Origin of the sequence: Collinsella aerofaciens, from assembly GCF_902501475.1 — a bacterium.
Taxonomy (GTDB): Bacteria; Actinomycetota; Coriobacteriia; order Coriobacteriales; family Coriobacteriaceae; genus Collinsella; species Collinsella aerofaciens_AL.
The window spans coordinates 1-57,671 of the sequence record NZ_CABWIF010000003.1 but is presented as its reverse complement, the minus strand read 5'-3'; the positions used below and the strand labels follow the sequence as shown (position 1 = coordinate 57,671).

The window sequence follows — 57,671 nt, the reverse complement described above, 5'->3', positions numbered from 1 at the left end:
ACGGCGACGGTGCGGAACAACGCCGCGCAGACAATAAACGGCAGCGCCGACATCATGCTTTTGGACAGATAGTCCACCACGGCCATGGCGTTTGATGAAACCGACGTTGTAAACGAGGTGTTAGAAACTTGTAGCATGGAACGCCTTTCCCAATATGACATGCGGGCTGTCCCTTTGTCACATCGTGCGGTACTGACCGATTGCGCGGTACTTTTGGTAGCGGAGGTTTGTGAGAGTCGCGTCGTCGAGACGCCCAAGCGTATCGAAGGCATCAAATGCCGAGGACATGACGGCACCGGCGATCTCCTCATGCGACAGGCCCCTATCGTCAACAATGCCGTCGATGATGCCGAGCGCCAACAGGTCGGGAGCCGTGAGCTTCAGCGCCTCGGCGGCCTCATTCGCGCGCTCGGTATCCTTCCACAGGATCGATGCACAGGCCTCGGGGCTCACGACCGAATAGGCCGAGCTCGAGAGCATCAGGATGCGGTCGGCCACGGACAGCGCCAGCGCGCCACCAGAGCCGCCCTCGCCTGTCACCACCGAGACAATCGGCGTCTTAAGGCCGCTCATCTCCATGAGGTTCTGGGCAATCGCCTCACCCTGGCCGCGTTCCTCGGCACCGATGCCGCAAAACGCGCCCGAAGTATCGACCAGGCACAGAACCGGTCGACCAAACTTTTCGGCCTGGCGCATAAGGCGACGCGCTTTGCGGTAGCCCTCGGGATGTGCCATACCAAAGTTGCGACGCATGCGCTCTTTGGTCGTGGTGCCGCGCTCGATGGCGATAACCGTCACGGGTCGCCCGTCCTTCCAGCCAATACCAGCCACCACAGCAGCATCGTCGCCAAAGTAACGGTCGCCGTGCAGCTCCACAAATCCATCCAGGCCCAGCGAGATCATCTCACCCGCCGTGGCGCGATCTGCCGAGCGGGTCTGCTTGACGATCTCAAGCGCGGTTTTTGGCGCGGCCGAGCGCTTGAACAAATGTCCCAGCTTTTTGCCGCGGCGGCCCGTATGCACGATCTCATGCGGTGCCCCCAGGCCGGGCGCGTGCCCTTCGTGCAGCGCCAGCAGCTCGCCTACCGTGAGCGCAATCTCGCCACGCGGAACAACGGCATCGCAAAAGCCGTGCTCCAGCAAAAACTCGGAGCGCTGGAATCCCTTGGGCAGGCGCTTGTGCATGTTCTGCTCGATCACGCGCGGGCCGGCAAATGCCGTCAGGGCATCGGGCTCGGCCAGGATAATGTCGCCCTCCATGGCAAAGCTCGCGGTTACGCCTCCGGTCGTGGGGTCGGTGAGCACCGTGATATACAGGCCGCCCGCCTCGCTGTGGCGCCTAACCGCCGCAGAAATCTTGGCCATCTGCATAAGCGATGTCACGCCCTCTTGCATGCGTGCACCGCCCGAAACGGTAAAGCCGACAACTGGCAATCCAAGCTCGGTCGCTCGCTCAAATGTGCGACAGATCTTCTCGCCCACCACGGAGCCCATCGAGCCCATCATAAAGTTGGCGTCCATAAAGAAGAGCACGGCATCGCAACCGCAGATTTTGCCCCTGCCGCACACAACGGCGTCGCGCTCGCCCGAACGCTCGCACACGCTCTTGAGCTTGTCGGCATAGCCGGGAAACGAGAGGAAGTCCTCCGACGCCAGATTGGCATCCCATTCCTCAAACGTGCCCTCGTCGACCGTCATGCGCATGCGCGCGCGACCGCTCACGCGAAAGTGTTTGCCACAACGAGGACAGACCTCGAGGTTGTCGTGCAGGCGTGCCTCATCGATCACACGGCGGCACTCCGGGCACTTGATAAACACGTGGCGTGCGGGAAACTCGGCGCACGACTCGGTTATCGGCCCCTCGAGGACGTTGACCGTCTTCGCTTTTCTATTCATCAGCATAGAGATGCCCCATCAGATCGGTGTGATACATGCCCGACAAGAACTCGTCGTTTGCCAGCACGTCGAGCTGAAGCTCGCTGTTTTCGCTCACGCCCTCAATCACGAGCTCGCCCAGGGCCGAGCGCATCTTGCGAATGGCGCCGTCACGCGTGGGCGCACACACGATGAGCTTGCCGAGCATGGAGTCGTAGTACGGCGGAACTTTCGCACCGGTAAACATGGCGGAATCCCAGCGCACGCGCGGACCACCCGGCACACGCAACGCGGTGACCGTTCCGCATGACGGCAGAAAGTCCGGCGTTTCGGCATTGATGCGACACTCCATGGCGTGGTTGCGGACCGGCATGTCCTCCTGCTCAAAGGGCAGAGGCTGGCCGGCTGCCACGCGCAGCTGCCACTTGACCAAGTCGGTATCGGTCACAAACTCTGTAACCGGATGCTCCACCTGCAAGCGCGTGTTCATTTCCATAAAATAGAAATTGCCGTCGTCCGAATACAGAAACTCGATGGTACCGGCTCCTTCGTAGCCGACGGCACGAGCCAGGTCACGCGCTGCCTTGTGCATGCGAGCACGAATGTCGTTGTGTCCGTCGAGGCACGGCGCGGGACTCTCTTCGATCAGCTTTTGGTTGCGACGCTGCACCGAGCACTCGCGCTCGCCGAGCGAAAATACATGGCCCTGCTTATCGGCCATAATCTGCACCTCAACGTGGTGCGCCGGCGCGACGAACTTCTCCATGTAGCACTCGCCGTCGCCAAAAACGGCCTCGCCCTCGGCACGCGCCTCGATGAACGCCTTTGCCGCATCTTCCACGCGCTCGACCTTGCGAATGCCGCGACCGCCACCGCCCGCGCGCGCCTTAATGAGCACGGGACAGCCAATGCGCTCGGCCTCGGCCGTCGCCTCCTCGGGACTTTTGAGCAAATCGCAGCCCGGCACGATGGGCACGCCCGCCGCGGCAGCCGTTCGGCGTGCGGCGTCCTTGTCGCCCATGCTGTCGATCACCTCGGCCGAAGGACCGACAAAAGCCAGGCCATACTTGTCGCAGTCGCGTACAAAGCTCGCCTTCTCGGAGAAAAAGCCATAGCCGGGATGAATTGCCTTAGCTCCCGACTTTACGGCACAGGTGAGCACGGCATCGTCGTTGAGGTAGCTCTCGGCAAGACGCGGGCCGCCGATGCAATACGCCTCGTCGGCAAGTTGCACGTGCAGCGCGTCCGCATCGGCCGTGGAATAGACGGCGACGGTTTTGATGCCCATATCGCGGCACGCGCGGATAACACGGACCGCGACTTCGCCGCGGTTGGCGATGAGCACTTTGTCGAACATGAAGCCTTCCTTAACTTTCGTGCATGAGTGCAAAAGACATATCGGCGCGGCAGCAAACCTCACCGTTGACGCTCGCAGTACCTGTCGCAAAGCGGAACGGCCCGCGCGCACGCGTGATGGAGCACACCAGATCCACCGTGTCGCCCGGGCGCACCGGACGCTTAAAGCGCACCTTGTCCAGACTCGTGTAGAACGGCGTCGCGCCGCGCGCCTCCTCATCGCCCATCAGCAGCACGCAGCAGTTCTGGGCGAGCATCTCGCACTGAATCACGCCGGGGACCACCGGGTTTCCCGGAAAATGCCCCTGCAAAAAGTACTCGTCGCCCGTAATCGTAATCTTGCCGCGGGCCTCATCGCCCACCAGCTCGGCCTCGTCGAGCAAAAGCATCGGCTCGCGATGCGGCAACAGTTCTTTAAGCTCTTCTTTGTTCATGGATATCACCTATCCGATCCTCATGAGGCAGCTGCCAAACTCCACGAGGTCGCCGTCGGCCACGCAGATCTCGAGCACCTCGCCATCCGCCTCTGCCGTCACCTCGTTGAGAACCTTCATGGCCTCGATGATGCAGAGGGTCTCGCCGGCCTTGACCTTGGAGCCCACGTGCACAAACGGCTCGTCGCCCGGCGCCGGGGCAGCATAGAAAACGCCGACCATGGGAGCGGTCACCTCGGTGCCCTTAGGCTTCGGTGCGGCGGCAGGCGCCTGCGCGGCGGGCTCCGGTGCGGCGGCAGGCACGGCGACAGGAGCCACCGCCGGAGCAGTCACGGCACCCGGCATAGGCATGGGCACGGCAACCGGCTGCGCTGCACTCGCGCGCTCGAGCTCGACCGCAGTGCCATCGGGCTCCTCAACACGCACGCGCGTAAGGCCGCGGTCCTCCATCACATCGGCTATCTCGGCAAGTCTTTTGGAATCCATGCTCTAGCTCCTCGTATATCTACGCAGCGCGATGGCGGCGTTGTGCCCGCCAAAGCCCAGGTTGGTCGAAAGCGCCCAGGTAAGGTCGGCGCGAACCGCGCGATTGGGCGTGTAGTCAAGATCGCAGGCGGGATCGGGCGTGTGGTAGTTAATGGTCGGGGGCACCACGCCCTGCTCGAGCGCCATGGCGCAGGCCATGACCTCTATGGCGCCCGTGGCACCGATCATGTGGCCGGTCATCGACTTGGTCGACGAGACGTGCGCGGCGCGCGCCGCGTCCTCGCCGAGCGCCCGCTTGATGCCCGCCGTCTCGGACGAATCGTTGAGCTTGGTCGAGGTGCCGTGGGCGTTGATGTAGAGGCCCTCGGAAGGCTTAACGTCGCCCTCGGCCACCGCCAGCGATATCGCACGGGCGATACCTGCCGCGTCCGGGTCGGGACTCGTGATGTGGTAGGCGTCATCGGTGTTGCCGTAGCCCACGACCTCGGCGTAAATGTGCGCACCGCGGGCCTGTGCATGTTCCATGCTCTCGAGCACGAGCACGCAGGCGCCCTCGCCCATCACAAAGCCGTCGCGGTCTGCATCGAACGGACGGCAGGCCGTCGCGGGATCGGGGTTGGTGGTCAATGCGCGGCAGGACGTAAAGCCCGCAACGGCATCGGGGATAATGGCAGCCTCGGCGCCGCCCGCGAGGATCGCGTCGGCATAGCCGTGCTTGATGGCGCGGAACGCCTCGCCCACCGCATGGGCCGAGGTTGCACACGCGGTCACCACGGGCAGGGTCGGGCCCTTTGCCTTGTGGCGGATTGCGATATTGCCCGATGCCATGTTGGGGATCATCATCGCGATCATATAGGGCGATGCGCGGCGGGGCCCCCGATCGGCAATCGTGTGGACGTTGTCGACGAGTGTCTGCATGCCGCCCACGCCTGAACCCACGTAGACGCCCAGGCGCTCGTGATCGATGGCGCCTTCGACATCAAAGCCCGCATCGTGCATGGCTTCGTCCGAAGCCGCCATCGCAAACTGAACGCAGGGGTCGAGATGCTTGGCGTCACGCTTGCCAAAGTACTCGTTGCCGTCAAAGCCCTTGACCTCGGCTGCCACCTTGACGGCAAACGCATCGGTATCGAAGTGCGTGATCGGGCCGATGCCACACGTGCCGGCGCACATGGCCGCCCAGGTGGCAAGCGCGGTGTTGCCGAGCGGCGACACGGCACCGATACCGGTGATTGCAACTCTCTGTTCCATCATGGTCTCCTCATCCAAGCCGTTCTTCGGCCCTGGTTTCTACATCGCCATTCCGCCGTCGACGCGTACGACTTCGCCCGTAATGTAGGCAGCCGCATCGCTCACTAAAAATCGCACCACACCGGCCACCTCTTCGGGCTGCGCCATACGCTTAAGGGGAATCTGCTCCTCGGTTACCGTACGCACCTTCTCCGAGAGCTTTGCCGTCATATCGGTCTCGACAAACCCGGGTGCGACCGCGTTCACTCGTACGCCGCGGGGCGCAAGCTCGCGCGCCACCGCCTTGGTCAGGCCGATCACGCCCGCCTTGGAGGCAGCGTAGTTGGCCTGCCCGGCATTGCCCATCAGGCCCACGACCGAGCTCATGTTGACGACGCAGCCGCCGCGCTGACGCATAAAGGTCTTGGTGAGTGCGCGCGTCGTGTTAAACGTTCCTTTAAGATTGACATCGAGCACGCGATCGAAGGCGTCATCGCCCATGCGCATGAGCAGGCTATCGCGGGTGATGCCAGCGTTGTTGACGAGCGCCCAAATGGAGCCAAAGTCGTTGAGGACCGCTTCCACGCACGCGTTGACGGCAGCGGGGTCGGCCACGTCGCATTGATATGCGCGTGCCGCGGCGCCAGCCGCCTCGCAGGCTTCGCACGTCTCGCGCGCCGCATCGACGCTTCCGGCATAGACGACGGCGATATCAAAGCCGTCCTCCGCCAGACCGACAGCGCAGGCGCGGCCGATACCCCGCGAGCCGCCCGTGACCAGTGCCACGCGACGTGAGCCGTTGCGCTCGAGCGTGCCGTTGTTCAAGTTGCCCATGTCATTCCTTTCGGGTTACAGCCCTGTGGACTATGCGAGCTCGTCGGCAATAGCTGCGACCTGCTCGGCCGTTTCGCACGAATACACGCGAACGTCGCTCAGCGTACGCTTGACCAGGCCCGACAGCGTTTTGCCGGGGCCGACCTCAATAAACGTGTCGATACCCTGATCCTGCAGAGTGTGCAGCGTGTCGGCCCAACGCACGGCATGGCTCACCTGGTTGGCCAAGACATCCGATGCCGCTCGCGGGTCCGCCGGATAGGGCGCCGCCGTCATGTTTGCCATAACCGGAATTAGCAGCGAAGACGGAACGTGGCCGTCTTGGATATACGTCACCAGCCCCTCAGTCGCCTCTGCCATATAGGGGCTATGAAATGCACCCGACACCGCGACTTTCATAGCGCGGCCGCCAGCCTCTTTTACTAGGACGTCGAGCTCCTGCAGCGCCTCGGGCGCTCCGGCCACAACCGTCTGCTGCGGGCTGTTGTAGTTGACTGGCCAGCAGTCCTCGCCGGCCTGTTTTGCCAGGCCCTCGACTTGCGCCGCATCGAGCTTGATGACGGCGCGCATGCCGCCCGGATGGCGCTCGGCAGCCGCGGCCATCAGCGCCGCGCGCTCGCACACGAGCTCAAAGCCCGCTCGCGTATCGAACGCCCCCGCAAAGGTGAGTGCAGCGACCTCGCCTAGCGAGAATCCCGCACAGGCGGCAGGTACCACGCCGCGCTCACGCAGGGCGGCAGCCGCTGCTAGGTCGTGAACGAACACGCACGGCTGCGTGTTCTCGGTCTGCGAGAGCTCCTCCTTGGAGGCACTCCGGCATTGCTCGCTGGTCCCCGGGCGCACCTCGTCGGCAATGGCGAACACCTCGGCGGCCGCCGGCGATGTCTCGATCAGATCGACGCCCATCGCGGGGTGTTGGGCACCCTGGCCGGCAAACAGAAACGCTACGCTACCCATGCGCACGCACCCTTCAGGACGCGCTCGGCGCCATCGACCAGGTCGTCAACGATTTCGCGTGCGCTCTGGCGCTCGCTAACCATGCCGGCAATCTGTCCACACAAAAACGAACCCTCTTCGTAATTGCCGTCCTTGGCGGCCTTGCGAAGGGCGCCCGTGCCCATGGCCCCGAGCTCCTCGACACTTACGCCCGCCGCCTCGCTCTTGGCGTAGGCGTTGGTAAAGGGGCTCTTGAGGGCGCGCACCGGATGTCCCGTCGAGCGACCGGTCGCACGCGTCGAAGTGTCGTTGGCCTTCAGGACCATCTCCTTATACTGCTCCGAGACGGTGCACTCATTTGCAACGAGAAAGCGCGTACCCACCTGGACGCCGGCAGCGCCCAGCATAAAGGCGGCCGCCACGCCACGGCCGTCGGCAATACCGCCGGCAGCCACGACGGGAATGTCGACCGCATCGACGACCTGCGGCACCAGTGCCATCGTCGAGGTCTCGCCAATATGGCCGCCCGATTCGGTGCCTTCGGCAACAACCGCCGTGGCTCCACGACGCGCCACGAGGCGCGCCAGCGCCACCGAGGCAACGACCGGGATGACCTTGATGCCCGCATCGTTCCAAGCTTTCATGTACTTGGTGGGATTACCGGCACCAGTCACCACAACGGGCACCTGCTCATCGATCACAACCTGTGCAACCTCGTCGGCAAACGGGCTCATGAGCATGACGTTGACGCCAAAGGGCTTATCCGTCTTGGTGCGCAGCTCATGAATCTGGTCGCGAAGCCAGTTGGCGTCGGCATTCATAGCCGCGATGATGCCTAGGCCGCCCGCCTCGGATACGGCCGATGCCAGCGAGGCGTCGGCAATCCAGGCCATACCGCCCTGGAACACGGGCTTTTCGATGCCGAGCAGATCGCAGAGAGGAGTCTTGAGCATCTCTACTTCTCCAATGCCGCCTCGACCGTATCGGCGAACTCGACGACCGTCTTGGGGTTCTCCTCGGTATCGAGCTGGATACCAAACTCGTCCTCGACGGCGACGAGGATCTCGACGGTGCCCAGACTGTCGAGACCAATCTCCTCGAGCGTGGACTCGGGCTTCATCTCGACGTCGTCAAGGCCAGCGGTCTCGCGGATAACGTCGCAAACGCGCTCGAAGGTCTTCTGATCTGCCATGGTAGTTCTCCTTTGTTTGTGCCCTAGGGGCGTTTTTATTTCCTATGTGCGACTACTTCCAACGAAGCAGATAGCCACCTATATCCAGACCGGCGCCAAATCCAACGAGGGCGATGGTGTCGCCCGTATTCAGTGCGTCGGTGCGTGCCAGCCGGTCAAGCGCAAAGGGAATGCAGGCGCTCGAAATGTTGCCGGTCTGGCGCAGCGTTCGAACCACGCGCTCGTCTGGCACGCCGAGGCGCTTGACCGCCTGACTCAGGATTCGTTCGTTAGCCTGATGGAATACAAAATGATCGATGTCTTCGACCGAAATGCCCGCATCGCTCACAAGCTTATGAACCGTGTCGCAGATGGCGTTGACGCCGAACTTGAACACGCGGCGGCCATTCATGGAAAGCACACTCTCGCTATCTGCAGAGGCCTTAAACGGCGAGGTGCCGACCAGACCGGGTACGCGCAACGTCTCGACGTCGGGTGCCGTCGAAAGCTCAACGGCAAGTGGGTTGTCTCCCCCAGCTCCAATCACTGCGGCGCCTGCCCCATCGCCAAAGAGCACGCAGGTGGCGCGGTCGGTCCAGTCGAGCGCGCGCGTCATCTGCTCGGCAGCAACAACAAGCACGCGCTCGGCACGGCTGCGGGCGATATAGCCCTCGGCGACATCGAGCGCAAATACGAAGCCGGCACAAGCCGCCGAGACATCGAAGGCAGGGCACGTCGCGCCAAGTCGCTCAGCAACGGCACACGCCTCGGCGGGAACAAGGTGGTCACCCGTCGTCGTCGAGCAGACGATCAGATCCAGCTGGCTCGCGTCGATTCCGGACACCTGGAGTGCCCGCTCGCTCGCCGCTACGGCAAGGTCGTCAAGTGACTCGGTGGTGCAGACGTGGCGGCTCTTGATACCTGTGCGAGTAAAAATCCACTCATCCGAGGTATCGAGGAACTCAGACAGCTCGTCATTGGAAACGCTGCGCTCAGGAAGCGCCGAGCCTGTTCCAAGAATCGTGAAACCCATCACTAACCTCCTTTGAGTTGTTGACGTGTTTACATCGACCAAGAGAGGATAACGCATTTCAGTCTTTGTTGACGTGTTAACATTAAATTGTCCAAATGCGACAAAGGCTTCACATTGTGTCTATCTCTCGACACCATTGCGCGATTGCCTTATTTACTTAGGAGGTAGCAGCTGTTATGGATTCTCGTTTAACGATAGTCGACGTAACCGGATCGACCAACGATGACCTGCTCGAAGCAGGAAAACAGGGAGCGCCGCACGGCACAGGACTTGCCGCCCGGGCTCAAACAGCAGGGCGCGGCCGGCGCGGGCACAAGTGGGACTCAACCGTCGGCAACTTATTGCTTTCGCTTGTCCTGCGCCCATGCGTTAATCCTGCAAAGTTCTCTGGTCTTGCCGCCGTCAGCGGCCTAGCGGTGCTCGAAGCACTCGAAAAGCAAGGTCTTGCAAACGAGATTCGCCTTAAATGGCCCAACGACCTTGTCGCGCGAGGACGCAAGCTCGGCGGCATTCTGGTCGAGGCCGCACGCGATAACGAAGGCAAACCTTTCGCCGTCTGCGGCATTGGCGTCAATGTGAACTATGCGCCCCAAGAGGTGCCCGATGGCGGCCTGCCGGCAATCGGTCTCTCGGATCTCAACGAGAGCGTACCTGCCGTCGATGTGTTACTCAAAGAGGTCTATCACACCGTCGTAAACGCTGTGGACGCTTGGGCAGATCTGCTCGACGCCATGAAAGAAAACACTGGACCGCTCGCGCCCGTCCACGGCGAATATGTCACTCACCTCAATTGGATTGGAGAGCGCGTTACCGCCCGCTCCCCCGCAGGAGACGAACTGGCGCGAGGCATCTTTCAAACGGTCGATGACTTTGGTCGCGCGTGCATCGAGACAGAAGACGGCTTGCGATCCTTCCATTTTGAGGAGGCATCGCTGCGTCCCTTGAGCGAATAGGGCGCTGCAGCCACCTACTCGGCAGCAATGCCCGGCAGTCCAAACCATTATTCAAAACAAAAGGGCCCCGCTACCAACATGGCAGCGGGGCTCTGTAAGCTATGAGCGATATCGCTTAGAGCTTGATGTCGATGTCGACGCCAGCGGGGAGGTCGAGACGCATGAGCGAATCAACGGTGCCCGAGGTGGGGTCGAGGATGTCGATGAGGCGCTTGTGGGTGCGCATCTCGAACTGCTCACGGGAGTCCTTGTTCACGTGCGGCGAGCGGATAACCGTGTACAGGTTGCGCTCGGTGGGCAGGGGGACAGGACCGGAAACGCGAGCGCCGGTCTTCTGAGCGGTCTCGACGATGAGCTTCGCGGACTGATCGACGACCTCGTGATCATAGCCCTTGAGGCGAATGCGGATCTTCTGGGTAGCCAACTTAAACCTCCAAAGAGTGCGAGAGATGTTCTCGCAGGATTACGTAACAGGGAGCTCGAACTTAGGCGTTCTTGCTCATGACCTCGTCCACGATGGACTTGGGCGCGGGCTCATAAGAGTCGAACTGCATCGTGTAGGATGCACGGCCCTGGGTCTGGGAGCGAAGGTCGGTAGCGTAACCGAACATCTCGCCCAGCGGCACCTTGGCACGGATGAGCTTGCTGTTCTTGCGATCCTCCATGCCCTCGATCTTGCCGCGGCGACCGGAGAGGTTGCCCATAACGTCGCCCATGTACTGCTCGGGGGTCTCGACCTCGACAGCCATGATCGGCTCGAGCAGCTGCGGATCGGACTTCTTGAGGGCGTCCTTGATAGCCATGGAACCGGCGATCTTGAAGGCGGCCTCGGAGGAGTCGACCTCGTGGTAAGAACCGTCGAACAGGGTGACCTTAACGTCGAGGACCGGGAAGCCGGCGATAACACCGGTGTTCAGGGCCTCCTGGATGCCCTTGTCGATGGACGGGATGTACTCCTTGGGCACGACGCCGCCGACGATAGCGTTGACGAACTCGTAGCCGAAGCCCTCCTCCATCTTCTCGAGCTTGATGACGGCGTGGCCGTACTGACCGCGACCGCCGGACTGACGGACGAACTTGCCCTCAGCCTTCTCGACGTCGTGACCAGCGGTCTCGCGGTAGGCAACCTGGGGCTTACCAACGTTAGCGTCAACCTTGAACTCGCGGAGCAGACGGTCGACGATGATCTCGAGGTGCAGCTCGCCCATGCCGGCGATGATGGTCTGGCCGGTCTCGTGGTTGGTGGACACCTGGAAGGTCGGGTCCTCCTCGGCGAGCTTGGTCAGAGCCAGGGACATCTTGTCCTGCTCTGCCTTGGTCTTGGGCTCGATGGCAACGTCGATAACGGGCTTAGCGAACTCGATCTTCTCGAGGACGATCTCCTTGCCCTCTTCGCACAGGGTGTCACCGGTGGTGGAGTTCTTGAAGCCGACGCAAGCGACGATGTCGCCGGCGGCAGCGTCGTCACGGTCGATACGCTCGGCGGCGTTCATCTCGAGGATGCGGCCGAGGCGCTCGCGCTGACCGTTGGAAGCGTTGACCACGTAGGAGCCGGACTCGGCACGGCCGGAGTAAACGCGGACATAGGTGAGCTTACCGACGAACGGGTCGGTCATGATCTTGAAGACCAGGCCGGAGAAGGGCTCGTCGAAGGAAGGATGACGCTGAATCTCCTCGCCGGTGTCCGGATCGGTACCGGTGACGGCCTCAACGTCGAGCGGGCTGGGCAGGTAGTCGACGACAGCGTCGAGCAGCTCCTGAACGCCCTTGTTCTTGTAGGCGGAACCCACGAAGACGAGGTTGAGCTCGTTGGCCAGAACGCCCTTGCGCAGAGCAGCCTTGAGCTCCTCGACGGTGAAGTCCTCCTCCATGAGGATCTTCTCCATGAGCTCGTCGTCAAAGCTGGCAGCAGCGTCAAGGAGCTCCTCGCGCTTGGTGGCAGCGATGTCGGCAAACTCAGCCGGGATCTCGTCCATCGGCTCGGGGTAGGTCATACCCTTCTCGTCGGCCTTGAAGTCCCATGCAGTCATGGTGACCAGGTCGATGACGCCCCAGAAGTTGTCCTCGGCGCCCATCGGGACCTGAGCGGCCACGGCGTTAGCATCGAGACGATCCTTCATGGTCTCGATAGCGTTAAAGAAGTCAGCGCCCACGCGGTCATACTTGTTGATGAAGGCGATGCGGGGGACGTTGAAGGTAGAAGCCTGACGCCAAACGGTCTCAGACTGGGGCTGAACGCCGGCAACGGCGTCGAAGACGGCGACAGCGCCATCGAGGACGCGCAGGCAGCGCTCGACCTCGGCGGTGAAGTCAACGTGGCCCGGGGTGTCGATGATCTGGATGCGGTAGTCCTTACCGTCCTTGTTCCAGAAGCACGTGGTAGCAGCGGAGGTAATGGTTACGCCGCGCTCCTGCTCCTGAACCATCCAGTCCATGGTGGCAGCGCCCTCATGGACCTCACCGATCTTGTGGGTCTTACCGGTGTAGTAAAGAATACGCTCGGTCGTGGTGGTCTTACCGGCATCGATGTGGGCCATGATGCCGATGTTACGGGTATCGGAAAGCTTGTACTTAGGCTTAGCCATGTTAGTTCCTTACCTTAACTTACCAACGATAGTGAGAGAACGCGCGGTTGGCCTCGGCCATCTTGAAGACGTCCTCACGCTTCTTGACGGAAGCGCCCAGGCCGTTGGAAGCGTCGAGGATCTCGTTGGCGAGACGCTCGGCCATGGTCTTCTCCTTGCGAGCGCGGGAGAAGTTGACGATCCAGCGGATACCCAGAGCGGTGGAACGACGGGAGTTGACCTCCATCGGGACCTGATAGGTAGCGCCACCGACACGCTTGGGCTTAACCTCGAGCGTGGGCTTGACGTTGTCCATAGCCTTCTTGAAGGTAGCGAGAGCGTCGCCACCCTCGGACTTCTCGGCAACGATCTCGAAAGCGGTGTAAACGATGCGCTCAGCGGTGGCCTTCTTGCCGTCAAGAAGGACCTTGTTGATGAGCTGAGTCACCAGGCGGTTGTTGTAAACGGCGTCAGGCTGAACCTCACGACGATTAGCTGCTGCACGACGCGGCATGTGAAATCTCCTTAAGTGTCTACCGTGCGGCGCTTAGGCGGCACACGGCGAAAGTATCAAAACGTTATCTGGCTTATTTAGCCTTGGGGCGCTTAGCACCGTACTTGGAACGGGCCTGCATACGGTTCTGGACCGGAGCAGCGTCGTAGGCGCCACGGATGACGTGATAACGGACACCAGGGAGGTCACGGACACGACCGCCGCGGACGAGCACGATGGAGTGCTCCTGCAGGTTGTGGCCCTCACCCGGGATGTAAGCAGTAACTTCGATGCCGTTGACAAGGCGAACACGGGCAACCTTACGAAGAGCCGAGTTCGGCTTCTTGGGGCTCGTGGTGAAGACGCGGGTGCACACGCCGCGCTTCTGGGAGTTGTGCTGCAGAGCAGCGTTCTTGGACTTCTTGGGCACGGAACGACGGCCCTGGCGAACCAGCTGGTTAATAGTAGGCAAAGCGTACTCCTTCTCGAATGATTCCAGCTTTCTGTAAAGTGCAACGGCTTGAATCGAGGGGTCAGCATCCCCCTACGAAACACGCAGTTCGATAGGATACGTGCCGTTAGCTGTGCCGTCAACAGACCACGCCGCCGGGCGTATCCCAAAATTGGCACATTTCCGCAAACCCTACACAAAAGGGATCCCCTCCTGTGCGCATGGGCGGATTCCCGGCCCGGGCGGCCTGCGGTTTAAGTTTGCTGCTCTACAGTCCTGGCTCGCACGGAGGCCACATTAAGTGGCCTCCGGCTCGTGCGGAACTCGCGACAAACTTAAACCGCAGGCCGCCCGGGCCGGGAATCCGACATGCTCGTCGAGGCAACGCTACCTGCCAAAAAGGGACAGGTTTATTTTGGTCGGTTTTATCTGGGAAAATGTCGCGCTCCAGCGGTGATCTGCTCTCACCTGTCGCATGGAAATCGGCGGCGTTTCCATTTAACGCAAAAGAGGCCGCTTCCCCTAGTAGGAAGCGGCCTCAGACCTTACGAATAGACGATAGTAAAGGACTCTTCTGTTTCGGTCTCTCCTGTTGACGTGTACCTCGTGCCCTCAAGCGTTACTGAGACCACTTGGTCGACATCGATCAACTTCGTTGGCAGCCAGATGTTCTCTCCGCTATTGCGCGCATAAGAAAAATATAAGTTGAACACCCCTGCGTCGTCATCTTCGATAATCTGCTCCGATCCATCCTTGTAGCTGACGGTCAGCTTATTATCAACTGCGTCAATGCCCAGATCATCGATGTGTGTCTGGATAGAAAACGGGCTGATCTCGAGAGGCGAGTCATCGGAGCGGAGTTCCTTTGTATCGACGTACGCTCCAACGCTAAACTCGGGCGTCGATGCCTCGAACGGCTTCGCATCCTCGCCTTCGCCCTCGGTCCACGAGATATTCCAGGTGACCGCATGTTGAAAACCTCGCTCGCAATCCATAGAGGCAAAGTACATCGTGCCATTAATGACCGTGTCGCTTGATGTGTCCTTATCAATGGTGCAGCGTGTGTCAGCCCATTCCTCGCCGAAGTTCATGCTGGGCGTGCCGATGCCTTGTTCTTCTTCACCATAGAGAACAAGTTCGCCCGTCTCTGCTGCCGGCTTGTAGTAGTTAACGCCATTTGGATTGGACAGCGTAAACGTCACGGCACCGCAACCGTTTTTATCGATAGCCATCTCATGGATATCAAGCGTATAGCCGTTACCCTCGACGGACAGATTAACCTTCTGGACTGTGCCCTCCAGGCTTTGGGGCGCAATGCCGTCACCAAACTCTCTGGTGTAGGTGTATTTAGCCCCCGATGAGCCGCCGTTGGTCCAGGTAATGGAATCCCCATTGCCGTGGTTTCCCCAGGCTGAGGCAAAATAGCTGGAATTGATAACGGCGTAGGCGACCCCTCCGGTCGCCAACACTCCGGCGAGACATCCGATTACGGCAACATAGAGAGACTTCGCGTGGCCCTTTCGATGAAGCGGCTCACCCGCAGCGGTATTTAGGACGCGATCTGCAAGATCACTATCGGCTTGGATGGACTCGAAGGCCTGCTTGATTTGATTGGATTTCACGGTCGCCCTCCTCTAGGATGAACTTGAGCTTCGACCTGCCGCGAGCCAAACGCGTTCGAACGGTCGCGGCTGGTACATGCAACAACTCGGCAATCTCTGAGGTCGAAAAGCCCAGATAGTAATAGAGCACGATGGGAACGCGGAATCGCTCCGGAAGTCGCATAACGTCTGACAGGACCGCCTTGGTCTCATCCTGCGCCGCCGAAAGCGAATCGGCCAGGTTCTCAATATCCTCCACACGCCTCCATGGCTTTCGAAAGAGCGATTTACATTCATTGATCGTGACCCGGATAAGCCAGCGGCGAAGATGCTCCCAACTTTCAAAGTGTCCATCGCTTTTAAGCAACTTAAGAAAGACATCTTGGGCAATATCGTCGGCATCGGCACGATCGCGCAGGTACGTCAATGCGATTCGAAACACGACATCACGATGATCCTCGACCGCCTGTCTAAATGCTTGTTCTTCCATAATCACCTCCCGGTGACGTTAATGATTCTTGCTGAGGCCCTCACCATAGATACGCTTTGACCGAACGGAATGTTTCAAATTCAAGCAGGAATAACCTATCAAAATGACTCTGTCCCTTATTGGCAAGGGATCAACGGAACGCAACAGGTTGAGCATACGCAAGCGAGCGGCCCCCAGAGCGTACAAGGTAGCATGAAAAAGGCAGGGCATTGACCTTTTGGTCATGCCCTGCCTTTTGAATGACAGATTGTAGCTCTGGGGGCCGCGCAGCGACGGAGGTCGCCGCCGTTCGTTAGAACGGCGGAACTAATTACTCCTCGTCGTTGTCCTTGGCCTCTTCGGCGTCGTCGGTGTCCACGAGCTGGTTGAGCAGCTCATCGAGAGAAGCCATGTCCTCGTTGATGGCACCGTTGGCGGGAGCCTTCTTGTCGTCGATCGGGGCGCCCAGGAGCTCCTCGTCGGCGTCGGCGTGATGCGTCGGAGCGGAGGTACCCAGCAGGATATCGTCCGGACCGTCGGGGCTAAAGACCATCTGCAGCAGCTGCGAGAGGTCTTCCTCGTCGGCAACGTCGTCGTTGTTCTCGAGGATGTAGAGCAGATCGTGGGCCTCGAGGCCGTCACGGAGCTCCTCGATCGCCTTGGCACCGATGCCATCGATGCGCAGCAGATCCTCCTCGGACTTGCCAACCAGGTCGCCGACCGTCTCGATGCCAACCTCGCTGAACTTGTTGGTCCAGCGCTGCGACACGCCCAGGTCGTCGAACAGGTACAGACGAGCCTTCTCGGCGGAGATGGTGTGGCCGTTGCGGGTGAACGAACCGTCAGCACCACCGAACTCGTCGTAGCCGGCCCAGTCGAGCTGCTGCGGGAGCTGCTCGTCCAGGTCTTTGAGCTCCACAGGAGCCCACTCGGGCAGCGACTTGGCGTTGGGCGAAGCCGGGCCGTCGATGTCGACATAGCCGTCGGCCGTACGATACGTCAGCTTAGCGTTGGCGTACGGCTTGAGGCCGGTACCGGCCGGGATCTTCTTACCGACGATGACGTTGGACTTAAGGTCGAGCAGGTGGTCGACCTTGCCCTCAATGGCAGCCTCGGTAAGGACGCCAGCGGTACGGATGAACGAAGCGCTCGACAGCCAGGAGTCGATGTTGGACGCGACCTTGAGCGTACCCAGGATGACGGGCTCGGCCACGGGAGCCTGACCGCCCAGACGGGCAACGCGCTCGACCTCGTCGGCAAACTCGTAGCGGTCGACGTACTGACCAAGCAGGTACTTGGAGTCGCCGGGGTTGGTGATCTGAACGCGACGCAGCATCTGACGTGCGAGCACCTCGATGTGCTTGTCATTCAGGTCGACGCCCTGGCTGGTGTAGACGTCCTTAACGCTCTCGACGAAGGTGTGCATCGTCGACTCGATATCGGTCAGCTTGCGCAGGTTGCGGAAGTTGACGAAGCCCTTGGTGATCTGGTCGCCGGCGCGAACCTCGCAGCCGTCCTCGATCTCGGGCATAAAGCGCACCGAAGCGGGGACGCGGCGCTCGTCGAGGACACGGGTGTGATCCTCGGAGTCGGTGAGCGTCAGCACGTACTCGGACTTCTCGGGCTTAATCGAGAGGTGACCGGAGTACGGAGCCAGCTCGGCCTCGCGACCCAGGATCTTCTCGTTGACGTTGCCGACGATATCGAACATACGGCTGACCGTAGGCAGACCCTGCGTAATATCGTCGACGCCAGCGACGCCGCCGGAGTGAATGGTACGCATCGTAAGCTGCGTACCGGGCTCGCCGATGGACTGGGCGGCAATAATGCCGACCGCGGTACCGATAGCGACCGGACGACGGGTGGAAAGATCCCAGCCGTAGCACTTCTGGCACACGCCGTACTTGGAGCGGCAGGTGAGCAGCGCGCGAAGCTTGACCTTCTTGAGGCCCGCATCGACCATCTTCTGGATGTCGGCGACCTTCTCGATGTAGCCGTCCTGCTCAAAGAGCACGGTGCCATCGGGAGCCACGACATCCTCGATGAAGCAACGGCCGACGAGGTCGGTGTTGAGGTCGGTGGTGCCGGGGATGATGAGGTTGTAGGTGACGCCCTCGTGCGTACCGCAGTCCTCCTCGCGGACGATGACGTCCTGGGCGACGTCGACCAGACGACGGGTCAGGTAACCGGAGTCCGAGGTGTGGGATGCGGTATCGACCAGGCCCTTACGGGCGCCGTAGGTCGAAATGAAGTACTCGAGCGGCAGCAGGCCCTCGCGGAAGTTCGCCTTAATGGGAAGGTCGATCGTCTCGCCGGACATGTCTGCCATCAGGCCACGCATGCCGCCGAGCTGACGCAGCTGGGTCTTAGAACCACGGGCGCCGGAGTCGGCCATCATGTAGAGCGGGTTCTCCTCGTCGAACATGTCGAGCATGAGCGCTGCAACCTTATCGGTACAAGCGGTCCACTCGTTAACGACTTCGATGTGGCGCTCCGTCTCGTTGATGAAGCCCTCCTCGAAGTACTCGTTGATCTGGTCGACGTTGGCCTGGGCGCGGTCGAGCAGCTCCTGCTTCTCGGCAGGGATAAGAGCGTCCCACACCGAGATGGTGAGGCCGGCGCGGGTAGCGTAGTGGAAGCCGGAGTACTTGATGGCGTCGAGGATCGGGCCGACCTTGGCCTCGGGGTAACGATCGCAGCAGTCGGCAACCAGCTTGGCCACATCGCCCTTGACCATCTTGTAGTTCATGAACTCATAGTCTTCGGGCAGGCACTGGCGGTTGAAGATGATGCGGCCGATAGAGGTCTCGAAGCGCGCGGTCTTGTTGCCGGTGACGTCGTAGTCGACAAACTCGTTCTTGCCGTTCTTAACGCGGAAGATACGGGTGCCGTCCTCGTTGATGACGTTGGCATCGGCAGCGGACACGCGGACCTGGATCTTGGCCTGCATGTCGACCTCGGAGCGGCAGTCATAGGCGTGCAGCGCGTCATCGAAGCTCGAGAACACGTGGTTCTCGCCCGGCAGACCCTCGCGAACCTGGGTGAGGTAGTACACACCGATGATCATGTCCTGCGAAGGGATGTTGACCGGCTTGCCGGATGCCGGCGAGCGCAGGTTGTTCGCAGAGAGCATGAGCACGCGAGCCTCGGCCTGAGCCTGGCTGGACAGCGGCACGTGGACAGACATCTGGTCGCCGTCGAAGTCGGCGTTGAAGGGCGAGCAGACCAGCGGGTGCAGGTGGATAGCCTTGCCCTCGACCAGCACCGGCTCAAAGGCCTGGATGGACAGACGGTGCAGGGTCGGTGCACGGTTGAGCAGCACGACGCGGCCGTCGATGACCTCTTCGAGGATGTCCCACACAAAGGTGGCACCGCGGTCGATAGCGCGCTTGGCGCCCTTGATGTTCTCGACCTTGCCAAGCTCGACCAGGCGCTTCATGACGAAGGGCTTGAAGAGCTCCAGCGCCATGGTCTTGGGCAGACCGCACTGGTGCAGCAGCAGCTTGGGGTCGGTAACGATAACCGAACGGCCGGAGTAGTCGACACGCTTACCCAGCAGGTTCTGACGGAAACGGCCCTGCTTGCCCTTGAGGGCCTCGGCGAGCGACTTGAGCGGGCGACCGCCACGGCCAGAGACCGGGCGACCACGACGGCCGTTGTCGAACAGGGCGTCCACGGACTCCTGGAGCATGCGCTTCTCGTTGTTCACGATGATCGCAGGGGCGTCCAGGTCGAGCAGGCGCTTGAGTCGGTTGTTACGGTTGATCACGCGACGATACAGGTCGTTGAGGTCGGACGCGGCGAAGCGGCCGCCGTCGAGCTGAACCATCGGGCGCAGATCGGGCGGAATGACCGGGATGACGTCCAGGATCATGTTCGCGGGGCTGTTGCCGCCCTTCAGGAAGGCGTCAACGACCTCAAGGCGCTTGACGGCCTTCTCACGCTTCTGCTTCTGGGAATCCTCGTCGGCGATGATGGCCTTGAGCTTCTCGGCCTCGGAGGGGAGGTCGATGGCAGCGAGCAAGTCGCGGACAGCCTCGGCACCCATACCACCCTTGAAGTACATGGAGTAGTAACGGGTCATCTCGCGGAACAGCGGCTCATCGGAGATGAGGTCGCGCTCGGTGAGCTTCATGAAGGCGTTGAAGGCGTCCGTGCGGAGCTGCTTCTCGTCCTTGCACTCTTCCTCGATGTCGACGATGCCGGAGGCGATCTCCTCGGGGGTCAGCGGCTCCTCGTCGGAGAACTCGTCAAAGTTCTCGGGGTCGCCCTGCTCCTTGAGGGACTCGATCTGGCGGGCGCACTCGGCATCGATCTCTTCCAGATCGGCGGCGAGCTCCTCGCGCAGGTCGTCGGCGTCGGCCTCGCGAGCCTCGTAGTCAACCTCGGTGATGATGTAGCTGGCAAAGTACAGAACCTTCTCGAGGTCCTTGGACTTGATGTCGAGCATACGGCTCATCGGGAAGCTCGTGGGGCTCTTGAAGTACCAGATGTGGGACACGGGAGCAGCGAGCTCGATGTGGCCCATGCGGTCACGACGCACCTTAGCCGAGGTGACCTCGACGCCGCAGCGCTCGCAGACGATGCCCTTAAAGCGGATGCCCTTGTACTTGCCGCAGGAGCACTCCCAGTCCTTGGCGGGACCGAAGATCTTCTCGCAGAACAGGCCGTCCTTCTCGGGCTTGAGGGTACGGTAATTGATGGTCTCCGGCTTCTTGACCTCACCGTGCGACCAGGAACGGATCTGGTCGGCGGAGGCAAGGGAGATCTTTACCGAGTCAAAATCAGTAGCTTCGAAATCTGCCACAGTCAACTACTCCTTATCAGTGGTCGTGGCGGCGACAGCCTCGGGTGCCTCGGCGGTCTCGGCATCCTCGGCCTCGACGTCGGCGTCAACGCCGGCGAGCGCAGTCAGGTCGTCGAGAGCAGAGGTCTCCTCGGCGGTCACAGGGGCGGAGGCGTCCTCGTCGGCATCGTGCATGGGCTCGATGTCCAGTGCGAGCGAACGAATCTCCTTGACGAGAACCTTAAAGGACTCGGGAATACCCGGAACCGGAACGTTCTCGCCCTTGACAATGGACTCGTAGGTCTTGACGCGGCCCACGGTATCGTCGGACTTGACGGTCAGAATCTCCTGCAGGACGTTGGAAGCACCGTAAGCGTACAGTGCCCAAACTTCCATCTCGCCGAAGCGCTGGCCGCCGAACTGGGCCTTGCCGCCCAGAGGCTGCTGGGTAACCAGGCTGTAAGGGCCGGTCGAACGGGCGTGGATCTTGTCGTCGACCATGTGGCCGAGCTTGAGGATGTAGGACGTACCCACGGTAATGGGCTCGCGGAACTCCTCGCCGGTGCGGCCATCGAACAGACGGGTCTTGCCGCGCTCGTCAAGCTGGGTGACGAACTCGGGACGCATGTGATCGCCAAAGGCAGCGGTGGCCTTGTTGAGCATGTTCTTGTTGGCACGACGAATGACCTCGGCGATCTCGTCCTCCTTGGCGCCGTCGAAGACAGGCGTGGCGGTGAAGAAAGGACCGGGGACGTACTTGTCGGAGTCGGCCTGCTCGGTATCCCAACCGCAGGCAGCAGCCCAGCCAAGGTGGCACTCGAGCAGCTGGCCGACGTTCATACGCGAAGGAACGCCCAGCGGGTTGAGGATAACGTCGATCGGGGTACCGTCAGCCATGTAGGGCATGTCCTCGACCGGCAGAACGTTACAGATAACACCCTTGTTGCCGTGGCGGCCGGCGATCTTATCGCCCTGCTGGATCTTACGACGCTGGGCGACGTAGACGCGCACCTGCTCGTTGACGCCGGGGGCCAGATCGTCGCCGTTCTCGCGGCTAAAGCGGACGACGTCGATGACGCGACCGTAAGCGCCGTGAGGCATCTTAAGGGAAGTGTCACGAACGTCGTGGGCCTTGGCACCGAAGATGGCGCGCAGCAGGCGCTCCTCGGCGGTCAGAGCGCTCTCGCCCTTAGGCGTGACCTTGCCGACCAGGATGTCGCCAGGGCCGACCTCAGCGCCGATGCGGATGATGCCGTCCTCGTCGAGGTTGGCAAGCATGTCCTCGGAGAGGTTCGGGATCTCGCGGGTGATCTCCTCGGGGCCGAGCTTGGTGTCGCGGGCGTCGATCTCGTGACGGGTGATGTTGATGGTCGTCAGCAGGTCCTCGGCCACCAGGCGCTCGGACACGACGATACCGTCCTCGTAGTTAAAGCCTTCCCACGGCATGTATGCCACGGTGAGGTTCTGACCCAGTGCGAGCTCGCCATGATCGGTCGAAGGACCGTCAGCCAGGGGCTCGCCCTGCTCAACGGTGTCACCGACGCGCACGAGCGGACGGTGGTTGATGCAGGTGGACTGGTTGGAACGCTGGTACTTGGCCAGGTGATACTCGTCCATGCCGCCGGCATGCTTGACGATGATCTTGGCGGCGTCGGCAAAGATGACCTCGCCGGCGTTCTTGGCCAGGGTGACCTCGCCGGAGTCCAGAGCGGCGCGACGCTCCATGCCGGTACCGACATAGGGAGCGGCAGGGTGAACCAGCGGCACGGCCTGACGCTGCATGTTAGCGCCCATCAGCGTACGCTTGGCGTCGTCGTGCTCGAGGAACGGGATCAGCGTGGCTGCGACGGAGAGCATCTGACGCGGCGAGACGTCCATGTAGTCGACGTCCTCGACAGGCACGTCGGCGGGAGCGCCGAAGGAGCCGTCGAAGTCGCGGGTACGGGCGATCACGGTGTGCGGGCGGACAAGCTTGCCCTCGGCATCGGTCGTGATGAACTCGTTGGTCTTGGGATCGAGCGGCGTGTTGGCCGGCGCGATGACGTGCTTCTCTTCCTCGTCAGCGGTCATCCAGTCGATCTGGTCGGTGGCAACGCCGTTCTCGACGCGACGGAACGGAGCCTCGATGAAGCCGTACTCGTTGACGCGGGCATAGAGGGCGAGCGAGCCGATCAGGCCGATGTTGGGGCCTTCGGGGGTCTCGATCGGGCACATGCGGCTGTAGTGCGAGTTGTGGACGTCGCGGACGGCCGTCGGCACGTTGGTGCGGCGGCTGGAGCCGGACTTGTGGCCGGCAAGACCGCCAGGGCCGAGTGCGGACAGACGGCGCTTGTGGGTCAGACCGGTCAGGGGGTTCGCCTGGTCCATGAACTGCGAGAGCTGCGAGGAACCGAAGAACTCCTTGATGGAGGCCACGATCGGACGGATGTTGATGAGCGACTGCGGGGTGATCTCGTCGATGTCCTGGGAGCTCATGCGCTCACGGACGACGCGCTCCATACGGCTCATGCCGATGCGGAACTGGTTGGCGACGAGCTCGCCGACGGTGCGGATGCGGCGGTTGCCAAAGTGGTCGATGTCGTCGACCTTGAAGCCCTGCTCGCCGGCAGCGAGGGACAGCAGGTAGCGCAGCGTCGCGACGATATCCTCGTCGGTGAGCACCGTGACCTCTTCCTCGGTGGTGAGGTTGAGCTTCTTGTTGACCTTGTAACGACCGACGCGGGCCAGATCGTAGCGCTGCGGGTTAAAGAGCAGGCCCTCGAGCAGGCTGCGGGAAGCATCCACGGTGGGAGGCTCGCCCGGGCGCAGGCGACGGTAGATCTCGATAAGGGCATCCTCGCGGGTGAGGGCGGTGTCGCGCTCCAGGGTGCGCTTGATCACATCGGAGTTGCCGAGCAGCTCGATGATGTCGTCGTTGGTGACGGCAATGCCAAGGGCGCGCAGGAACATCGTGGCGCTCTGCTTGCGCTTACGGTCGATGGAGACCATGAGCTGGTCGCGCTTGTCGACCTCAAACTCAAGCCAGGCACCGCGGGACGGGATGATCTGGGCCTTGTAGATCTGCTTGCCCGAATCCATCTCGGAGCTGTAGTACACACCCGGGGAACGGACGAGCTGCGAGACGACGATACGCTCGGTACCGTTGATGATGAAGGTGCCCTGATCGGTCATCATGGGGAAGTCGCCCATAAAGACGAGCTGCTCCTTGATCTCGCCGGTCTCCTTGTTGGTGAGACGGACGTCGGTCAGAAGCGGGGCCTGATAGGTCATGTCCTTCTCGCGGCACTCCTCGACGGTGTGCGCGGGGTCGCCGAACTGATGCTCGCCGAAGGTAACCTCGAGAACATGGTTCTGGCTCTGGATGGGGCTGGATTCCTTGAACGCCTCACGAAGGCCCTCGTCCTTAAAACGCTCAAAGGATTCCCTTTGAACAGAGATAAGGTTGGGGAGCTCCATGGCCTCCGGGATTTTCCCGAAGCTGACGCGCTTGCGCTCAGTGGCAGTGTATGCGTAGGTCACCAGGTTTTTCCTCCTTCACGGAAATGCTCGGTGGGTTGGCGAGGCATGGCTTCGCCAGTTATCGCAACCTAATAGTTTATCAGGTACCGACCGTTGGGCAAGAAAAGCCTTGACGCGATTGAGTTTTTGGAGTAGCAAAGTTTTTCGACAGAAAACACGCAGGTAGATGTATATGTATCGAACATCTGTTCATATATTTTCTGTGAACAGCGGGCCGTCAATCGCAGCTCTTATAAAAAACGGGCGCGAACCGAGGTCCGCGCCCGTAAATGTCGATGCCCGAAGGCTTACTTGCGCATCAATCCGCCGCGCTCGTCGATGGCATCCCAGAAGGCATCGGCAAAGCGGGGATCGCTTGCAGCCATGAGGGCGTTGGTGGCCATCCAGCCAGAGGGGGTGCCGGTGTCGTAGCCCGACAGCGGGTCGATGACGACGGCATACATGGCCTCACGGTCGAGCGAACGGGCCATGGCGTCAGTGAGCTGGATCTCGCCGCCCTTGCCGGCCTGCTGATCTGCCAGCAGGTCCATGACCAGCGGGCTCAGCAGGTAACGACCGACGATGTACAGGTTGGACGGAGCCGCCTCGGGAGCGGGCTTCTCGACCAGACCGCCGATGCGCCAGACAGCGCCCGGCTCGGCATCGGCAACGCCCTCGGCGCCCTCGAGCGAACCGACGCGCTCGCCGGCGATAACGCCGTAGCGGCTGACTTCCTCGGGCGAGCAAGCAGCGACGGCGATAACCGAAGCTCCACCGTGCTCCTTGGAAACGGCGAGCATCTTGTCGCAGATGTCGCGATTAGGCACAACGTAGTCGCCCAGAAGAACCAGGAAGTTCTCCCCTGCCACGGCGTCGGCAGCAGAGCGGATAGCATGGCCGAGGCCCTTGGGCTCGTACTGATAACGGAAGTCGACCGGCATACCGCCAGCGTGGGCGACGGCATCGGCATAAGCGTTCTTGCCGCGCTCGCGCAGCAGGTTCTCGAGCGAGCGATCGGGCTGGAAGTAGTTCAGTAGCTCGGGCTTACCGGGAGAAGTAACGATGATGGCGTCGTCGACTTCCTCGGGGTCGAGCGCCTCCTCGACGACGTACTGAATGACGGGCTTGTCGAGCACCGGCAGCATCTCTTTGGGCGTGCACTTGGTGCCAGGCAGAAAACGCGTGCCAAGACCGGCGGCGGGGATGATTGCCTTCATGTTATTCAAAGATCCTTTCGCAGGCGCAAAAGCGCCCCATGCGTGCGGCGCACAGCCGCAGACCAAATTGCGATACCCAAGCATCTTACCGCTGGAACTATATGTCGCTACAAGGCAGAGACAATTCTTCAGCAGGTCAACGCAAATTATTGCTCGAATGGTGCAATTTTATTGCCCAACGGCAGGGCACCCGATACGACGCAAATCACAGAATATGGCAGTTTGAGCTACCGATGTCGAGGGACCGAAAAACAAAAAAAGACGGGGCTCGCAATGCGAACCCCGTCTGCAAAGAAATCTGGCGAGAAAGCCTGATTACTTGAGGGTGACAGCAGCGCCAGCAGCCTCGAGCTTCTCCTTGGCAGCCTCGGCGTCCTCCTTCTTGGCACCCTCGAGAACAGCCTTGGGAGCGCCCTCGACGACCTCCTTGGCCTCCTTCAGGCCAAGGTTGGTGAGCTCACGGACGGCCTTGATGACCTGGATCTTGTTGTCGCCGAAGCCCTCGAGCACGACGTCAAACTCGGTCTTCTCCTCGGCCTCAGCAGCGCCAGCAGCGGGAGCGGCGACAACAGCGGCAGGAGCAGCGGCGGAAACGCCGAAGGTGTCCTCGATAGCCTTGACGAGCTCAGAAGCCTCGAGAAGGGTCATTTCCTTAAGAGCATCGATGATCTCATCGGTGGTAAGCTTAGCCATTTCTAAGTCCTTTCGGTTTCCGTGCGGATGCACGGAGATCAGTTAAAACACAGCGCGAATGCGCCAGGGGTGCGGCGTTGCCGCCGCGGGTGAAAACAGCAACTAGGCTGCCTTCTGCTCGGAGACCTGCTGGATCGAACGAGCGAGACCAGAGGAAACGCCGTTGACGCAGACAGCGATGTCGCGAGCGAAACCGGAGATGAGACCGGCAATCTGGCCGAGAAGCTGATCCTTGGTGGGCAGCTCGGCGATAGCCTTAACATCATCAGCGGAAACGGCCTTGCCGTCGGAGATACCGCCCTTGATCTCAAGGACGCCCTTGGACTGAGCGGAGAAGTCCTTAAGGGCCTTAGCGGCCTCGACCGGCTCGGACTCGTAGAACACATAAGCGACGGGGCCGGCGAGGATCTCGTCGAGCTCGGGCTGCTCCTGGTTCTTGAGAGCGATCTTGACCAGGTTGTTCTTGTAGACCTTCATCTCGGCGCCGCACTCGCGAAGCTGATGACGCAGCTCCTGAGCCTGCTTAACCGTCAGACCGTTGTAGTTGACGACGAACAGACCGGCGTTCTCGGCGATACGGGACTCGATCTCTGCAACCTTGTCGATTTTGTACTGCTGGGGCATGAATTACACCTCCTCGAATTCTTTCCGGGCACGGTCCGCCACAAGGACGTGACGGGGGCATGTCCAAAAAGAAAGCCCCCGCGCTGCATGAGCGACGGGGGCGAGAAGACATATCTACTCGACCACCTCGGCTGGCGGGAAGTCCCATTAAGCTCGCGGGTAAGACCCGTTTGCGCCGGCTGTCTCTGGCAGCGGATTCGTGCGTGAACCGAAAGTATTATGGCGGGGACCCCGGCGTCGGTCAACGGACACGAGGATTCGTACACAAACCCTGCATACGCTCCGGCCGGGAGGGGCAGGGCGAGTTTTCCGCTCGGTCAAGTCCTGGGCTCGCACGAAGGCCACATTAAGTGGCCTTCGGCTCGTGCGGAATCTACGGAAAACTCGCCCTGCCCCTCCCGGCCGGAGCTGCGGTAACTTTGTTGCGAATCCTCGTGTCCGTTGAGCGACGCGCCCCACGCATAACCCTTATGTCAGTGGGCTGATGTGTTGCGTCCCTGAGGACTACAAGGTCGAAACGAAGTTGGACAGGCGGCGGAGGCCTTCGTCCAGGTCTTTGTCGGAGACGCAGTAGCTTAGGCGGATGTGGCTTTCGGTGCCGAAGCAGTTTCCGGGGACTAGGGCTACGTTGGCCTCTTTGATGGCTTTGATGCAGAAGGCTTCGCTGGTTAGGCCGAACTTTTTGATGCTCGGGAAAGTGTAGAAGGCTCCTGCGGGCTCTACTACGTCGAGGCCCATGGCGTTTAAGGCTGCGAGTACACGTTTGCGACGGGCTCGGTAGACTTCGAGCATGGGGGTGGGGTCGACGGTGAGGGCTCGGGCTGCGGCGTCCATCTCGAAGGAAACGGCGCTCGATACTAGGTATTGGTGGGCCTTTGCGATCTCGGCGATGACGGGGGTTGCCGCTGCGAGCCAGCCCAGGCGCCAGCCGGTCATAGCCCAGGGCTTGGAGAAGCTCTCAATAACTACCGTCTGATCGCGAAGCTCCGGGTGACGCTGGGCAAAGCGCTCGTAGCCATCCACATAGACCAGACGGTTGTATACGTCGTCGCAGACCACGTAGATGCCCGCCTGCTCTGCCACGTGTGCCACGGCGTCGAGCGATGCTGCGTTGAGGATGCAGCCCGTGGGGTTGTTGGGCGAGCAGATGACGATGGCCTTGGTCGCCGGTGTCACGCAGGCACGAAGCGCTTCCTCATCGATCTGGAATTGCGCGGGCTCCGTATCAAAAAAGACCGCCTTAGCGTGGTTGGCCACGACGATGCTCTCGTACAGGCCAAAGGCCGGCGTGGGGATAATGACCTCGTCGCCGGGGTTGAGCATAGCCATGAATGTTGCCGACAGTGCCTCGGTCGCACCGTCGGTCAGGATGACCTCGTCAGCCGAAAACGTAAGGCCCGCGTCCCCCATGTAGGCAGATAACGCCTCACGCAGGGCGGGGCGACCGTTGTTGGGCGGATAGTGTGTGTCACCGCGGTCCAGTGCGGCGGTCACCTCGGCGCTAATCACATCGGGCGTGGGAAAATCGGGCTCGCCGAGCGCGAGCGCGATGCACCCCGGATGCTGGGCGGCGAGCGCGTTGATCCGGCGGATACCGGAGGGCTTGAGCATGGCAAGCGAGGTATTCATGGGCAGACGCATGGCGTTCCTTTCGTAAGGGTTGCACTAGGATAGCGCGGCGGGGCGCCACCAGACGGTGTAACCTAAACGGAAACGAGCCGGAAAGGAGGCAGCATGGAGTCGACCGTGCGCGACGATGTACCAAAAACGCTGCACACCATTGCGTATATCAGTATTCCCAATAGCGCCGATCTTGATTTTTTGCTCTGGGACCTGCAGGATGCCATCGCCGCTTATGCTCAACTTTCCGGCACTGCACTCCCCCGCCCGGTCGACTTGAAGGCAAATGACGCCGGCAGCGTTGCCGATGGCATCGTGCTGGCCATTGAAGATGTGGCTGACGATGAGACGTTGACAGCCATCGAGCAGGCACTTGAGCGCTTTGGCGGTACGGGAACGCGCGTCTATGCCGCGATTCGAGCCGCACAAGAGGGCACTGAGCAGGCGCGTGGGACCTCCGTTCGCCTGCACAAGGCATGTGAGCGCCATGACCAATTGTGGTGTGGCGGCGTTGCCATCTGCGCCGACAGCGGCATCGCAGCGCTTCGCCATTCCCCACGCATGGGCCTCTTGCGCCGACCTTTTTCGGAAGCGATGGATAAGCTTGTGGGCGCTGTGCGCATGGGCTGCTCCGTCGAGCATGCACAGCGACTTGGCGGCGGCAATGCCGCCAACGTCGACGCCGGCGGCATGGTTTGCGCCGAGCCAGCCGTGCCCGCGCCGATCTGGCGAGGCGTTCTGAAACGTCTGGGCGCCCACGCTCAAACAAAAATCTAAATTAAATAACAGCCCAGTCAACGGCTTCGTGCCAACGCCCAACAAGACGCTCCAGGCGCCAGGCGGCATTGGCGGGACTTGTCGAGGGCAGGGCGATGGCGGGCAGCCCGGTGCGTTCTTGTAGATAGCGCTTGTAGAGCCGGCCAGCTGTACCACCGTTGCATATCACCTGCTCAATGGGAGCTGCGCCGGTAATGCGCTCGATATGTGCCGGCACAACGTTGCGGATGCTCGCGTCGCTCGAGCCCTTAATGTCGCAGCTCTCGACCACATCCCACAGGGCCACGCCGCCGTTCAGCAGCATGGCCCGCTTGGCGGCAATGGAGGCATCGAGCGTCGCGGGCTCACCGCTTGCCAAAGAGTCTCCCTCGTTGGGCGGCACGGGCGCACCAAGGCACGCGGCCATCACGCGCCAAAAGCGGTTCTGCGGATTGCCATAGTAGAAGGCATTGGCACGCGAGAGCACCGAAGGAAACGACCCCAACACCAAAACGCGCGAGCGCTCGTCAAACACGGGTTCAAACCCATGCTCAATATGCTGATAGCCCTCGTCAGACGCGGCCACGAGCTAGGCCCTCAGCAGATAGCGCACCTCGTAGGGTGCAAGCTCAAGGGTACCCGTCAGCTCGACCGTGGGAGCATCGTCGGCAAGCAGGTCGACGAAGGAGCCGTTGAGTTCGCCGGCTCCAAAGGTATAGGGCTCGTTCACGGCATTGACCGCCACGAGCACCGTCGCGTCGTCGCAGGCGCGCTCGAACAGCAGCTGCTTGTTCTGGATCACCACGTTGCGATAGGCACCGTAGTTGAGAGCACGGGCAGCCGCGTCGTCGGCCGAGCGAAGGTGCGCAAGCTGCGTGATGAACGCCGTCAGCTCGTTGGGCGCAGGCTCATTGAGCGCAGGTCTCAGCGCCCAGTCGCCATCGGGGCCGCCCTTTTCGCCGGCAATTCCCCACTCGCTGCCATAGTAGACGCACGGGATGCCCGGCATGCCAAAGAGCATGCCGTAGGCGGGACGCAGACACGACTTGTCGGTGAGGATACTTGCCAGGCGCGGCACATCGTGGTTGTCGACAAACGACAGCAGATGTTTGCCGCGGTAGATGCACCACGGATCGCCGCCAAACTGGCGGTGCAGCGAATGGGCGATCTCGAACATGTTGACCGAGTTAAAGCTGGAGTACAGGCCCTTGTAGCACTCGTAGTTGGTGCAGGAGTCGAGCATCTCGTCGTTGACGATTTGGTTGTAGTCGCCGTGGAGCGTCTCGCCGATCAGCACAAAGTCGGGCTTGAGCTCACGGGTAAAGACGTGCAGGCGGCGCATAAAGTCGCGGTCGAGCATATAGGCAACGTCCAGGCGCAGGCCGTCGACGCCAAAGACCTCGGCCCAGCGGCGCACGGACTCGAGCAGGTAATCGACCACAGCGGGATTTTGCAGGTTGAGCTTCACAAGCTCAAAATGGCCTTCCCAGCCCTCGTACCAAAAGCCATCGCCATAGCAGGAATCGCCGTCAAAGCTAATGTGGAACCAGTCCTTGTACGGCGAGTCCCACTTGCGCTCCTGCACATCGCGGAAGGCCCAAAAACCGCGGCCGACGTGGTTGAAGACGGCATCGAGCACCACGCGGATGCCATGGGCATGCAGCGTGTCGCATACGGCGGCAAAGTCGGCGTCCCCACCCAGGCGACGGTCGATATGGCGCAGGCTGCGCGTGTCGTAGCCATGGCTATCAGATTCGAGCGGCGGGTTGATGAGCACGGCGCCAACGCCGAGTTCCTGCAGGTAGTCGGCCCATTGGGCGATCTTCATGATGGGCGCATCGGGGTTGGGTTCAGCGCCGGCAGCTTGGGAAAGTTCATCCTCGGCAACGGGCGCGGCGTTTTCGCGCGGAGCTCCGCAAAAGCCCAGCGGATAGATCTGATAGAACGTCGTCTCGTATGCCCACATAAGCAACCTCCCGGTAAGCTCAACACAACGACATCCATTGTATGCCCGCCGCGCATCCCCTCCCCCAAAATAAGTTGCGGTGGAATAGGGACTGTTTGCCGGGTTTATTGGGCCCAGCAGTCCGTATTTCACCGCAACTGATGAGGGAACGTGATTAGGCGACGGGCTTTGCGCGGCGTATGGTCGGGAACATCACCGTGATGGCGAGGATAACGCCCACGACGGCAATCGCCCCGCCCGCGAAGCCGATCCAGGCGATACCGGGGCCCGAAACCACGGCTCCGCCGATCGCGGTACCCGTGCCAATGCCCAGATTGAACAGGCCCGAGAAGATCGACATGGCGACGGCCGACGAGTCCGCCGGCGTGTACTTGATGAGCTCGGCCTGAAACGCCACGTTAAAGGCCGTGGCGCAGCAACCCCACAGTGCGCAAACAGCGAGAACCGCGGCGAGCGACGACGCGGCAGGACCCATAAGCAGCAAGGCAACCGGTACTCCGGAGAGCGTGATGGCAAGGAACGGAAAACGGTGCCCGTCGAACAGGCGGCCGAACAGCCAGCTTCCGAGCAGACCAGAGCAGCCGAACGCCGTCAGCGTCATAGTGATGGCGCTTGCGTCGACATGCGCGACCTGAGCCAGGAAAGGCTCGATATAGCTATAGCTCGCGTAATAGCCAGTTGCCATGAACACTGTGACCGCATAGAGCGCGATGAGGAGCGGGTTCTTGAGCAGCTCGGGCAGTTGCTTGACGGTAAAGCGCTCACCCGCCGGCATGGCCGGGAACACCGCTGCCTGGTAGACGGCCGCGATGGCCGAGAGGCCCCCGACCACGGCAAACGTCATGCGCCAGCCCACGGCCAAGCCAATGGCGCGACCGAGGGGCAGGCCAAAGATCTGCGCGATGGACGAGCCCGTAGCGATCATGCTGATGGCGAGCGCGCCGTGGCGAGTGTCGACCAGGCGCGAGGCCATAATCGAAGCGACCGACCAGAACACGGCATGCGCGCAAGCGACCACCAGGCGCGCGCAGACCAAGATGGGATAGGTGGGCGCCACGGCGGACAGGAACTGGCCGAGCGAGAACACGGCCAGCACGCCCAGCAGCATCCGCTTGAACTCGAAGCGCGAGGCAAACACCATGAGCGGCAACGACAGCAGCATGACGCCCCAGGCATAGACCGAGATCATGATGCCAGCTTGGGCCTCGGTAAGCGAGAACGACGCGGCGATATCAGTCAAAAGGCCGATGGGCATAAACTCCGACGTGTTGAACACGAACGCACAGCAGGTGAGCCCGACGAGTGGGAGCCACTGCCTGAGCGTGATGCCGTCTTGCCTTGCCTGACTCATATATAACATCTCCAATCATTTTGAGCGGAGGCGATTATATAGCAACGGCCCCGCATCCGTCAGTACAGATGCGGGGCCGAAAACAATTCGATACACAGAGGTTGCGCCGTCAATTCATAACTAAGCCAACCCCAGCAATATGCCCGCCGAATGCACGACAAACGCCACGATCCAGGCAACGGCGACCTGAAACGCGAATACGGCCACGGCATAGCGCGCGCCCAACTCGCTCTTGACGGCGCCGATTGCCGCCACACAAGGCGGGTACAGCAACGTAAAGACCAAGAACACGTAGGCGGTAAACGGCGAAAACATGGTCGACAGCGCCGCGGGCGACGTTGCGCCCAAAAGCACCGTGAGCGTCGAGATGACGCTCTCCTTGGCAATGAGCCCCGTGACGAGCGCCGTCGAGGCGCGCCAGTCGCCAAAGCCGAGCGGGGCCAACACCGGCGCGATGATGCTACCCAGACCGGCAAGCAGGCTTTGCGACTGGTCGGCGACCACGTTAAAGCGGATGTCGAACGTCTGAAGGAACCAGATGACCACGGTCGCGGCAAAGATGATGGTAAAGGCCTTGGTGATGAAGTCCTTGGCCTTATCCCATGCCAGCATCACCGTCGTCTTGACGCTCGGCAGGCGGTAATTGGGGAGCTCCATGATAAACGGCACCGGGTCGCCCTTAAATGCCGTGCGGTTGAGCACCAAAGCCGCGATGCAGCCGACCACGATACCGATCAGATAGAGTGAGACCATGGCGGGAACCGTCGCCTGCGGGAAAAACGCCCCGCACAGCAAGCCGTAAACCGGCAACTTGGCTGAGCAGCTCATAAACGGCGTGAGCATGACCGTCATCTTGCGGTCGTGCTCGGATGGGAGCGTACGGGTCGACATGATAGCCGGCACGGTGCAGCCAAAACCGACGAGCATGGGCACGAAGCTGCGGCCCGACAGGCCAAAGCGACGTAACACCTTATCCATGACAAAGGCTACGCGTGCCATGTAGCCGGAGTCTTCCAGAATGGAGAGGAACAAGAAGAGCACGACGATAATCGGCAGGAAGGTCAGCACACTGCCCACGCCCGTAAGCACGCCGTCGACAGCCAGCGAGCGCACCACGTCGTTGGTGCCGAACGCCTTGAGGCCTGCATCGGCCGAGGCGATGATAGCAGCGATGCCGTCCTCCATAAGTCCCTGCAACGCCGCGCCGATCACGCCAAACGTCAGCCAAAAGACGAGGCCCATGATCACCAGAAACGCCGGAATGGCTGTGTAACGACCTGTTAGGATGCGGTCAATCTTGACGGAGCGCACGTGCTCGCGGCTTTCGTGTGGCTTGACGACGCAGCGCCCGCACACGTCGCCGATAAAGCTAAAACGCATATCGGCCAGCGCAGATAGGCGGTCGGTGCCGGCCTCGCCCTCCATCTGGGTAATGATGTGCTCGATAGCGTCGAGCTCATTGCGGTCCAGGTGAAGCGCCTCGGTTACCAGCTCATCGCCCTCGACCAGCTTGGTCGCCGCAAAGCGCACCGGGATGTGCGCCGTCACGGCATGGTCCTCGATCAGGTTAGCAATACCGTGGATGCAGCGATGCAGCGCACCGCCGTCCGGACCGTCGGGCGCGCAAAAGTCCAGGCGACCAGGGCGCTCGCGGAACCGCGCCACGTGCAAGGCATGATCCACCAACTCGCCGATACCCTCGTTGCGGGCAGCGCTAATGGGAACAACGGGCACGCCCAACAGGCTCTCGAGCAGGTTGACGTCCACGGCGCCGCCGTTGGCGGTCACCTCGTCCATCATGTTGAGCGCGATGACCATGGGGCGGTCGAGCTCCATGAGCTGCAGTGTCAGGTACAGGTTACGCTCGATGTTGGTAGCGTCAATGATGTCGATGATGGCGTCCGGGCGCTCGTCGAGGATGAACTGACGGCTCACGACCTCCTCGCCTGTGTACGGCGACAGGGAGTAAATGCCGGGCAGGTCGGTAACGCTCGCCTCGGGATGGTTACGGATGGTGCCATCTTTGCGGTCGACCGTCACGCCGGGAAAGTTACCGACGTGCTGGTTGGAGCCCGTCAGCTGGTTGAATAACGTGGTCTTGCCGCAGTTTTGGTTGCCGGCGAGGGCAAAGTGCAGCGGCGCGCCCTCTGGCACGGCCGTCTTTGCCGCACGGGGCGAATACGTCCCCTCGCCCAGGGCCGGATGCTCCGTCGTGCCGATTGCGGCGTTAGCGCGCGGACCCGTATCGGTGTCGTGAATACCCACGAGCTCGATGCGAGCGGCATCGTCCTTACGCAGTGTCAACTCGTAGCCACGCAGGCGGATCTCGAGCGGGTCACCCATGGGGGCGTACTTCATCATGGTGACTTCGGTGCCCGGCGTTAGACCCATGTCCAAAATATGCTGTCGGAGTGCCTGATCGTCCGATGCCACCGATGCGACAACGGCGTCCTTTCCAATCTCGAGTGTATCGAGCTTCACGTCCGTGTTCCTCCCCCGGCGCCCGCAGGGCGTTGTATTTATGTTCACCATGGCTAACCGTTTGCCATGGCTAACCAATTTTAAACTTACATGATAGCGTGAACACACAACGACGTTCAATCGACAGATTGCTGCAAGGAACGTCCCCAAGTGCCGGCACAAAAGGAACGTCCCCAAGTGCCAAGTGCCGCAAGAGTGTCCCTTCCGGCTAGTCGCTTAAGAACGTCCCCAATGACTACCTACGCCAAGCCCTTGACAGCTAGGACGATGCCGATGTCTTGGAACCGACGGCGAAAGCCCGCCAGAGCGAGCAAGGTGCCTTGAAACGAGGCGGCATTGACCTTCTGGTCATGCCGCCGCAGTTGAAAGGCAGATTGCCGCCCTGGCGGGCTTGCAGCGTCAAGTGGTTACGGCGTTTGGTAAAACGCCGTAACTAAAACCCGTGGCGCTCGAGGAAGCGGAAGGCCAGGCGGATCCAGGGACGGACGGAAACCTGCTTGTCCTCGTTGTCGACCGCGGTGTTGGCGTTGCCGAGCGAAAGGCCGTGACCACCTTGGTCAAAGACGTGCATCTCGCAAGGGACGCCCTCCTCTGCCATGCGTTGGGCAAACGGATAGACCTGCGCGATCGGCGCCGTTTTGTCGTCGGACACGCCCCACACAAAGGTCGGCGGCATCTGACGCGAAACATGCGTGGTGGGGCAGATGTCGGCCAAATGCTCGTCAGTTGCCTCGCCACCCGTCACCATCGACAGGTAGTCGTTGAGCAAATCGCGCCCCGTCTTGCCGCCCGTCTTGGGCACACGCAAGTCAATGCGCGGATCGCGCGTCTGCATGTCGCGCACATAGGCAAAGTCGAGCAATGGATAGCCCAGCACCACGGCATCGGGACGAATGTCGTCCGGACGCGCCCCTGCCAAGCCCGCGAAGGGGCCGGTCTTCCACTGTGTTGCCAGCGAGGCGCAAATCATGCCGCCAGCAGAAAAGCCCACGACGCACACGCGCTTGGGGTCGACATGCCACTCGTCGGCATTCGCGCGCACCGTGGCGACCATCTTGGCAAGATCTGCCTGGGGGTGCGGAAAGCTCACGTCACCCGTAGAACTCGTGACATAGTTGAGCACAAAGGCCTGGTAGCCGCGGTCCAAAAATGCAAACGCCACCGGGTCCTGCTCGTGCGGAGCGATATGTGTAAACCCGCCTCCGCCGCAGATAATCACCGCGGGGCGGCGGCCATTGGGCTTGTCGGGGAGCGGCTCGGCACCCAGATACGTAAACGTCGCCGGATATTCCTCGGTCGGCTCCTCGCCCCACAGCGCATGGTTCTCGACAATCATATGTGCTCCCTTCGCGCAAATTATGCGCCCTTGTTTTTCGCCTTCAAGCGTACTCCACTTGAACCCGTGGCGCAGAAACACTCCGGCAATAAGTTTCCCTTCAACTGATATATCACATAATCCCAGTTCAGAGGTATCGTTGAGCAGCGTAGAATAGGGGCGTTGACCAAGCCGCGAAACACATGTGAAACGTTTCCGGCAAACCAAACGCGCGATATGCGCCTATTTAAGTTGGAGGCAACTATGGGTCTGCTCGATTCGCTTAAGTCCACCTTCACCTCGGCCGGCGAGGCGTCCGTTCCGCCCGCAGCAAGCTTCGCCACCCGCGAAGGCGTCATCTACGCCCCCGTCAACGGCGTGCTCGTCAACTTGGACGAGGTTCCCGACGAGACGATCGCCTCGGGCATGCTTGGCCAGGGCTATGGCATCGAGCCCATTACCGGCACCATCTATGCGCCCGCCAACGGCCGCATCGGCGCCACCACTGTCACCAACCACTCCATTGGCATGATCACCGAGGACGGTCTTCGCGTGTTCATCCATGTTGGCCTGGGCACCGTGGAAATGAACGGCAAGGGTTTTGCCCGCTTTGTCGAGATGGGCGATGTGGTCAAGGCAGGCCAGCCGCTCATCAGCTTCGACCGCGAGGCCATTAAGGCCGCTGGTCACGAAGACATCGTGACCGTCATCGTCTCCGAGCTCGACCGTCTTAAGAGCATCGACCATGTCGGCGAGTCCGGAACGCTTATCGGCGGCAACCCGCTCGTCAAGCTTGGCGACCCGCTGCTGGTTGCCAAGACCAAGTAGCCAGGCCCCGCGCCACACAGCAAAAAGGCACCTCGTTAAGCGCCCGCGACCATTTGGCCGCGGGCGCTTTTCGTTTGAAAAACCATCCCGCCAATGCCTTATCTGTATAGCCCAAATGAGCCGAGCTGCTAGAATAACGAACCGTATGGATAACTATCATTCAACCGTTATGGGAGGATACGTGAACCGCACCAAAATCGCGCAGCTCTATGCCGATGCCGAGTCGCTCGGCGGCCAGACCGTCACCGTCGCCGGCTGGGTCAAGTCCGTCCGCGACATGAAGAACTTTGGCTTTGTTACGCTCAACGACGGCAGCTGCTTCCGCGACCTGCAGGTCGTCATGAACCGCGAGGCACTCGACAACTACGACGAGATCGCCCATCAAAACGTCTCGGCCGCACTCATTTGCACTGGCACCGTCAAGCTGACCCCCGATGCGCCCCAGCCTTTCGAGCTTTCTGCCACCTCCATCGAGGTCGAGGGCACGAGCGCCCCGGATTACCCGCTGCAGAAGAAGCGCGCAACCGTCGAGTTCCTGCGCACCCAGCAGCACCTGCGCCCGCGCACCAACCTGTTCCGCGCCGTGTTCCGCATCCGCTCTGTCGCGGCTGCCGCCATCCACCGCTTCTTCCAGGAGCAGGGCTTTGTCTACGTCAATACCCCCATCATCACCACGAGTGACTGCGAGGGCGCCGGCGAGATGTTCCGCGTGACCACGCTCGACCCCAAAAATCCGCCCCTCACCGAGTCCGGCGAGGTCGACTGGAGCCAGGACTTCTTTGGCAAGCATGCAAGCCTCACCGTGTCCGGCCAGCTCAATGCCGAGAACTTTGCCATGGCCTTTGGCGACGTGTACACCTTTGGCCCCACCTTCCGCGCCGAGAACTCCAACACCACGCGCCACGCCGCCGAGTTTTGGATGATCGAGCCCGAGATGGCCTTTGCCGACCTTAACGACTACATGGATAACGCCGAGGCCATGCTCAAGTACGTCCTTAAGGACGTTATGGCCACCTGCCCCGACGAACTCAACATGCTCAACAAGTTTGTGGACAAGGGTCTGCTCGAGCGCCTGGACCATGTCGCCAACTCCGACTTCGCCCGCGTCACCTATACCGAGGCCGTCGAAATCCTGGAGCAGGCCGTCGCCGCCGGTCACAAGTTTGACTATCCCGTCAGCTGGGGCATCGACCTGCAGACCGAGCACGAGCGTTTCCTGACCGAGGAGCACTTTAAGCGCCCGACCTTCGTAACCGACTACCCGGCCGAGATCAAGGCGTTCTACATGCGCATGAACGAGGACGGCAAGACCGTCGCCGCCGCCGACTGCCTGGTTCCCGGTATTGGCGAGATTATCGGCGGCTCCCAGCGCGAGGAGCGCCTGGATCTGCTCGAGGCCCGCATCAAGGACCTGGGCATGAATCCCGAGCAGTACAAGTACTACCTTGACCTGCGCCGCTACGGTTCCTGCAAGCACGCCGGCTACGGTCTGGGCTTCGAGCGCTTGGTCATGTATCTGACCGGCGTGGGCAACATCCGCGACGTCCTGCCGCACCCGCGCACCGTGGGCAACGCCGACTTCTAATCGTCGGACGCCAGCTCGCGTCGCCACACGCCAACGCTCATCGCACAAGCGTCTCTCGACATCGGTCGAGAGACGCTTTTTTCAACAGCATCCGTCAAGCTTTTGGCAAGTTTTTGGTCAGTTGAGCAGGGCTGTTGAAAACTCGACCCGCCGTTTGCCGACGACTACCGACCGCCCAGAGCGCCCTGCGCCCCTGGGAAAGCCCCGCGTCTTAGGCTCCATACCGTCGCCACCCAAAACGGAAAGGACGTGGGCACCATGACCGAAGCCGCTGTTGAAACCTACGACACCACGACGAGAGGCGCCGCCTCGATGGCAGCCTATCGCGCCGTTCGTATCCTGCAGCTCTTGAGCGAAAACACCGGCGAAGACAAGGCCATGCTTTCCGATGAGCTGATCCGGCGCCTCGCCCATCCCGACGACCCCGCCCGCATGCCCATCTCGGCGGCGCGGCGCAGCATCTACACCGCCATCTCCGCACTTCGCCATGCCGGATACGAAATTGAGTACAAACGCGGCGTGGGCTACAAACTTCTTACCCGCCCGCTCACCGACGAAGAGATCATCCGGCTCCACGGTATGGTCATGCGCAACCGCTCCACGCCTATCGCTATCCGCAAGAGCATGGCGCAGCACTTAGTTGCCATGGCGAGCGCCGACGTTCGCGGCTACCTCGATACACCCGAACCCGCTCCAAGCGCAGGCAGCAAGGCTACCAAGGCAACACGCACGCCCATCAAGCGCATCGACACGTGCGAGCTCGTCGAGCAGGCCATCGACCACGGAACCACGGTGAGTTTTGATATTTCGAGCGTCACGACACGCGGCGAAACCGAAGCAGCACGGATGACACTCCGTCCCTTTGCCATCAGGCAGCGCGATGGCATCTCGTATCTGCTGGGAACGGTCTACGACGCCCGAGGCACCGACGATACGCTGCGCACCGTCGAGATCGCCCGTATGAGAAACGTCAGCACGCGCCTGCTCGACGGCAAGAAGCTCTTCGCCGCCCTGGACGAGGACGACGCCTCCTCCGCCGCATAAGACCCTCCGCCGCCCATTCGACTACCCGTACCGCCCATTCGATTCTGTATTAAAAAACCCGCCAGGCTGTTGTAAAAATGGACATCAGCGCTACTATAGTTCCACTTGCACTTTGTCCCAGTGCAGTGTTTCCAGCCATTTTTATACTGGGGGTAATGATATGAAGGACATCACCATCAGCCGCAGGAGCCTTCTGGTCTCCGCCGGCCTGCTCGCGCTCGCCCCACTCGCCGGATGCGGCGGCAACTCTGGCTCCGGCTCTGCTGCCGCCGGTTCCGACTACACCATCGGCGTTCTGCAGCTCACCGAGCACTCCGCACTCGATGCCGCCAACGACGGCTTTGTCAAGGCCATCAAAGAGAGCGGCCTTAAGGTCAAGATCGACCAGAAGAATGCCCAGAACGACCAGTCCACGTGTAAGTCCATTGCCGACAAGTTTGTGGGCGACAACGTCAACCTGATTTATGCCATCGCCACGCCCGCCGCGCAGGCTGCCGCCGGCGCCACGGCCGATGTCCCCATCGTGGGCTGCGCCATCACCGACTACGCCGCCTCCGGCCTGGTCCAGGACAACGACAAGCCCGGCACCAACGTCACGGGCGCTTCCGACCTCACCCCGGTCGCCGAGCAGCTCGAGATGATGCAGAAGGTCCTGCCCGACGTTAAAAAGGTCGGCTTGCTCTACTGCACCGCCGAGTCCAACTCCGACGTCCAGATCAAGGCAGCCAAGAAGGAGCTCGACAAGCTGGGCCTGGAGTACACCGACTTCACCGTCTCGAGCTCCAACGAGATCCAGTCCGTCGTCGAGTCCGCCGTGGGCAAGGTCGACGCGCTGTACTCCCCCACCGATAACACCATCGCCGCGGGCGCCTCGCAGGTGGGCCAGATCTGCAAGGAGAACAAGCTCCCCTTCGTGACCGGCGAGGAGGGCATGTGCAAGGCCGGTGGCCTGTTCACCCTCTCCATCAACTACGAGGACCTGGGCTACGCCGCGGGCGAGATGGCCGTCAAGATTCTGAAGGGTAAGGCCAAGCCCGAGGATATGCCGATCAAGCACCTCTCGAGCAAGGACCTGGTCGTCGTCAAAAACGACGAGATGGCCGAGGCCCTGGGCATCGACCTTTCCGCCCTGGACGCATAATGCCATACGCGACATGCGTCTAGAGCCCGTGCTCGCGCTTTAGCCGCGTTATTCAATATCTGAGCCACAGGGGCGGGCGCTGTAGACCGGCGTCCGCCCTGCTTGTTTCAGGTAAAACAAAACGTCTGTCCGTAACTCTTCTATGCATTGTTACCGCTATCATGGTGACTCACGTGTCCACCCTATCCTAGGAGGTATGAAGCATGCTCATTGCATTGCAGGGCGCCATTTCGCAGGGCGTCCTCTGGGGCATTATGGTGCTTGGCGTGTTTATCACGTTCCGCCTGCTCGACATCCCCGATATGACCTGCGACGGCAGCTTTGCCCTCGGCGGCTGTGTCTGCGCCGTACTCATCGTCAACAATAACGTCGACCCGCTGCTCGCCGTGCTGGCCGGCATGTGCGCCGGCGCCATCGCCGGTGCCGTCACGGGCATCCTGACCACCGTCTTTGAGATTCCCGCGATCCTCGCCGGAATCCTGACGCAGATCAGCCTGTGGTCCATCAACCTGCGCATCATGGGCAAATCCAATACGCCCATCCTCGCCAAGGGCACCGTGTTCTCGGCCGTCAGCAATATGACCGGTCTGCCGCAGTCCACCGTTGCTATCATCTTGGGCATCCTGCTCGCCGTGGCTATCGTTGCCATCCTGTATTGGTTCTTTGGCACCGAAATCGGCTCGGCGCTGCGCGCCACCGGCAACAACGAGTACATGATCCGCGCTCTGGGCGTCAACACCAACTCCACCAAGATGATCGCCCTCGTGCTCTCCAACGCCCTCATCGGCCTTTCGGGCGCGCTTATCTGCCAGAGCCAGAAGTATGCCGACATTGGTATGGGCACCGGTGCCATCGTTATCGGTCTTGCCGCCATTGTTATCGGTGAGGTGCTCGGCCGTCTGCTGCCCGGCGGCCTCACGCAGTTTAGCGTCCGTCTTGCCTCCGCCGTCTTTGGCTCCGTGGTGTACTTCCTTATCCGCGCCATCGTGCTGCAGTTGGGCATGGACGCCAACGACATGAAGCTGCTCTCCGCCGTAATTGTCGCTGTGGCCCTGTGCGTGCCCGTGGTTTGGGAGCGCTATAAGCTCCGCAGCTCCTACACGAAGGGGGATGAGGCAGATGCTTAAGCTCTCGCACGTCAAGAAGACCTTTAACAAGGGCACCGTCACCGAGAAGCGCGCGCTCACCGGCGTCGACCTCACCCTGAATGACGGCGACTTTGTAACCGTGATCGGCGGCAACGGCGCCGGCAAGTCCACGCTGCTCAACATGATCGCCGGCGTGTACCCGCTCGATTCGGGCGTTATTGAGCTCGACGGCACCGACATCTCGCGCCTGAGCGAGTCGCAGCGCGCCAAGTACCTGGGCCGCGTGTTTCAGGACCCCATGCGCGGTACCGCTGCCGACATGCAGATCGCCGAGAACCTGGCCCTCGCCAAGCGTCGCGGCCAGCGTCGCGGCCTTTCGTGGGGCGTCACCAAGGCCGAGAAAGATGAGTACGTTGAGCTGCTTAAGCGCCTGGACCTTGGTCTGGACACGCGTCTCAACGCCAAGGTCGGCCTGCTCTCGGGTGGCCAGCGCCAGGCACTCACCCTGCTGATGGCCACGCTCACCAGGCCGCGCCTGCTGCTGCTCGACGAGCACACCGCGGCCCTCGACCCCAAGACGGCCTCTAAGGTGCTTAACCTGACCGAGGAGATCGTCGACGAGAACCACCTGACCACGCTCATGGTCACGCACAACATGAACGACGCCATCCGTCTGGGCAACCGTCTGATCATGATGCACGAAGGCCACGTGATCTACGACGTGGCAGGCGATGAGAAGAAGTCGCTCACCGTAGCCGACCTGCTGCAGAAGTTCGAGGAGGTCTCGGGCGGCGAGCTCGCCAACGACCGCATGCTGCTGAGCTAAAACCTGCCAAAAAGGGACAGGTTTATTTTGGCAGGTTTTATCTGCGCAAACGTCAAAACCGCCGCTAAGGGACAGACGCCCTTGCGGCGGTTTTCGCATATTATGCTGATAATCCGATATTCAACCAGACATTCTGGCTAAGGACTAAGGAAACTGCCATGAAAAGACTCCCCCGCCTTGCGTTAGCCACCGCGTTGTTTGCCGGCGCGCTCGCAGGCATCCCAAGCCTCGCTTTCGCGGGGAACCTGCCCGCCGCTATTGACGGCTCTGTGACCGTCATGCACACCAACGATATCCACGGCAGCTACAAGTACAGCTACAACGAAAGCAAGGGCACCGGCACCGTCGGCTTCGACGGACTGGCGGTCCTTTATAGCGCCCAGGGCAACACCCCCGATCTTTTGCTCGATGCGGGCGACACCTTCCACGGGCAGTCCTTCGCCACCATGAGCGAGGGCAAGAGCATCGCCGAGTTCATGGACACCTTCTATGCAGACGGCTACGACGCGACCACGCCGGGCAACCACGACTGGAGCTACGGCGCGGACAAGCTCCGCACCATGACCGGCTACAGCCCCACCGGCACGCCCTTCGCCATGCTCTGCGCGAACGCAAAGTCTACGAGCGGCGTATGGAGCTCGAGCATCACGAAGACGCTCGATCGCACCTGGGAGGATAGCGAGGATCACTCCGCATTCGACTACAAAATCAAGGTCGGCGTCGTGGGTGCCATGGATGAGTCGCTGGAATCCTCGCTGCGCGCGGACCTGGTTGCGGGTACGTCGTTCTCGAGTGCCGCGAACGCCATCAATACCGAGGCAGAGCAGCTGCGCAGGGAGGGCTGCGATGTTGTTGTGTGTATCGCGCATACACTCAACGCCAAGACCTTTGCCACGCGGCTCCGTGGCGTCGATGCCCTTATCGCAGGCCACGAGCACATCAACCTTAACGAGAAGGTGACGGGAGCCGACGGCAAGACGATCCACGTTGTTGAGGCAGGCAGCGCCTTTGCCGAGGTGGGGCTGCTTTCCATTCCGTACAAGTACGACACGAATGGCACCGAGACGACCGACGATGACACGGTCACGGTCCCTGCAGACGACAGCGACGAGAAGCTCTACACCGCCAAGAACGTCAACGGCCTTTTGGCAGACCCCGACAAGGGCTCCGACTACCAAAGCCGCCTTGAAGACGTCCGCAACAAGATCAAGCCGCTCGACGAGGCCTTTGAAAACGAATCGAACAAGGTGCTCGGCACATCCACCACCAACTATTTCTACGGCGAGGACGCCGCAGGCACGCATGGTTGGGAAATGGTGCGCACCACCGATTTCCGCCCCAGTAAGGAGGGCGACACCACCAAGGCCCAGACCATCGGCCATGTGATTTGCGGCTCCTATCTTGCCCTGACGAGCGCGGACCTCGCTATCGAAAACGCTGGCGGCATCCGCGGCGGCATCGCGGCGGGCAACGTGACCGCCGGCAACGTCATCGCTATCTCGCCCTACGGCAACACCGTGGAGACCTGGACCATGACCGGCGCGGACTTCCTCGCAGCGCTCGAGCACTCGCTACAAATTAGCGACGATTGCAACGACAGCTACGAGCTTCAGCAGGCTTATGTGGCGGCCGGTCACACCGAGCAGGAGGCGCAAGACAAGTACAAGTGGCGCGATGACTCTGGCAGCGTTCTCTCCTTTGGCGGCATCAACGTGACGATTGATTGGACGCAGCCCGAAGGCAAGCGCATCGTGAGTGCCACACTCACCAAGGACGGCAGCACGCTCGACCCCGCCAAGGCCTATACCGTCGCCACCAACAACTACATCATCACCAACACGACCGACTTCCCCACCTTCGCAAACGCCACCAAGCACACCGAGTGGGGTACCTGCGAGTCAGCGCTAAGGGCGTTGATCGGGCAGAACAGCTGGGAGAGCAAGATGGCCTCGCTCGCGGGCACCATCAGCTTTGGCTCCGCTGCCGTGGACCCCACGCCCACACCGGCCCCGACGCCTAAGCCCTCGCCTAAGACGGACACGACGACCACGAAGGTCATCACCAAGAAGACGACCGGTAAGCTCGCCGCAACGGGAGACCGCACGCTGGCAGTAGTTGGCGCGTGCCTTATCGGCGGCATCATCGTCATCATGCTCGGCATTATCTGGAAGCGTCGACGCTAAGCTACACCGCCGGGCCTTGCAGCCCCACCGCGTAAACCTTATATCGAGCACAGAAGCCCGTCCGAATTTGATCGGACGGGCTTCTTGGTGGGTATCATGGTTGGACGATCATTAGGAGGTTTCCCTACATGGAATTGTTTGAGCCAATTCTTCATTTCTTTGCACAACGATGGGTCCACAACATCATCTGGGCCGTCATCTTGGCGATAGGCACCGCCGTCGCCGCCAAGGTCGTATCCAAGACCCTGAACCATCTGCTTAACCGAGACGATAACCCGCTACCGGCATCGAGTATCTTCATCAACATCGCGCGCGCCGTCATCTGGATGATCGGCGGCAGCTTTATCCTCGACAACTGTTTTGGCATTAACGCAAACGCGCTCGTCGCCGCTCTTGGCGTCGGCGGCATCGCCATCTCGCTCGGCTTTCAGGACACGCTGTCAAACCTTATCGGCGGCATGCAAGTGACCTTTATGGGCATCATCAAGCCCGGCGACAATATCGAGGTCGGCGGTGTGTCGGGCGTGGTCCAAGACATCACTTGGCGCCATACAACGATTGAGGATGCCTGTGGACAGACCATCATTGTGCCCAACTCCAACATCTCCAAGAACACGCTCGTGCACCTCATGCCCTTTGGGCGTGTGGCTGTACCCGTTGCCGTAAAGGACACGTCCAAGTGGGCCTCGCTCGACGCACTGGCAGACGAGCTGACCAGCGCCACCAAGGCCGCCGTGCTTCCCATCTCGGGCTTTGACAAGGAGCCCTACGTACTCTTTAGCGAAATCGGCGACTTTGGCATCAAAGGAAAGATCATCTTTATCGTCAGCGACGACAGCACTACTTTCACGGCAGCCGACGCCTGCATCCGCGCCATCGCCCCCATCATCGCCTAAACCACCGCAAAGGGGACAGGCATCTTTGTAGTGGTTTTCATTCGTGGTACCATGGTTCATATAGTTGTTTAAACGACTAAGGGAGCAACATTATGGAAGAGGCCTATCGTCAAGCACGCAAGCGCGGCGAGCAAGGACGTCGACGCGCCATTAGCCAAAGCGGGCATCCATACCTTACGGACCTCGATAGCTTGGTTGCTCAGCTCCCCTTAGGTCAGCGAGAGAATGTCGGCCTGCGGGATATTCCGCTCGAAATGGTCGTCGGCACGGTCACCAAGGGCCGTCAGTCCGCCTTTTCGTGTAACTTTATGCCCCTGCTTCCGTTTAACACCGAGTTCGCCCGCAAGTGGTCCAACCTCTACGACATCCAGGTAACCGAGGGCTATCGCGACCCCGTCATCGTCACCGAGTTCATGCATCGGTTCTATGTCCAGGAAGGCAACAAACGCGTCAGTGTCCTCAAATTCCTAGACGCCCCGACGGTTTCGGCCAAGGTCACCCGTCTCTACCCCGGCACATGGGATTCCGTCGAAAGCCGCCTGTACGGCGAGTTCTGCGCGTTTTGGCGCGTCTGCCCCCTATACGAGATCGAGTTCTCGCGTGAGGGAAGCTACGAAACGCTCGCCAAGATGCTCGGTCAGAACCTTATCGAAAAATGGCCGCAGAAAAAGGTCGACTACCTGCGCCACACCTTCCTGCTCTTTAAGCGCGCCTACCTTCGCGCAGGCGGCGACCACCTGGACATTACGCCTGCCGACGCCATGCTCGTGTACCTCAATGTGTACAACCAGGACCGCCTGCTGGATACGCCGACGGATATTGTCGTAAACCGCCTGTGCAAGATTTGGCGCGAGCTGGTCATTGCCGGCAAAAATGACGAGGACAAGGTCGATCTTGTCGAAGCACCGAGCGTCGACGAGGAGGAGTCGCCCGCCAAGTCCACCTCCGACGTGCTCAACTTCTTTATGGGCAAGACCGTCTACTCGACGGCCAACCCCCTGCGCATCGCCTTTATCCATGAGTTCCCCTGTGCAACGTCGAGCTGGGACAGCCTGCACGACCAAGGGCGCCAGTATCTCGATGAGCACTTTGGCGGTATCGTGCGCACCGAGGCGTTCGAGGACTGCCACGATCCGGATGTGTTCTACGCCGCCGTGGAAACGGCTGTCAAACATGGAGCAAACGTCATCTTCTCGACCTCGCACCGCCTGATGGAATACACGCTCAGGGCTGCCGTTGAGTATCCCCGGGTTCGGTTCCTCAACTGCTCTATCGGCCTTCCCCATCAAAGCGTCCGTTCGTACTTTGGCAAGATGTACGAGGCCAAGTTTCTGCTGGGCGCCCTTGCCGCCAGCATGGCGGACAACCACCGCATCGGTTACCACGCGTCGGTCTTCGCCTCGGGCGCACTCAGCGAGATCAACGCCTTTGCGATTGGCGCCTCGCTGCTCGACCCGCGCGCGCAGGTCATCCTCACCTGGGGCGATGTGCCCGCCGGTGGTCTTGCCGAAGCCATGTGCCGCGAAGGCGTGAGCGTCATGACCGGCGCCGATATGTCAAAGTCGCTGGAAGATCCCACTGCCTACGGGCTTCACCGCTTGGTCGATGGCAAGGTTACCGGCATCGCCATGCCCGTCTGGAACTGGGGGCGCTACTACGAACTTATCGTGAAAAGCCTGCTGCACGGCACATGGGACGAAACCGCCGATGAGCAGCAAGTGCGCGCCGTCAACTACTGGTACGGCATGAGCTCAGGCGTTATCGACATTCGCTACGCTCCGGGCCTGCCTTATCAGACGCGCAAGCTTGTTCAGCTCCTCCGCAATGGCATTGTTGAGGGATCCATCAACCCCTTTGGCGGCGAGCTCCACAGCCAGAACGGCGTGGTACAGATCGAAGGCTTCCCTCCGCTGCCGAGCACGCAGATTGTCGAGATGAATTGGCTGGCGGACAACGTGGTAGGCACCATTCCGCAGCTCGACGATGAGCCGAAAGTCCCTGCCCTATGAAAATCCTTGCCATAGCCGATACCGAAGAACGATGCCTTTGGGAGTGCTTTCGCAAGGAACGCTTTGAGGGAGTCGACCTGATTTTGTCCGCCGGCGATCTAGACCCGGACTATCTTGAGTTTTTGGTTACGGTCATCAACAAACCGCTCATCTACGTGCGCGGCAATCACGATGACCGCTACGCACGTCATGCACCGGGCGGATGTATCTGCGTGGAAGACAGCGTGTACACGTACCGAGGGATTCGCATTGCGGGCCTTGGCGGGTCCATGCGTTATCGCGACGGCGCCAACATGTACACCGAACGCGAGATGTCCAAGCGCATGCGTAAGCTGTCGCGTAAGGTTAGGATGGTCGGCGGGTGCGACATTCTGCTTACCCATGCACCCGCCGCCGGTATGGGTGATCTGGACGATCTGCCGCATCGAGGATTCGAGTGCTTTAACACAGCACTCGAATCCTGGAATCCCGACTACATGGTGCACGGGCATGTGCACCAAAGCTACGGTTGCGATTTTCAGCGCGAACGGCAGCATGCGTGTGGAACGACGATCATCAACGCCTGCGGCTATACGCAGTTTGAGCTCGACCAGACGCGCTACCCCATCCGCGGCTGGCAGGCAGCCTGGCTCAATTCGCAAACCATGCGCCGCGAGCTCAAACGCCACGATGCCATCGAGTCCTCAACCGCCAGAACACCCTGGTAACCACCTTTAAGGCTTGACGCTGCGCCGGCCCCAAGCACCCCATCTCGCCCCTCAGACCGTCGCTCGCGTACCAAAGTACGCGTCGCTCCTCTTTCGGGGCGACCTGGGGCACTTGGAACCGGCTCGCTGCGATACCATAACATTGACGCCAAAGTGCCCAAACCACCACAAAGGTGCCTGTCCCCTTTGTGGTGGTTTTGGCCCGAGATAGCAAGAAACCCGGTCCTGCACAAGGCAGAACCGGGTTTCTTTAGCAATGCTTGCTGTACTCAGGCAGTAACTAGCAGTTACTCAGCCAGGAAGTCACGCTGGACAGCGGGATCGACCTTGACGCCAGGGCCCATGGTGGAAGACACGGAGATGGACTTGACGTACTTGCCCTTAGCAGAAGAGGGCTTGACGCGCAGGATCTCGGTGTACAGGGCAGCGTAGTTCTCGACGAGCTGCTGCTCAGAGAAGGACTTCTTGCCCAGGGGCACGTGGCAGATGCCATAGCGATCGGCGCGATACTCAACGCGGCCGGCCTTGAGCTCGGAGACCATCTTGGCGACGTCCATGGTCACAGTGCCGAGCTTGGGGTTCGGCATGAGGCCACGGGGACCAAGGATCTTACCGATGCGGCCAACCTTGGCCATCATGTTCGGCGTAGCGATAGCGGCGTCGAAGTTGATCTCGCCCTTCTGGATCTGGGCGACGAGCTCGTCGGAACCGATGATGTCGGCGCCGGCAGCCTCGGCCTCGCGGGCCTTCTCGCCCTCGGCGAAGACGGCAACACGAACGGTCTTGCCGGTGCCGTGGGGCAGGGAGATGGAACCACGGATGTTCTGGTCGGCCTTACGAGTATCGACGCCCAGACGGAAGTGGGCCTCGACGGTCTCGTCGAACTTGGCGGTGTCGAGCTCCTTGATGAGCTTGGCAGCCTGAAGGGGGGTGTAGAGCGTGGCGCGGTCGATCTTCTCGGCAGCGGCGTTATAGCTCTTACCATGCTTAGCCATGTGCATTACCTCCTGTGGTTAAACGGGCGTGAGCCCTCCCACATCGTATCGTGTGCCCTATTGCACACATTTAACGGGCACCCCGGTCGGAGCACCCGTCGTTACCATAAGAAATCGCTACTCAGCGATGGTGACGCCCATGGAACGGGCGGTACCGGCGATGATCTTCTTGGCGGCGTCAATGTCGTTGGCATTGAGGTCCGGCATCTTGATCTCGGCGATCTTGGTGAGCTGCTCCTGGGAGAGCTGACCAACCTTGTCGGCCTGGGGCTTAGCGGAACCAGACTTGAGGTTCAGCTCCTTCTTGATGAGGTGAGCCGCCGGCGGGGTCTTGGTGATGAAGGAGAAGGACTTATCCTCGAAAACAGTGATCTCAACGGGGATGATGTCGCCCTTCTTGTCCTGCGTCTCGGCGTTAAAGGCCTGGCAGAACTGCATGATGTTCACGCCAGCTGCGCCCAGGGCGGGGCCGACGGGAGGAGCGGGGTTAGCTGCACCAGCAGGAATCTGGAGCTTAATGACGTTGGCAACCTTCTTCTCAGCCATGGTCATTCCTTTCGAATCACGAGTGTGAAGTACTTGCTATATCGTAAGCACGCACGTGTTAGAAGCACTCCTGAGATGAGCAGTCACAGAAGAAGCACGCTCGCGCGAACGGACGAAAACTTAAGCGATGACAGCGACCTGGTTAAAGTCGAGCTCGACCGGCGTCTCGCGGCCAAAGATCATCAGCGTGACCTTGAGCTTGCCTGCCTCGGTGTTAACCTCGGAGACCTTGCCATCAAAGTCGGTAAGCGGGCCATCGGTGACGCGGACGGACGTGCCGACCTGAATATCAACCGAGGTGCGCTTGGGCGAATCGCCCTTACCGGGACGACGAGTCATCTTGTTGTACTCGTCGCGGGAAAGCGGTGCGGGCTTACCGTTACCGCCCAGGAAACCGGTGACGCCAGGCGTGTTACGAACGCACGTCCAAGCATCGTCATCCATCTCCATGCGGACCAGGACATAACCCGGGAAGATCTTGGAATCCTTGGTCTCACGCTTGCCACCCTCTTTAATCTCGGTGACGCGCTCCATAGGAATCTCGATATCAAAGATACGGTCCTGCATGCCCATGGTCTCGATGCGATGCTCGAGATCGGACTTAACGCGGTTCTCGTATCCAGAGTAAGTGTGAACGACGTACCAACGCTTAGACATGGTTTAGCCCCTCAATCCAGAGAACAGAGCAAGAGCCTCGCCAAAGCCAGCATCGAGCAGAGCGATGACGACGCCGACGACGATCAGAGAAGCGCAAACGACGACCGAGTAGTTCACGAGCTCCTTCTTATCGGGCCACGTGACACGCTTCATCTCGGACTTGACCGAAGCGAAATACTTCTTGGTGCGGGCGAAGAAACCAGGCTTCTCGTTCTTCTTGGACTTAGCAGCCTTCTCGTTCTTCTTGGCAACGGCCTTCTTGGCCTCAACCTTGGAGTTGGCGGCAGCGCTGTTGGCAGGTGCCGGCTGCTGAGCCTTCTTCTTGTTCTTCTTGTTGGCCATTTGGGTTACCTCCGCGCAATGCGCTTATACATGAGTAAACCGTAAGCCCCCAAGTGGGAGCTTACGGAATAATGACTGGCACGCCAGGAAGGACTCGAACCCTCAACACTCGGTTTTGGAGACCGATGCTCTACCAATTGAACTACTGGCGTATGTGACTAGAGACTAGCGAGTCTCTTTGTGCAGCGTGTGGTGACGGCACCAGGGGCAATACTTCTTAATCTCCATACGATCAGGCATGGTCGACTTGTTCTTGGTGGTCGTATAGTTGCGGCGCTTGCACTCAGTGCACGCAAGAGTAACTAGAGTACGCATGTATCCTGAACCTTTCATTTCCGCCCCGTACGGGCACGAGTTGTTACTTTATCAGCTCCACGTAAGTGCTGTCAATGAAAACCTCGAGTCAATTGGTTCTCGGTGGATCCATTCATATTTGGAACACATCAATGAAGCCATCGAGAGCTAATCGACGGTGCATCCAGGACCATTATCGATCCTCTCGACACCAGCAACGGCTCAATATCCATTGCAGAAAAGAACCCGGCACCCATATAAGTGCCGGGTTCTCTAAGTCAGCTATATCAAAGAGCTAATTTACTCAATGATCGTGGAGACGATGCCCGAACCGACGGTGTGGCCACCCTCGCGGATAGCGAAGCGCAGGCCCTCCTCCATGGCGATCGGGTGGATGAGGTCGCCCTCGATGGTGATGTGGTCACCAGGCATAGCCATCTCGGTGCCCTCGGGGAGCTTGACCGTACCGGTAACGTCGGTGGTACGGAAGTAGAACTGAGGACGATAACCATCGAAGAACGGGGTGTGACGGCCGCCCTCCTCCTTGGTCAGAACGTAGATCTCACCGGTGAACTTGGTGTGCGGGGTAACCGAACCGGGCTTGCAGAGAACCTGGCCGCGCTCGATGTCCTCGCGCTTGATGCCGCGGAGCAGCAGACCGACGTTATCGCCAGCCTCGCAGAAGTCCATGGACTTACGGAACATCTCGATACCGGTAACGACGGTGTTCTGGGTATCCTTGATGCCGACGATCTCGACGGGTTCGTTGAGCTTGAGCTCACCGCGCTCGACACGGCCGGTAGCAACGGTACCACGGCCGGAGATGGTCATAACGTCCTCAACGGCCATCAGGAACGGGAGGTCGTTGTTACGAGCAGGCGTCGGGATGTACTCGTCGACGGCCTTCATGAGCTCGCGGATAGCGTCCATCCACTTGGCGTCGCCCTCGAGAGCGCCCAGAGCGGAACCACGGATGACGGGGATGTCGTCGCCGGGGAAATCGTACTCGGAGAGGAGCTCACGGGTCTCCATCTCGACGAGGTCGATGAGCTCGTCATCGTCGACCATGTCGCACTTGTTCAGGAAGACGACGATGTAGGGAACGCCGACCTGACGGGCGAGCAGGATGTGCTCGCGGGTCTGAGCCATGGGGCCGTCGGTAGCGGCGATGACCAAGATAGCGCCGTCCATCTGAGCAGCACCGGAGATCATGTTCTTGACGTAGTCAGCGTGGCCCGGGCAGTCAACGTGAGCGTAGTGACGGGCAGCGGTCTCGTACTCAACGTGGGAGACGGAGATCGTGATGCCGCGCTCGCGCTCCTCGGGAGCCTTGTCGATGTTCTCGAACGCAGTGAAGTCAGCCTTGCAGCCCTCGGTCTCGGAGAGAACCTTGGTGATGGCAGCGGTCAGCGTGGTCTTGCCGTGGTCGACGTGACCAATGGTGCCGATGTTAACATGCGGCTTAGTGCGCTCAAACTTCTCTTTGGCCATAAAGCCCTCCTCTAAACAGGTCGTCCCCGGACGGGACTTTGCCTTTATACCATAGTGGCCTCTCAACATACTATTGAGAAGCCACCGTGTTACCTATGGTAGCGGTGACTGGATTCGAACCAGTGACGCCACGGGTATGAACCGTGTGCTCTAACCAACTGAGCTACACCGCCGGATGGAGCCTGCAACCAGACTTGAACTGGTGACCTCTTCGTTACCAACGAAGTGCTCTACCGACTGAGCTATACAGGCACTTGACGGGTGGGAGCTATAGGATTCGAACCTATGTAGGCAGAGCCAACGGGTTTACAGCCCGTCCCCATTAACCACTCGGGCAAACTCCCAATCGTTCAAGTATCCGCAGGTCCTTTGGTCTTTTGGACCGCCGCCCCCGCGAACGAAAAAGATAATACGATGCAACCTTGGGGGCTGTCAACGAAAACCTCTAGATACACGGTGCCGGGCGTATCTATATAGCTGTGACCTGCGGTTTTGTTGAGTTTGGATATGAAGGACGGTGGTTTTGGATACTGAGGTGACGTTTCCCGAGGTAACACTTTGGTGTAGTGGAGTACACCTTCAGGATCGAACTTCGATAACGGCTTATTTGCACCTATATATAGGTCGAGATCGGGCTTCCACGCCACGATTGAGCGTGGATTATCTCCCACTTTTAGCGCGGCTCTAAGGCCAAAGTGGCAGATTATCCACGTTCATTCTCCAGGCGAGAGAACTGTAAAGCCGCAACTACTCGGGCCAGGCCAAAGTAGACCCATAGAGCGGCTCCCCCTTGGTGCAGGGGTAGCGACTCAAGTAACACGACGATAGCAAGTCGAAAAAATAAGTCATGGCGTATTTCGAATAAACGCCGAGTCGGTCAATTCCGTTTCCCGCATTACCAAGACGATATACACGGTCAAAAGACCTCGATTTGTCATCGTTGCTAAACGCAGTAATTAGAATCTTCCTGCCCGAACGGCAATCAAGATACTCACGCGCCTGGGACGCAAATAGCCCGGAGACCGATACGAGAATTATCAATGACTGCGAAGCGTCTCCCATGTTTTTCAATTCCGCGACGTTAGCCCCAGCAACTATGCGAACTATCTTGCCCGCATAAAACATTTCCTGCTGAAATCGTACGAGATTGGCGCTCACATTATTGGTGCACCAGATTTCAACGTTTTTATGGCCATCAATTTCGTCGACAAGATGCTTAATAGCGATATCGGACACGCCGCTTTCAACCTCAGCGAACATCTCGATCATGCGAAGTCGAGCTCTGCCCTGTACTCCTCGTAGCCAAATTCCTCCTCTCGATGGCTTAAGTCGCTTGAAAAGACTGACTGAGTAAATGATTCTTTCAAATCGCTAAGAGACTGGTAGCCCAATCGATTGCAGAAACGACGAACAGCGGAACGGGTCACGAATGCATCGCGGGTTATTGCGGCAACATTGATTTCGCTCGAACGCCTAATGTGAGCGATGAGATATCGAGCGATGGCGGCATCGTTTGACCCAAACTCGCTGTTGATGATGGAGCTAATGCGATTGAGCACATCGAAGTCATTGATATTCACGTGATCCCTCTTTCCGCTCTCCTCGAAATCATGATTCATTTATTGAATCAAACAGCTTTGGTCGTTCTCCTATGATTCAAATCAGTTGACGTCATCTTAATCATAATTCCGCCACACGTATCCACCGTGTTGAATGATGGAAAGGGGATTCATGGGCAACGTGAACAACATGCCGTTTCTCTGGGGTTCCGCCACGGCGTCTTATCAGTGCGAGGGTGCCTGGAACGAAGACGGCAAAGGCCTCGGTGAGTGGGATTTCTTTAGCCACACAAGCAATAAGAACATCAACCATGTTGACGGTGATGTATCTTGCGACTTCTACCATCGCTATGAAGAAGATATCCGCATGATGAAAGAAGGCGGACAAAACACCTATCGCTTCTCTCTTTCATGGAGTCGAATCATCCCCACCGGTATCGGCAAAGTGAATGAAGAGGGTATCGATTTTTATAATCGGGTCATTGATTGCTGCCTCGAAAATGGCATAGAGCCCAACGTTACGCTGTTCCATTACGATCTGCCATTCACGCTTGCTTGCAAAGGCGGATGGCTGAACAACGACATGGCAGAGTGGTTCTGCAAATACGCCAAGATTTGCTTTGAGCGCTTTGGAGACCGCGTCAAAATCTGGGCTACCGTTAACGAGCCGCATTTCTACAGCTACTGCGTAAACATGTTGGGCAACTATCCCCCCAATCGATCGCTCGATGTTCAGTCGTACATGCAGTTTCAGTACAACCTGATGCGCGCAAGCGCACTCGCAGTCCGAGCATATCGTCAAATGGGCTACGACGGCATCATCGGCGCCGTCCACGATGGCGGCGTTGTCGAACTCGACCCGGCAACCGAGCACCCCGATGACGTATTTCGATACGCAGACTTTTTCGCCAATCGCATGATTCTGGCACCAGCGCTTCAGGGTCAACTGCCGCCAGAAATGGACGAAATCCTTGAAAAACTTGGCGTCTCGCTCTATCGATCCCCAAATGACGTAGAAGAATTCAGCGACGGTAAAGTCGATTTTATTGGACTCAACGTGTATTGCCGAGAGTATGTAACCGACTGGCACGGTGGAGAGCTTGCCGTTTCGGCGAACAATAAGGGCGGTTCGAGCAAAAAGGTCGAAGGAAAATGCATTGCGCCCTTGTTTGAAAGCGCCCGCGACAGCAATGTTCCCCGCAATAAATGGGGCCGCGAAATACTCCCAAGTTGCATGTATTCAACCATCATGGATGTCCACGAGCGCTATGACGCGCCCCGCATCTTTATTACGGAAAACGGACATGGCGCCTATGAGCAACCAGACGCAGACGGAATGATCCACGATGATGACCGCATCGAGCTTCTGGGCCAGTTCATCGAGCACATGATGAGGGCTAAGCGCGACGGCGCGCGCGTTGAGGGCTACTACCTCTGGTCGACGATGGATCTGTATAGCTGGATCAACGGCTACGAAAAACGATACGGACTTGTCCATATCGACTTCGAGAACAATCTGGAGCGCACCCCCAAAAAGAGCTGGTATTGGTACCGAGACCTTATCTCGAAGTATCAGGAGCAGGAAGGTTAGGAGAAAGAGATGAAATATCAGGCAATGTCCGAAACAGTCCTAAAGGCTGTTGGCGGCAAAGAGAACATTACATCGGTAACTCATTGTGCGACGCGCCTTCGCATCGACGCACGAGACACCTCGATCATCGATCTCCAGCTCGCCAAATCGGCCGACCAGGCGCTCGGGGCAGTAGTCAGCGGTGGCCAGCTTCAGGTGATCATCGGCCCCAACGTCACCGAGGCTTACAACGACTTCCTCGACTTCGTGGGAATCGAAGTCGGCGGTGGCACGGTTGCCGACGATGCCCAAACCGCCAAAGACCTTGCAGAAGGCATTAAAAGCGGTAACACCGCCATGGGCTTGATTGAGAAATTCGGGAACGTCTCTGCACAGGTATTCATGCCCATCGTCCCGGCGCTCATCGTTGGCGGACTCATTCTTTCGATCAAGAATCTCCTGGTCAATTATTGTGGATTGAGCACCGATAGCGGAACCGCCCAGGTTCTGCTGGCGATCTTCAGCGCCTCATTTAGCTTCCTGCCCGTTTACCTCGGCTATCAGCTCGCCGCCGTCATGAAGATGCAGCCTATCATGGGCGCACTGCTGGGCGCAATCATGATTAGCTCGTCTATTAGCGGTGCTGAGGGTCTCGACTTTCTTGGCATCCCCATCCCGACGAATGACTACTCGAGCACGGTGGTGCCAATCGTACTGGGCGTTGTGTTCATGTACTTTGTTGATCGCGGTCTTCAGAAAATCATCCCCGACATTACCAAACTGTTCTTGAAGCCGCTGCTCACCATGTTCATCGTCGTGCCTGTTGAGCTGATTATCCTCGGCCCCGCCGGCAGCATGATGGGCTACGCGCTGAGTGATGCCGCCACGTGGCTCATGGATAACGTGGCATTTATCGCTACTCCAATCCTTGCAGCCCTTAACCCCTATTTTGTCATGCTCGGTCTTGATAAGGCCTACATCGCGATCGAAGTTACGAGCTTGGCGCAGCTCGGCTGGGCGCCCATCATCTTTGGCTTCATCTCAAACCTCTGCATTGGCGGCACGAGTCTCGCCTTGGCAACTGCAATGAAAGGCAACAAGGAGAAGAGAGGTATGGTCACCACGGTTGCCGTCACCGCACTCTGTGGCGTAACTGAGCCCGCATTTTACGGCTGCCTCATCGAGCGTCCCCGCCTGCTTGTCGGCACGGCAATCGGCGCCCTCTGCGCGGGACTCCCTGCAGGTATCTTCGTCCTGAAGGAGTATGTTGCGGGAGCATGCCCCGGTCTTCTTTCTGCGCTGATCTTTATCGCTCCCGATGGATCCATGGGCAACTTCGTACTGGCGTGCGTTGTCGCCGTCATCGCCATCGTCGTCTCGTTCATCGCTGCACGCGTGATCATCAAGAAGAATCCCAACTATATTGAGTAGATGCCCGCTGCTTGCATTGGGGACATCCTCGGCAGACCATTAGCAAGAACCCAAGAAGTCCCTTAGGAGCTCGATTAATCCATTCGGATTCCTCAGGCACAAACGACCCCGATTCCACAATGAACTGCCTCCCATTTCTTGGACATGAGAAATGGGAGGCTTTTTATGCGTGTCGACTTGAGGGTGAAGCACGACATCGTGGCCAGGAAGGCGGCGATCGGGCTCTTCGAGCGAGGCCACGGCTCCGAGTCGGCGGCGAAGGCGCTGTCGGTCCCGCGCGACACCG

Annotated in this window: 50 protein-coding genes and 4 tRNA genes (1 of these 54 running past the window's edge); 14 read left to right on the top strand and 40 right to left on the bottom strand. The window is 60.1% G+C overall.

Going from position 1 to position 57,671, the window contains the following annotated elements; genetic code table 11:
* The 11 genes in view from GDJ93_RS01070 to GDJ93_RS01020 are tightly spaced (at most 52 nt apart) and all read right to left on the bottom strand, a layout consistent with a single transcriptional unit that may run on beyond the window.
* Positions 1-137, bottom strand: partial view of a PTS sugar transporter subunit IIC gene (locus tag GDJ93_RS01070; RefSeq protein ID WP_152067435.1) — the 5' portion only. The gene continues 1,078 nt to the left of window position 1, outside the view; the window shows 137 of its 1,215 coding nt (coding positions 1-137); it begins with the start codon at positions 135-137; the stop codon falls past the left edge of the window.
* 40 nt (positions 138-177) lie between these two features.
* Entirely contained in the window at positions 178-1,902 is a 1,725-nt protein-coding gene (accD, locus tag GDJ93_RS01065) for an acetyl-CoA carboxylase, carboxyltransferase subunit beta (RefSeq protein ID WP_152067434.1), read from the bottom strand.
* Positions 1,889-3,232: an acetyl-CoA carboxylase biotin carboxylase subunit gene (locus tag GDJ93_RS01060; RefSeq protein WP_152067433.1), complete on the bottom strand. Its 1,344-nt coding sequence runs from the start codon at positions 3,230-3,232 to the stop codon at positions 1,889-1,891. The genes accD and GDJ93_RS01060 overlap by 14 nt, the downstream gene beginning before the upstream one ends.
* A gap of 10 nt (positions 3,233-3,242) precedes the next feature.
* A complete protein-coding gene (gene fabZ / locus GDJ93_RS01055) occupies positions 3,243-3,665 on the bottom strand; it encodes a 3-hydroxyacyl-ACP dehydratase FabZ (protein ID WP_152067432.1) in 423 nt (140 codons plus the stop codon).
* A gap of 9 nt (positions 3,666-3,674) precedes the next feature.
* On the bottom strand, positions 3,675-4,151 hold the full coding sequence (accB, locus tag GDJ93_RS01050; protein WP_152067431.1) for an acetyl-CoA carboxylase biotin carboxyl carrier protein: 477 nt from the start codon (positions 4,149-4,151) through the stop codon (positions 3,675-3,677).
* A gap of 3 nt (positions 4,152-4,154) precedes the next feature.
* Positions 4,155-5,402, bottom strand: a complete 1,248-nt coding sequence (fabF, locus tag GDJ93_RS01045) for a beta-ketoacyl-ACP synthase II (RefSeq protein WP_152067430.1) — start codon at positions 5,400-5,402, stop codon at positions 4,155-4,157.
* A 39-nt stretch (positions 5,403-5,441) separates the two neighbouring features.
* Positions 5,442-6,215 carry a 3-oxoacyl-[acyl-carrier-protein] reductase gene (gene fabG / locus GDJ93_RS01040; protein WP_152067429.1) on the bottom strand — a complete coding sequence of 258 codons (774 nt, stop codon included), beginning with the start codon at positions 6,213-6,215 and terminating at the stop codon, positions 5,442-5,444.
* A 30-nt stretch (positions 6,216-6,245) separates the two neighbouring features.
* Complete coding sequence (locus tag GDJ93_RS01035; protein WP_152067428.1) at positions 6,246-7,172, bottom strand: ACP S-malonyltransferase; 927 nt, start codon at positions 7,170-7,172, stop codon at positions 6,246-6,248.
* Complete coding sequence (gene fabK / locus GDJ93_RS01030) at positions 7,160-8,104, bottom strand: enoyl-[acyl-carrier-protein] reductase FabK (RefSeq protein ID WP_152067427.1); 945 nt, start codon at positions 8,102-8,104, stop codon at positions 7,160-7,162. Before fabK ends, GDJ93_RS01035 begins: the two co-directional genes overlap by 13 nt.
* A 2-nt stretch (positions 8,105-8,106) precedes the next feature.
* Positions 8,107-8,343 (bottom strand): acyl carrier protein, encoded by a 237-nt coding sequence (locus GDJ93_RS01025; protein WP_152067426.1) that lies wholly within the window; start codon positions 8,341-8,343, stop codon positions 8,107-8,109.
* 52 nt (positions 8,344-8,395) lie between these two features.
* Entirely contained in the window at positions 8,396-9,355 is a 960-nt protein-coding gene (locus GDJ93_RS01020; protein ID WP_152067425.1) for a 3-oxoacyl-ACP synthase III family protein, read from the bottom strand.
* Between the two features lie 176 nt (positions 9,356-9,531).
* On the opposite strand from GDJ93_RS01020, the gene GDJ93_RS01015 reads away from it, so the two are divergent.
* A complete protein-coding gene (locus tag GDJ93_RS01015) occupies positions 9,532-10,308 on the top strand; it encodes a biotin--[acetyl-CoA-carboxylase] ligase (RefSeq protein WP_152067424.1) in 777 nt (258 codons plus the stop codon).
* Positions 10,309-10,423: 115 nt separating this feature from the next.
* On the opposite strand, the gene rpsJ is transcribed toward GDJ93_RS01015, so the two are convergent.
* From rpsJ to GDJ93_RS00955, 12 genes are all read right to left on the bottom strand, one after another.
* Complete coding sequence (gene rpsJ / locus GDJ93_RS01010; RefSeq protein ID WP_022094184.1) at positions 10,424-10,732, bottom strand: 30S ribosomal protein S10; 309 nt, start codon at positions 10,730-10,732, stop codon at positions 10,424-10,426.
* A gap of 61 nt (positions 10,733-10,793) precedes the next feature.
* The gene (fusA, locus tag GDJ93_RS01005) at positions 10,794-12,893 is read right to left on the bottom strand and encodes an elongation factor G (RefSeq protein WP_152067423.1); all 2,100 of its coding nucleotides are present in this window, start codon (positions 12,891-12,893) and stop codon (positions 10,794-10,796) included.
* A gap of 19 nt (positions 12,894-12,912) precedes the next feature.
* Complete coding sequence (rpsG, locus tag GDJ93_RS01000; protein WP_006235013.1) at positions 12,913-13,386, bottom strand: 30S ribosomal protein S7; 474 nt, start codon at positions 13,384-13,386, stop codon at positions 12,913-12,915.
* Positions 13,387-13,459: 73 nt separating this feature from the next.
* Positions 13,460-13,837 (bottom strand): 30S ribosomal protein S12, encoded by a 378-nt coding sequence (gene rpsL, locus GDJ93_RS00995; RefSeq protein ID WP_006235012.1) that lies wholly within the window; start codon positions 13,835-13,837, stop codon positions 13,460-13,462.
* Positions 13,838-14,361: 524 nt separating this feature from the next.
* Positions 14,362-15,438, bottom strand: coding sequence for a DUF4179 domain-containing protein (locus GDJ93_RS00990; protein WP_152067422.1), 1,077 nt, complete (start codon positions 15,436-15,438; stop codon positions 14,362-14,364).
* Positions 15,389-15,907: an RNA polymerase sigma factor gene (locus GDJ93_RS00985; RefSeq protein ID WP_055285248.1), complete on the bottom strand. Its 519-nt coding sequence runs from the start codon at positions 15,905-15,907 to the stop codon at positions 15,389-15,391. Before GDJ93_RS00985 ends, GDJ93_RS00990 begins: the two co-directional genes overlap by 50 nt.
* A gap of 310 nt (positions 15,908-16,217) precedes the next feature.
* Positions 16,218-20,693: a DNA-directed RNA polymerase subunit beta' gene (locus tag GDJ93_RS00980; RefSeq protein WP_193221402.1), complete on the bottom strand. Its 4,476-nt coding sequence runs from the start codon at positions 20,691-20,693 to the stop codon at positions 16,218-16,220.
* 6 nt (positions 20,694-20,699) lie between these two features.
* Positions 20,700-24,191, bottom strand: a complete 3,492-nt coding sequence (gene rpoB / locus GDJ93_RS00975) for a DNA-directed RNA polymerase subunit beta (protein ID WP_226812401.1) — start codon at positions 24,189-24,191, stop codon at positions 20,700-20,702.
* Positions 24,192-24,478: 287 nt separating this feature from the next.
* Positions 24,479-25,387 carry a UTP--glucose-1-phosphate uridylyltransferase gene (locus GDJ93_RS00970; RefSeq protein WP_055285202.1) on the bottom strand — a complete coding sequence of 303 codons (909 nt, stop codon included), beginning with the start codon at positions 25,385-25,387 and terminating at the stop codon, positions 24,479-24,481.
* Between the two features lie 315 nt (positions 25,388-25,702).
* Positions 25,703-26,080, bottom strand: coding sequence for a 50S ribosomal protein L7/L12 (gene rplL / locus GDJ93_RS00965; protein ID WP_006235005.1), 378 nt, complete (start codon positions 26,078-26,080; stop codon positions 25,703-25,705).
* 102 nt (positions 26,081-26,182) lie between these two features.
* Complete coding sequence (gene rplJ, locus GDJ93_RS00960; RefSeq protein ID WP_099432079.1) at positions 26,183-26,704, bottom strand: 50S ribosomal protein L10; 522 nt, start codon at positions 26,702-26,704, stop codon at positions 26,183-26,185.
* A 504-nt stretch (positions 26,705-27,208) separates the two neighbouring features.
* Positions 27,209-28,345 (bottom strand): pyridoxal phosphate-dependent aminotransferase, encoded by a 1,137-nt coding sequence (locus tag GDJ93_RS00955; RefSeq protein WP_152067419.1) that lies wholly within the window; start codon positions 28,343-28,345, stop codon positions 27,209-27,211.
* Positions 28,346-28,438: 93 nt separating this feature from the next.
* Here GDJ93_RS00955 and GDJ93_RS00950 point away from each other — a divergent pair, with 93 nt between their 5' ends.
* Positions 28,439-29,101, top strand: a complete 663-nt coding sequence (locus tag GDJ93_RS00950) for a hypothetical protein (RefSeq protein WP_152067418.1) — start codon at positions 28,439-28,441, stop codon at positions 29,099-29,101.
* A gap of 1 nt (position 29,102) precedes the next feature.
* Here the strand turns inward: GDJ93_RS00950 and GDJ93_RS00945 are convergent, their stop codons facing one another.
* The 5 genes from GDJ93_RS00945 to GDJ93_RS00925 form a co-directional block, all read right to left on the bottom strand.
* Positions 29,103-29,666, bottom strand: a complete 564-nt coding sequence (locus tag GDJ93_RS00945) for a DNA-deoxyinosine glycosylase (RefSeq protein WP_152067417.1) — start codon at positions 29,664-29,666, stop codon at positions 29,103-29,105.
* A 3-nt stretch (positions 29,667-29,669) separates the two neighbouring features.
* On the bottom strand, positions 29,670-31,046 hold the full coding sequence (locus GDJ93_RS00940) for an alpha-amylase family glycosyl hydrolase (protein ID WP_152067416.1): 1,377 nt from the start codon (positions 31,044-31,046) through the stop codon (positions 29,670-29,672).
* Positions 31,047-31,200: 154 nt separating this feature from the next.
* The gene (locus GDJ93_RS00935; RefSeq protein WP_152067415.1) at positions 31,201-32,397 is read right to left on the bottom strand and encodes an MFS transporter; all 1,197 of its coding nucleotides are present in this window, start codon (positions 32,395-32,397) and stop codon (positions 31,201-31,203) included.
* 120 nt (positions 32,398-32,517) lie between these two features.
* Entirely contained in the window at positions 32,518-34,929 is a 2,412-nt protein-coding gene (gene feoB, locus GDJ93_RS00930) for a ferrous iron transport protein B (protein WP_152067414.1), read from the bottom strand.
* A gap of 382 nt (positions 34,930-35,311) precedes the next feature.
* Positions 35,312-36,214, bottom strand: coding sequence for an alpha/beta hydrolase (locus tag GDJ93_RS00925; protein ID WP_152067413.1), 903 nt, complete (start codon positions 36,212-36,214; stop codon positions 35,312-35,314).
* Between the two features lie 243 nt (positions 36,215-36,457).
* Between GDJ93_RS00925 and GDJ93_RS00920 the strand changes: the two genes are divergently transcribed.
* The 10 genes from GDJ93_RS00920 to GDJ93_RS00875 all read left to right on the top strand — a co-directional run bounded on the left by GDJ93_RS00920 (position 36,458) and on the right by GDJ93_RS00875 (position 48,500).
* Positions 36,458-37,021: a PTS sugar transporter subunit IIA gene (locus GDJ93_RS00920; RefSeq protein ID WP_226812400.1), complete on the top strand. Its 564-nt coding sequence runs from the start codon at positions 36,458-36,460 to the stop codon at positions 37,019-37,021.
* A 181-nt stretch (positions 37,022-37,202) separates the two neighbouring features.
* Entirely contained in the window at positions 37,203-38,606 is a 1,404-nt protein-coding gene (asnS, locus tag GDJ93_RS00915; RefSeq protein WP_055285210.1) for an asparagine--tRNA ligase, read from the top strand.
* A gap of 258 nt (positions 38,607-38,864) precedes the next feature.
* Positions 38,865-39,650: a hypothetical protein gene (locus tag GDJ93_RS00910; protein ID WP_117745796.1), complete on the top strand. Its 786-nt coding sequence runs from the start codon at positions 38,865-38,867 to the stop codon at positions 39,648-39,650.
* Between the two features lie 160 nt (positions 39,651-39,810).
* A complete protein-coding gene (locus GDJ93_RS00905) occupies positions 39,811-40,791 on the top strand; it encodes an ABC transporter substrate-binding protein (RefSeq protein WP_152067411.1) in 981 nt (326 codons plus the stop codon).
* Between the two features lie 203 nt (positions 40,792-40,994).
* On the top strand, positions 40,995-41,918 hold the full coding sequence (locus tag GDJ93_RS00900; RefSeq protein WP_152067410.1) for an ABC transporter permease: 924 nt from the start codon (positions 40,995-40,997) through the stop codon (positions 41,916-41,918).
* Complete coding sequence (locus tag GDJ93_RS00895) at positions 41,911-42,705, top strand: ABC transporter ATP-binding protein (RefSeq protein ID WP_055250279.1); 795 nt, start codon at positions 41,911-41,913, stop codon at positions 42,703-42,705. The genes GDJ93_RS00900 and GDJ93_RS00895 overlap by 8 nt, the downstream gene beginning before the upstream one ends.
* A gap of 158 nt (positions 42,706-42,863) precedes the next feature.
* Complete coding sequence (locus tag GDJ93_RS00890) at positions 42,864-44,888, top strand: bifunctional metallophosphatase/5'-nucleotidase (RefSeq protein ID WP_152067409.1); 2,025 nt, start codon at positions 42,864-42,866, stop codon at positions 44,886-44,888.
* 128 nt (positions 44,889-45,016) lie between these two features.
* The gene (locus GDJ93_RS00885) at positions 45,017-45,784 is read left to right on the top strand and encodes a mechanosensitive ion channel family protein (RefSeq protein ID WP_152067408.1); all 768 of its coding nucleotides are present in this window, start codon (positions 45,017-45,019) and stop codon (positions 45,782-45,784) included.
* A gap of 92 nt (positions 45,785-45,876) precedes the next feature.
* A complete protein-coding gene (locus GDJ93_RS00880; protein WP_152067407.1) occupies positions 45,877-47,793 on the top strand; it encodes a BMP family ABC transporter substrate-binding protein in 1,917 nt (638 codons plus the stop codon).
* Positions 47,790-48,500, top strand: coding sequence for a metallophosphoesterase family protein (locus GDJ93_RS00875; RefSeq protein WP_152067406.1), 711 nt, complete (start codon positions 47,790-47,792; stop codon positions 48,498-48,500). The genes GDJ93_RS00880 and GDJ93_RS00875 overlap by 4 nt, the downstream gene beginning before the upstream one ends.
* Before the next feature lie 287 nt (positions 48,501-48,787).
* Here GDJ93_RS00875 and rplA read toward each other — a convergent pair whose 3' ends face one another.
* The 12 genes from rplA to GDJ93_RS00815 form a co-directional block, all read right to left on the bottom strand.
* The gene (rplA, locus tag GDJ93_RS00870) at positions 48,788-49,495 is read right to left on the bottom strand and encodes a 50S ribosomal protein L1 (protein WP_152067405.1); all 708 of its coding nucleotides are present in this window, start codon (positions 49,493-49,495) and stop codon (positions 48,788-48,790) included.
* Between the two features lie 117 nt (positions 49,496-49,612).
* Positions 49,613-50,041 carry a 50S ribosomal protein L11 gene (gene rplK, locus GDJ93_RS00865; protein WP_152067404.1) on the bottom strand — a complete coding sequence of 143 codons (429 nt, stop codon included), beginning with the start codon at positions 50,039-50,041 and terminating at the stop codon, positions 49,613-49,615.
* 120 nt (positions 50,042-50,161) lie between these two features.
* On the bottom strand, positions 50,162-50,698 hold the full coding sequence (gene nusG, locus GDJ93_RS00860; protein ID WP_006234984.1) for a transcription termination/antitermination protein NusG: 537 nt from the start codon (positions 50,696-50,698) through the stop codon (positions 50,162-50,164).
* Positions 50,699-50,701: 3 nt separating this feature from the next.
* Positions 50,702-51,040: a preprotein translocase subunit SecE gene (secE, locus tag GDJ93_RS00855; RefSeq protein ID WP_152067403.1), complete on the bottom strand. Its 339-nt coding sequence runs from the start codon at positions 51,038-51,040 to the stop codon at positions 50,702-50,704.
* 76 nt (positions 51,041-51,116) lie between these two features.
* A tRNA-Trp gene (locus tag GDJ93_RS00850) sits at positions 51,117-51,192 on the bottom strand.
* Positions 51,193-51,205: 13 nt separating this feature from the next.
* Entirely contained in the window at positions 51,206-51,355 is a 150-nt protein-coding gene (gene rpmG, locus GDJ93_RS00845; protein WP_022093895.1) for a 50S ribosomal protein L33, read from the bottom strand.
* 279 nt (positions 51,356-51,634) lie between these two features.
* Positions 51,635-52,825, bottom strand: coding sequence for an elongation factor Tu (gene tuf / locus GDJ93_RS00840; protein ID WP_035137538.1), 1,191 nt, complete (start codon positions 52,823-52,825; stop codon positions 51,635-51,637).
* Positions 52,826-52,921: 96 nt separating this feature from the next.
* Positions 52,922-52,998: transfer RNA gene (locus GDJ93_RS00835), tRNA-Met, on the bottom strand.
* A gap of 3 nt (positions 52,999-53,001) precedes the next feature.
* Positions 53,002-53,077 (bottom strand) — tRNA-Thr (locus GDJ93_RS00830).
* Between the two features lie 10 nt (positions 53,078-53,087).
* Positions 53,088-53,169, bottom strand: a tRNA-Tyr gene (locus tag GDJ93_RS00825).
* A 403-nt stretch (positions 53,170-53,572) separates the two neighbouring features.
* Positions 53,573-54,094, bottom strand: coding sequence for a hypothetical protein (locus tag GDJ93_RS00820; RefSeq protein ID WP_152067402.1), 522 nt, complete (start codon positions 54,092-54,094; stop codon positions 53,573-53,575).
* Positions 54,091-54,405: a MurR/RpiR family transcriptional regulator gene (locus tag GDJ93_RS00815; RefSeq protein WP_193221401.1), complete on the bottom strand. Its 315-nt coding sequence runs from the start codon at positions 54,403-54,405 to the stop codon at positions 54,091-54,093. Before GDJ93_RS00815 ends, GDJ93_RS00820 begins: the two co-directional genes overlap by 4 nt.
* Before the next feature lie 151 nt (positions 54,406-54,556).
* Between GDJ93_RS00815 and GDJ93_RS00810 the strand changes: the two genes are divergently transcribed.
* Positions 54,557-55,975, top strand: a complete 1,419-nt coding sequence (locus GDJ93_RS00810; RefSeq protein ID WP_138339597.1) for a glycoside hydrolase family 1 protein — start codon at positions 54,557-54,559, stop codon at positions 55,973-55,975.
* Between the two features lie 9 nt (positions 55,976-55,984).
* Complete coding sequence (locus tag GDJ93_RS00805; protein ID WP_152067400.1) at positions 55,985-57,385, top strand: PTS transporter subunit EIIC; 1,401 nt, start codon at positions 55,985-55,987, stop codon at positions 57,383-57,385.
* Positions 57,386-57,671 lie beyond the last annotated feature (286 nt).

Coding starts and splice junctions, on each gene's coding strand:
- accD (WP_152067434.1), bottom strand. CDS start 1,902: ATGCTGATGAATAGAAAAGCGAAGACGGTCAACGTCCTCGAGGGGCCG.
- GDJ93_RS01060 (WP_152067433.1), bottom strand. CDS start 3,232: ATGTTCGACAAAGTGCTCATCGCCAACCGCGGCGAAGTCGCGGTCCGT.
- fabZ (WP_152067432.1), bottom strand. CDS start 3,665: ATGAACAAAGAAGAGCTTAAAGAACTGTTGCCGCATCGCGAGCCGATG.
- accB (WP_152067431.1), bottom strand. CDS start 4,151: ATGGATTCCAAAAGACTTGCCGAGATAGCCGATGTGATGGAGGACCGC.
- fabF (WP_152067430.1), bottom strand. CDS start 5,402: ATGGAACAGAGAGTTGCAATCACCGGTATCGGTGCCGTGTCGCCGCTC.
- fabG (WP_152067429.1), bottom strand. CDS start 6,215: ATGGGCAACTTGAACAACGGCACGCTCGAGCGCAACGGCTCACGTCGC.
- GDJ93_RS01035 (WP_152067428.1), bottom strand. CDS start 7,172: ATGGGTAGCGTAGCGTTTCTGTTTGCCGGCCAGGGTGCCCAACACCCC.
- fabK (WP_152067427.1), bottom strand. CDS start 8,104: ATGCTCAAGACTCCTCTCTGCGATCTGCTCGGCATCGAAAAGCCCGTG.
- GDJ93_RS01025 (WP_152067426.1), bottom strand. CDS start 8,343: ATGGCAGATCAGAAGACCTTCGAGCGCGTTTGCGACGTTATCCGCGAG.
- GDJ93_RS01020 (WP_152067425.1), bottom strand. CDS start 9,355: ATGGGTTTCACGATTCTTGGAACAGGCTCGGCGCTTCCTGAGCGCAGC.
- GDJ93_RS01015 (WP_152067424.1), top strand. CDS start 9,532: ATGGATTCTCGTTTAACGATAGTCGACGTAACCGGATCGACCAACGAT.
- fusA (WP_152067423.1), bottom strand. CDS start 12,893: ATGGCTAAGCCTAAGTACAAGCTTTCCGATACCCGTAACATCGGCATC.
- rpsG (WP_006235013.1), bottom strand. CDS start 13,386: ATGCCGCGTCGTGCAGCAGCTAATCGTCGTGAGGTTCAGCCTGACGCC.
- GDJ93_RS00985 (WP_055285248.1), bottom strand. CDS start 15,907: ATGGAAGAACAAGCATTTAGACAGGCGGTCGAGGATCATCGTGATGTC.
- GDJ93_RS00970 (WP_055285202.1), bottom strand. CDS start 25,387: ATGAAGGCAATCATCCCCGCCGCCGGTCTTGGCACGCGTTTTCTGCCT.
- rplL (WP_006235005.1), bottom strand. CDS start 26,080: ATGGCTAAGCTTACCACCGATGAGATCATCGATGCTCTTAAGGAAATG.
- rplJ (WP_099432079.1), bottom strand. CDS start 26,704: ATGCCCCAGCAGTACAAAATCGACAAGGTTGCAGAGATCGAGTCCCGT.
- GDJ93_RS00955 (WP_152067419.1), bottom strand. CDS start 28,345: ATGCGTCTGCCCATGAATACCTCGCTTGCCATGCTCAAGCCCTCCGGT.
- GDJ93_RS00950 (WP_152067418.1), top strand. CDS start 28,439: ATGGAGTCGACCGTGCGCGACGATGTACCAAAAACGCTGCACACCATT.
- GDJ93_RS00940 (WP_152067416.1), bottom strand. CDS start 31,046: ATGTGGGCATACGAGACGACGTTCTATCAGATCTATCCGCTGGGCTTT.
- GDJ93_RS00935 (WP_152067415.1), bottom strand. CDS start 32,397: ATGAGTCAGGCAAGGCAAGACGGCATCACGCTCAGGCAGTGGCTCCCA.
- feoB (WP_152067414.1), bottom strand. CDS start 34,929: ATGGTGAACATAAATACAACGCCCTGCGGGCGCCGGGGGAGGAACACG.
- GDJ93_RS00925 (WP_152067413.1), bottom strand. CDS start 36,214: ATGATTGTCGAGAACCATGCGCTGTGGGGCGAGGAGCCGACCGAGGAA.
- GDJ93_RS00920 (WP_226812400.1), top strand. CDS start 36,458: ATGGGTCTGCTCGATTCGCTTAAGTCCACCTTCACCTCGGCCGGCGAG.
- GDJ93_RS00910 (WP_117745796.1), top strand. CDS start 38,865: ATGACCGAAGCCGCTGTTGAAACCTACGACACCACGACGAGAGGCGCC.
- GDJ93_RS00905 (WP_152067411.1), top strand. CDS start 39,811: ATGAAGGACATCACCATCAGCCGCAGGAGCCTTCTGGTCTCCGCCGGC.
- GDJ93_RS00900 (WP_152067410.1), top strand. CDS start 40,995: ATGCTCATTGCATTGCAGGGCGCCATTTCGCAGGGCGTCCTCTGGGGC.
- GDJ93_RS00895 (WP_055250279.1), top strand. CDS start 41,911: ATGCTTAAGCTCTCGCACGTCAAGAAGACCTTTAACAAGGGCACCGTC.
- GDJ93_RS00890 (WP_152067409.1), top strand. CDS start 42,864: ATGAAAAGACTCCCCCGCCTTGCGTTAGCCACCGCGTTGTTTGCCGGC.
- GDJ93_RS00885 (WP_152067408.1), top strand. CDS start 45,017: ATGGAATTGTTTGAGCCAATTCTTCATTTCTTTGCACAACGATGGGTC.
- GDJ93_RS00880 (WP_152067407.1), top strand. CDS start 45,877: ATGGAAGAGGCCTATCGTCAAGCACGCAAGCGCGGCGAGCAAGGACGT.
- GDJ93_RS00875 (WP_152067406.1), top strand. CDS start 47,790: ATGAAAATCCTTGCCATAGCCGATACCGAAGAACGATGCCTTTGGGAG.
- rplA (WP_152067405.1), bottom strand. CDS start 49,495: ATGGCTAAGCATGGTAAGAGCTATAACGCCGCTGCCGAGAAGATCGAC.
- rplK (WP_152067404.1), bottom strand. CDS start 50,041: ATGGCTGAGAAGAAGGTTGCCAACGTCATTAAGCTCCAGATTCCTGCT.
- nusG (WP_006234984.1), bottom strand. CDS start 50,698: ATGTCTAAGCGTTGGTACGTCGTTCACACTTACTCTGGATACGAGAAC.
- secE (WP_152067403.1), bottom strand. CDS start 51,040: ATGGCCAACAAGAAGAACAAGAAGAAGGCTCAGCAGCCGGCACCTGCC.
- rpmG (WP_022093895.1), bottom strand. CDS start 51,355: ATGCGTACTCTAGTTACTCTTGCGTGCACTGAGTGCAAGCGCCGCAAC.
- tuf (WP_035137538.1), bottom strand. CDS start 52,825: ATGGCCAAAGAGAAGTTTGAGCGCACTAAGCCGCATGTTAACATCGGC.
- GDJ93_RS00820 (WP_152067402.1), bottom strand. CDS start 54,094: ATGATCGAGATGTTCGCTGAGGTTGAAAGCGGCGTGTCCGATATCGCT.
- GDJ93_RS00810 (WP_138339597.1), top strand. CDS start 54,557: ATGGGCAACGTGAACAACATGCCGTTTCTCTGGGGTTCCGCCACGGCG.
- GDJ93_RS00805 (WP_152067400.1), top strand. CDS start 55,985: ATGAAATATCAGGCAATGTCCGAAACAGTCCTAAAGGCTGTTGGCGGC.